57 protein-coding genes (1 of these 57 only partly in view) are annotated in these 55,026 nt (G+C 65.6%); 29 read left to right on the top strand and 28 right to left on the bottom strand.

Features of this window, described 5'->3' with window-relative positions:
• Positions 1–231: 231 nt before the first annotated feature.
• From R5H30_RS11985 to arsC, 3 genes are read left to right on the top strand one after another with little or no spacing between them, the layout of a single operon-like run.
• Positions 232–582: a DUF952 domain-containing protein gene (locus tag R5H30_RS11985; RefSeq protein ID WP_318328616.1), complete on the top strand. Its 351-nt coding sequence runs from the start codon at positions 232–234 to the stop codon at positions 580–582.
• On the top strand, positions 579–1,622 hold the full coding sequence (locus tag R5H30_RS11990) for a quinone-dependent dihydroorotate dehydrogenase (RefSeq protein WP_318328617.1): 1,044 nt from the start codon (positions 579–581) through the stop codon (positions 1,620–1,622). Before R5H30_RS11985 ends, R5H30_RS11990 begins: the two co-directional genes overlap by 4 nt.
• Entirely contained in the window at positions 1,622–1,957 is a 336-nt protein-coding gene (gene arsC / locus R5H30_RS11995) for an arsenate reductase (glutaredoxin) (RefSeq protein ID WP_318328619.1), read from the top strand. The genes R5H30_RS11990 and arsC overlap by 1 nt, the downstream gene beginning before the upstream one ends.
• Before the next feature lie 4 nt (positions 1,958–1,961).
• On the opposite strand, the gene R5H30_RS12000 is transcribed toward arsC, so the two are convergent.
• The 3 genes from R5H30_RS12000 to R5H30_RS12010 are packed head-to-tail and all read right to left on the bottom strand — an operon-like array spanning position 1,962 to position 4,226.
• Entirely contained in the window at positions 1,962–3,299 is a 1,338-nt protein-coding gene (locus R5H30_RS12000; protein ID WP_318328620.1) for an MATE family efflux transporter, read from the bottom strand.
• Positions 3,292–3,804 carry a PaaI family thioesterase gene (locus tag R5H30_RS12005; RefSeq protein ID WP_318328788.1) on the bottom strand — a complete coding sequence of 171 codons (513 nt, stop codon included), beginning with the start codon at positions 3,802–3,804 and terminating at the stop codon, positions 3,292–3,294. The genes R5H30_RS12000 and R5H30_RS12005 overlap by 8 nt, the downstream gene beginning before the upstream one ends.
• Positions 3,804–4,226, bottom strand: coding sequence for a PaaI family thioesterase (locus R5H30_RS12010; protein ID WP_318328621.1), 423 nt, complete (start codon positions 4,224–4,226; stop codon positions 3,804–3,806). Before R5H30_RS12010 ends, R5H30_RS12005 begins: the two co-directional genes overlap by 1 nt.
• Before the next feature lie 121 nt (positions 4,227–4,347).
• Here R5H30_RS12010 and R5H30_RS12015 point away from each other — a divergent pair, with 121 nt between their 5' ends.
• The 9 genes from R5H30_RS12015 (at position 4,348) to R5H30_RS12055 (ending at position 13,186) form a co-directional block, all read left to right on the top strand.
• Complete coding sequence (locus tag R5H30_RS12015; protein WP_318328623.1) at positions 4,348–4,722, top strand: MerR family transcriptional regulator; 375 nt, start codon at positions 4,348–4,350, stop codon at positions 4,720–4,722.
• 240 nt (positions 4,723–4,962) lie between these two features.
• Positions 4,963–5,364 carry a MerR family transcriptional regulator gene (locus tag R5H30_RS12020; protein WP_318328624.1) on the top strand — a complete coding sequence of 134 codons (402 nt, stop codon included), beginning with the start codon at positions 4,963–4,965 and terminating at the stop codon, positions 5,362–5,364.
• Between the two features lie 71 nt (positions 5,365–5,435).
• Positions 5,436–7,217 (top strand): acyl-CoA dehydrogenase C-terminal domain-containing protein, encoded by a 1,782-nt coding sequence (locus tag R5H30_RS12025; RefSeq protein ID WP_318328625.1) that lies wholly within the window; start codon positions 5,436–5,438, stop codon positions 7,215–7,217.
• Positions 7,218–7,265: 48 nt separating this feature from the next.
• Positions 7,266–7,478 (top strand): hypothetical protein, encoded by a 213-nt coding sequence (locus R5H30_RS12030; protein WP_318328626.1) that lies wholly within the window; start codon positions 7,266–7,268, stop codon positions 7,476–7,478.
• A gap of 25 nt (positions 7,479–7,503) precedes the next feature.
• Positions 7,504–8,649, top strand: a complete 1,146-nt coding sequence (locus R5H30_RS12035; RefSeq protein ID WP_318328627.1) for an acyl-CoA dehydrogenase family protein — start codon at positions 7,504–7,506, stop codon at positions 8,647–8,649.
• 48 nt (positions 8,650–8,697) lie between these two features.
• Positions 8,698–9,336, top strand: a complete 639-nt coding sequence (locus R5H30_RS12040; protein WP_318328628.1) for a glutathione S-transferase family protein — start codon at positions 8,698–8,700, stop codon at positions 9,334–9,336.
• Between the two features lie 11 nt (positions 9,337–9,347).
• Positions 9,348–10,559, top strand: a complete 1,212-nt coding sequence (locus R5H30_RS12045) for an acetyl-CoA C-acetyltransferase (RefSeq protein WP_318328629.1) — start codon at positions 9,348–9,350, stop codon at positions 10,557–10,559.
• Between the two features lie 3 nt (positions 10,560–10,562).
• The gene (locus tag R5H30_RS12050; protein WP_318328630.1) at positions 10,563–10,988 is read left to right on the top strand and encodes a hypothetical protein; all 426 of its coding nucleotides are present in this window, start codon (positions 10,563–10,565) and stop codon (positions 10,986–10,988) included.
• A complete protein-coding gene (locus tag R5H30_RS12055; protein WP_318328631.1) occupies positions 10,985–13,186 on the top strand; it encodes a 3-hydroxyacyl-CoA dehydrogenase NAD-binding domain-containing protein in 2,202 nt (733 codons plus the stop codon). The genes R5H30_RS12050 and R5H30_RS12055 overlap by 4 nt, the downstream gene beginning before the upstream one ends.
• A gap of 75 nt (positions 13,187–13,261) precedes the next feature.
• On the opposite strand, the gene R5H30_RS12060 is transcribed toward R5H30_RS12055, so the two are convergent.
• Positions 13,262–13,918 (bottom strand): Hint domain-containing protein, encoded by a 657-nt coding sequence (locus R5H30_RS12060; RefSeq protein ID WP_318328632.1) that lies wholly within the window; start codon positions 13,916–13,918, stop codon positions 13,262–13,264.
• 532 nt (positions 13,919–14,450) lie between these two features.
• Here R5H30_RS12060 and R5H30_RS12065 point away from each other — a divergent pair.
• The gene (locus R5H30_RS12065) at positions 14,451–16,082 is read left to right on the top strand and encodes an AMP-binding protein (protein ID WP_318328633.1); all 1,632 of its coding nucleotides are present in this window, start codon (positions 14,451–14,453) and stop codon (positions 16,080–16,082) included.
• Between the two features lie 222 nt (positions 16,083–16,304).
• Positions 16,305–17,318 (top strand): M48 family metalloprotease, encoded by a 1,014-nt coding sequence (locus R5H30_RS12070; protein WP_318328634.1) that lies wholly within the window; start codon positions 16,305–16,307, stop codon positions 17,316–17,318.
• 6 nt (positions 17,319–17,324) lie between these two features.
• Here the strand turns inward: R5H30_RS12070 and R5H30_RS12075 are convergent, their stop codons facing one another.
• The 7 genes from R5H30_RS12075 to R5H30_RS12105 form a co-directional block, all read right to left on the bottom strand.
• Complete coding sequence (locus R5H30_RS12075) at positions 17,325–18,272, bottom strand: SPOR domain-containing protein (protein WP_318328635.1); 948 nt, start codon at positions 18,270–18,272, stop codon at positions 17,325–17,327.
• 195 nt (positions 18,273–18,467) lie between these two features.
• Entirely contained in the window at positions 18,468–19,100 is a 633-nt protein-coding gene (gene upp, locus R5H30_RS12080; RefSeq protein ID WP_318328636.1) for a uracil phosphoribosyltransferase, read from the bottom strand.
• A 72-nt stretch (positions 19,101–19,172) separates the two neighbouring features.
• The gene (locus R5H30_RS12085) at positions 19,173–20,627 is read right to left on the bottom strand and encodes a UdgX family uracil-DNA binding protein (protein WP_318328637.1); all 1,455 of its coding nucleotides are present in this window, start codon (positions 20,625–20,627) and stop codon (positions 19,173–19,175) included.
• Positions 20,627–21,862, bottom strand: coding sequence for a putative DNA modification/repair radical SAM protein (locus R5H30_RS12090; protein WP_318328639.1), 1,236 nt, complete (start codon positions 21,860–21,862; stop codon positions 20,627–20,629). The genes R5H30_RS12085 and R5H30_RS12090 overlap by 1 nt, the downstream gene beginning before the upstream one ends.
• Before the next feature lie 89 nt (positions 21,863–21,951).
• Complete coding sequence (locus R5H30_RS12095) at positions 21,952–23,163, bottom strand: phosphopentomutase (protein WP_318328640.1); 1,212 nt, start codon at positions 23,161–23,163, stop codon at positions 21,952–21,954.
• Positions 23,163–24,467 (bottom strand): thymidine phosphorylase, encoded by a 1,305-nt coding sequence (locus R5H30_RS12100; RefSeq protein ID WP_318328641.1) that lies wholly within the window; start codon positions 24,465–24,467, stop codon positions 23,163–23,165. The genes R5H30_RS12095 and R5H30_RS12100 overlap by 1 nt, the downstream gene beginning before the upstream one ends.
• Positions 24,464–24,868: a cytidine deaminase gene (locus tag R5H30_RS12105; RefSeq protein WP_318328643.1), complete on the bottom strand. Its 405-nt coding sequence runs from the start codon at positions 24,866–24,868 to the stop codon at positions 24,464–24,466. Before R5H30_RS12105 ends, R5H30_RS12100 begins: the two co-directional genes overlap by 4 nt.
• Before the next feature lie 75 nt (positions 24,869–24,943).
• On the opposite strand from R5H30_RS12105, the gene R5H30_RS12110 reads away from it, so the two are divergent.
• Entirely contained in the window at positions 24,944–25,147 is a 204-nt protein-coding gene (locus R5H30_RS12110; protein ID WP_318328645.1) for a hypothetical protein, read from the top strand.
• 3 nt (positions 25,148–25,150) lie between these two features.
• Here the strand turns inward: R5H30_RS12110 and R5H30_RS12115 are convergent, their stop codons facing one another.
• Entirely contained in the window at positions 25,151–26,236 is a 1,086-nt protein-coding gene (locus tag R5H30_RS12115) for a cupin domain-containing protein (RefSeq protein WP_318328646.1), read from the bottom strand.
• A 144-nt stretch (positions 26,237–26,380) separates the two neighbouring features.
• Here R5H30_RS12115 and R5H30_RS12120 point away from each other — a divergent pair, with 144 nt between their 5' ends.
• The 3 genes from R5H30_RS12120 (at position 26,381) to R5H30_RS12130 (ending at position 31,187) form a co-directional block, all read left to right on the top strand.
• Positions 26,381–28,654 (top strand): NADP-dependent malic enzyme, encoded by a 2,274-nt coding sequence (locus R5H30_RS12120; protein ID WP_318328647.1) that lies wholly within the window; start codon positions 26,381–26,383, stop codon positions 28,652–28,654.
• Positions 28,655–28,743: 89 nt separating this feature from the next.
• Positions 28,744–29,058 carry a hypothetical protein gene (locus tag R5H30_RS12125; protein WP_318328648.1) on the top strand — a complete coding sequence of 105 codons (315 nt, stop codon included), beginning with the start codon at positions 28,744–28,746 and terminating at the stop codon, positions 29,056–29,058.
• Between the two features lie 224 nt (positions 29,059–29,282).
• Entirely contained in the window at positions 29,283–31,187 is a 1,905-nt protein-coding gene (locus R5H30_RS12130) for a propionyl-CoA synthetase (protein WP_318328649.1), read from the top strand.
• A gap of 51 nt (positions 31,188–31,238) precedes the next feature.
• Here R5H30_RS12130 and R5H30_RS12135 read toward each other — a convergent pair whose 3' ends face one another.
• Both R5H30_RS12135 and R5H30_RS12140 read right to left on the bottom strand, forming a co-directional pair.
• On the bottom strand, positions 31,239–32,279 hold the full coding sequence (locus R5H30_RS12135; RefSeq protein WP_318328650.1) for an endonuclease/exonuclease/phosphatase family protein: 1,041 nt from the start codon (positions 32,277–32,279) through the stop codon (positions 31,239–31,241).
• Between the two features lie 70 nt (positions 32,280–32,349).
• Positions 32,350–33,111 carry an NAD kinase gene (locus R5H30_RS12140; protein ID WP_318328651.1) on the bottom strand — a complete coding sequence of 254 codons (762 nt, stop codon included), beginning with the start codon at positions 33,109–33,111 and terminating at the stop codon, positions 32,350–32,352.
• A 168-nt stretch (positions 33,112–33,279) separates the two neighbouring features.
• On the opposite strand from R5H30_RS12140, the gene glyA reads away from it, so the two are divergent.
• The 3 genes from glyA to R5H30_RS12155 all read left to right on the top strand — a co-directional run bounded on the left by glyA (position 33,280) and on the right by R5H30_RS12155 (position 37,011).
• Complete coding sequence (gene glyA / locus R5H30_RS12145) at positions 33,280–34,575, top strand: serine hydroxymethyltransferase (RefSeq protein WP_318328652.1); 1,296 nt, start codon at positions 33,280–33,282, stop codon at positions 34,573–34,575.
• Positions 34,576–34,636: 61 nt separating this feature from the next.
• The gene (locus R5H30_RS12150; protein WP_318328653.1) at positions 34,637–35,644 is read left to right on the top strand and encodes an LLM class flavin-dependent oxidoreductase; all 1,008 of its coding nucleotides are present in this window, start codon (positions 34,637–34,639) and stop codon (positions 35,642–35,644) included.
• Between the two features lie 77 nt (positions 35,645–35,721).
• Positions 35,722–37,011 (top strand): NAD(P)H-dependent oxidoreductase, encoded by a 1,290-nt coding sequence (locus tag R5H30_RS12155; protein WP_318328654.1) that lies wholly within the window; start codon positions 35,722–35,724, stop codon positions 37,009–37,011.
• Between the two features lie 39 nt (positions 37,012–37,050).
• Here the strand turns inward: R5H30_RS12155 and R5H30_RS12160 are convergent, their stop codons facing one another.
• The 4 genes from R5H30_RS12160 to ectA all read right to left on the bottom strand — a co-directional run bounded on the left by R5H30_RS12160 (position 37,051) and on the right by ectA (position 40,786).
• Entirely contained in the window at positions 37,051–38,547 is a 1,497-nt protein-coding gene (locus tag R5H30_RS12160; protein WP_318328655.1) for an aspartate kinase, read from the bottom strand.
• On the bottom strand, positions 38,540–38,926 hold the full coding sequence (locus tag R5H30_RS12165) for an ectoine synthase (protein ID WP_318328656.1): 387 nt from the start codon (positions 38,924–38,926) through the stop codon (positions 38,540–38,542). Before R5H30_RS12165 ends, R5H30_RS12160 begins: the two co-directional genes overlap by 8 nt.
• A 5-nt stretch (positions 38,927–38,931) precedes the next feature.
• Positions 38,932–40,212, bottom strand: coding sequence for a diaminobutyrate--2-oxoglutarate transaminase (gene ectB / locus R5H30_RS12170; protein ID WP_318328657.1), 1,281 nt, complete (start codon positions 40,210–40,212; stop codon positions 38,932–38,934).
• A gap of 64 nt (positions 40,213–40,276) precedes the next feature.
• Positions 40,277–40,786 (bottom strand): diaminobutyrate acetyltransferase, encoded by a 510-nt coding sequence (ectA, locus tag R5H30_RS12175; protein ID WP_318328658.1) that lies wholly within the window; start codon positions 40,784–40,786, stop codon positions 40,277–40,279.
• Positions 40,787–41,106: 320 nt separating this feature from the next.
• Here ectA and R5H30_RS12180 point away from each other — a divergent pair, with 320 nt between their 5' ends.
• The gene (locus tag R5H30_RS12180) at positions 41,107–41,586 is read left to right on the top strand and encodes a MarR family winged helix-turn-helix transcriptional regulator (protein ID WP_318328659.1); all 480 of its coding nucleotides are present in this window, start codon (positions 41,107–41,109) and stop codon (positions 41,584–41,586) included.
• Positions 41,587–41,671: 85 nt separating this feature from the next.
• Entirely contained in the window at positions 41,672–42,583 is a 912-nt protein-coding gene (locus R5H30_RS12185; RefSeq protein ID WP_318328660.1) for an MBL fold metallo-hydrolase, read from the top strand.
• A 13-nt stretch (positions 42,584–42,596) separates the two neighbouring features.
• On the opposite strand, the gene R5H30_RS12190 is transcribed toward R5H30_RS12185, so the two are convergent.
• From R5H30_RS12190 to R5H30_RS12235, 10 genes are all read right to left on the bottom strand, one after another.
• Complete coding sequence (locus R5H30_RS12190; protein ID WP_318328661.1) at positions 42,597–43,034, bottom strand: DUF302 domain-containing protein; 438 nt, start codon at positions 43,032–43,034, stop codon at positions 42,597–42,599.
• A gap of 72 nt (positions 43,035–43,106) precedes the next feature.
• Positions 43,107–44,126, bottom strand: coding sequence for a c-type cytochrome (locus R5H30_RS12195; RefSeq protein WP_318328662.1), 1,020 nt, complete (start codon positions 44,124–44,126; stop codon positions 43,107–43,109).
• Positions 44,110–45,381 (bottom strand): sulfite dehydrogenase, encoded by a 1,272-nt coding sequence (soxC, locus tag R5H30_RS12200; protein WP_318328663.1) that lies wholly within the window; start codon positions 45,379–45,381, stop codon positions 44,110–44,112. The genes R5H30_RS12195 and soxC overlap by 17 nt, the downstream gene beginning before the upstream one ends.
• Before the next feature lie 25 nt (positions 45,382–45,406).
• Positions 45,407–47,110 carry a thiosulfohydrolase SoxB gene (soxB, locus tag R5H30_RS12205; RefSeq protein WP_318328664.1) on the bottom strand — a complete coding sequence of 568 codons (1,704 nt, stop codon included), beginning with the start codon at positions 47,108–47,110 and terminating at the stop codon, positions 45,407–45,409.
• Between the two features lie 83 nt (positions 47,111–47,193).
• Positions 47,194–48,048: a sulfur oxidation c-type cytochrome SoxA gene (gene soxA / locus R5H30_RS12210; protein WP_318328665.1), complete on the bottom strand. Its 855-nt coding sequence runs from the start codon at positions 48,046–48,048 to the stop codon at positions 47,194–47,196.
• Positions 48,049–48,074: 26 nt separating this feature from the next.
• Positions 48,075–48,404 (bottom strand): thiosulfate oxidation carrier complex protein SoxZ, encoded by a 330-nt coding sequence (gene soxZ / locus R5H30_RS12215; RefSeq protein WP_318328666.1) that lies wholly within the window; start codon positions 48,402–48,404, stop codon positions 48,075–48,077.
• Positions 48,405–48,425: 21 nt separating this feature from the next.
• The gene (gene soxY, locus R5H30_RS12220; protein WP_318328667.1) at positions 48,426–48,842 is read right to left on the bottom strand and encodes a thiosulfate oxidation carrier protein SoxY; all 417 of its coding nucleotides are present in this window, start codon (positions 48,840–48,842) and stop codon (positions 48,426–48,428) included.
• A 55-nt stretch (positions 48,843–48,897) separates the two neighbouring features.
• On the bottom strand, positions 48,898–49,371 hold the full coding sequence (gene soxX / locus R5H30_RS12225; RefSeq protein WP_318328668.1) for a sulfur oxidation c-type cytochrome SoxX: 474 nt from the start codon (positions 49,369–49,371) through the stop codon (positions 48,898–48,900).
• Between the two features lie 100 nt (positions 49,372–49,471).
• A complete protein-coding gene (locus R5H30_RS12230; RefSeq protein ID WP_318328669.1) occupies positions 49,472–50,035 on the bottom strand; it encodes a thioredoxin family protein in 564 nt (187 codons plus the stop codon).
• Between the two features lie 15 nt (positions 50,036–50,050).
• Positions 50,051–50,788 (bottom strand): cytochrome c biogenesis CcdA family protein, encoded by a 738-nt coding sequence (locus R5H30_RS12235; protein ID WP_318328789.1) that lies wholly within the window; start codon positions 50,786–50,788, stop codon positions 50,051–50,053.
• 55 nt (positions 50,789–50,843) lie between these two features.
• Between R5H30_RS12235 and R5H30_RS12240 the strand changes: the two genes are divergently transcribed.
• The 6 genes from R5H30_RS12240 to R5H30_RS12265 form a co-directional block, all read left to right on the top strand.
• Positions 50,844–51,236 (top strand): hypothetical protein, encoded by a 393-nt coding sequence (locus R5H30_RS12240; protein WP_318328670.1) that lies wholly within the window; start codon positions 50,844–50,846, stop codon positions 51,234–51,236.
• Positions 51,237–51,321: 85 nt separating this feature from the next.
• Positions 51,322–51,630, top strand: a complete 309-nt coding sequence (locus R5H30_RS12245; RefSeq protein WP_412105136.1) for an ArsR/SmtB family transcription factor — start codon at positions 51,322–51,324, stop codon at positions 51,628–51,630.
• Positions 51,631–51,958: 328 nt separating this feature from the next.
• On the top strand, positions 51,959–53,050 hold the full coding sequence (locus R5H30_RS12250) for a 3-keto-alpha-glucoside-1,2-lyase-like domain-containing protein (RefSeq protein ID WP_318328672.1): 1,092 nt from the start codon (positions 51,959–51,961) through the stop codon (positions 53,048–53,050).
• Positions 53,051–53,069: 19 nt separating this feature from the next.
• Positions 53,070–54,146 (top strand): phage tail sheath C-terminal domain-containing protein, encoded by a 1,077-nt coding sequence (locus R5H30_RS12255; RefSeq protein ID WP_318328673.1) that lies wholly within the window; start codon positions 53,070–53,072, stop codon positions 54,144–54,146.
• 15 nt (positions 54,147–54,161) lie between these two features.
• Complete coding sequence (locus R5H30_RS12260) at positions 54,162–54,647, top strand: hypothetical protein (RefSeq protein ID WP_318328674.1); 486 nt, start codon at positions 54,162–54,164, stop codon at positions 54,645–54,647.
• A gap of 1 nt (position 54,648) precedes the next feature.
• Positions 54,649–55,026, top strand: partial view of a hypothetical protein gene (locus R5H30_RS12265; RefSeq protein ID WP_318328675.1) — the 5' portion only. Its footprint extends 72 nt past the window's final position; the window shows 378 of its 450 coding nt (coding positions 1–378); it begins with the start codon at positions 54,649–54,651; its stop codon lies off the right edge, out of view.

The raw sequence follows: 55,026 nt of genomic DNA on the forward strand, positions 1-55,026 counted from the left end.
CCTCACGCTCGTACGCGTTAAGTAAAGCGCTATGTGCCGCAACTGTTCCCAAGTTCAATCAAGAAAAAGTCATATTCCATCGACGCGGGAACGCCCTGATCCGGCACCACCTCACCATGTGAAAATCGGCCGATTTTTGCGCATCGGAACATTGACGCGCTGCCTCGATCGCGCGTTCTGACTCCCTCTGCCGCACTTGACCGCCCTGCCGCGCGCAGGCATCACATCGACATGCTGGTCTACAAGATTTTCCGCGCCGACGAATGGTGTGCTTTGCGGCGCGATGGCCGCAGCGACGGTGCCGCGATCGATATCCAAGACGGGTACGTGCATATGTCCACGGCCGAGCAGGCGCCGGAAACAGCCGCGAAGCATTTCGCCGGCGAGGACGGTCTCATGCTGCTGGCGATCGAGACCGAGCGGCTGGACGACGCGCTGCGCTGGGAAGTGTCGCGCGGCGGTCAGAAGTTCCCGCATCTCTACCGCGAACTGCGACTGGACGACGTCGTCTGGGCGCAACCGCTGCCGCTGGTTGGCGGGTCGCACGCATTTCCGGCCGGACTTTCGGACAGCTCGGGATGAACGCACGGCTGGAGCGTGCTGGCCTCGCCCTGTTGCGCCGCACGGATCCCGAGCGGGCGCATGGCCTCGCGCTTGCCGCGCTGCGTTCCGGACTGACCGCCGCACCGGGACCGATCAGCTCGGACCGGTTGCGCATCGAGGTCGCGGGCCTCGTGCTGGCGAATCCCCTCGGGCTTGCCGCTGGGTTCGACAAGAACGCCCAGGCGGTGCGACCGCTGTCGCGGGCGGGGTTCGGCTTTGTCGAGGTCGGAGCCGCCACGCCCCTGGCCCAGCCGGGCAATCCCCGGCCTCGCCTGTTTCGCCTGACCGAGGACGGCGCGGCAATCAACCGTTTCGGGTTCAACAATGACGGCATGGAAACGATCTGCGCCCGGCTCGCCCGAACCGACGCCGAAGTGCCCGTCGGTCTCAACCTCGGGGCCAACAAGTCCAGCGCGGACCGCGCAGCCGATTTCGCCCGGGTCCTGGAGCGCGCCCGCCCGCATATCGCCTTTGCCACGGTCAACGTGTCCTCTCCGAACACCGAGCGCCTGCGCGACCTGCAGGGGGCAAAGGCGCTGGCGGCACTTCTCGAGGGCGTGATGCAGGTGCGCGGGGACACGCCGGTCTTCCTCAAGATCGCGCCGGATCTCGATGCCGCCGAGCTTGCCGATGTCGCCAAGGTCGCCGAAAACGCCGGCGTCGCGGCGATCATCGCGACCAACACGACGCTTGCGCGCGACGGGCTGCGCAGCGCGCGGCGTTTCGAGTCCGGCGGGCTTTCCGGCCAGCCGCTTTTTGACCGCTCGACCCGCGTGCTGGCACGGCTTTCCGGGCTGACCGACCTGCCGCTGATCGGCGTCGGCGGGATCGGGTCCGCCGAACAGGCCTACGCCAAGATTCGGGCCGGGGCCTCGGCGCTTCAGCTCTACACGGCGCTGGTCTACGGCGGGCTGTCGCTGGTGCGCGAGATCCTTGAAGGTCTCGACGATCTTCTGAACCGGGATGGCTTCTCGAACGTTGCCGAAGCGACGGGAACCGGACGGAAGGACTGGGAATGATGGAATTCTGGCACAATCCTCGCTGCTCGAAATCGCGGGAAGCGCTGAAGCTGGTCGAGGCATCCGGCAAGCCGTTTCGGCTGCGGCGCTATCTCGAGGAGCGTCCGACGCGGTCCGAACTCGAATCGTTGCGCGCCGCACTTGGCGACGTGCCCGTCCTCGAGATGGTGCGCGTCGGCGAGGCGCCGTTCAAGACGCTGGGAACACCGACGGACGCCGGCGAACTTCTCGACGCTATGGCAGAGCACCCGATCCTGATCGAACGTCCCATTCTGATCGACGGCGACCGCGCGGTGATCGGGCGGCCGCCGGAAAGGGTCCGGGAGTTCCTTTGAGCGCTCAGCGCGGCGCGTCGGCAGCGGCCTCAAGCGCGGGATAGCGCAGCCCGAGCGTCAGCCCGCGCACCACGAAGGACAGCAGCAACGCGATCCAAAGCCCGTGGTTGCCCAGCGGCTGCAGAAGCACCAGTGCAACGCAGTAGACGGCAAAGGACACGAGCATCATGTTGCGCATGTCGCGCGAGCGCGTGGCGCCGATGAAGATGCCGTCGAGCATCCAGGCAGCGCAACCCGCGATGGGTGCTGCAATCATGTAGGGAAGGTACTGTCGCGCGGCGGCCTGAACGCCTTCGGCCTTGGCCATCAGGTCGATAATCGCACCCCCTGCGCCGGCGAAGCTTGCCGCCATCAGAAGGCTGATTACGGCCCCCCAGAAGGATGTCAGAACCGCCCCGCGCCGCAGCACCGCGCGTTGACGTGCGCCCAGCGCCCGTCCGACAATGGCCTCGGCGGCAAAGGCGAAACCGTCGAGCGCGTAGGCCGTGATCATCAGGAACTGCAGCAGCACCTGGTTTGCCGCCAGCGTCACGTCGCCGAGCCCCGCCCCGAGAAAGAGGAACGACACGAAGATCGCCTCCAGCAGCAGCGAGCGGATCATGATGTCGGTGTTGAGCACCGCCATGACCTTGAGCCGGGCGAGGTCGAAGACCTGCACCCAGTCGCGCCAGGCCGGGTTCGCGAAGGCGGCACGGCAGAACCACAGACCAAGGGCCGCCCCGGACCATTCGGCGAGGAAAGTGGCGAAAGCGACCCCGGTGACGCCCATGTCGAGCCCGAGCACGAACCACAGGTCGAGGACGATGTTGAGGCCGTTCATCCAGACCTGCAGCACGAGAACCGCGCGGGTCCGCTCCTGCGCGATCAGCCAGCCGGTGATCCCGTAGATCGAGATCGCCGCCGGCGCGGACCAGATGCGGATCTGCATGTAGTCGCGCGCCAGGGACTCGACTTCGGCGCTTGCGGGCGAGACCTGGAAGGCGGCCCAGAAGATCGGCAGTTGCAGAAGGACCAGCATCAGCCCCGCCCCGGCCCCGATCAGCAGTGCCCGGGTCAGCAGGGCGGCGACCTCGGCAGCGTCATCGGCCCCCGCGGCCTGCGCGGTCAGCCCCACGGTGCCCATGCGCAGGAACCCGAACAGCCAGTAAACCGTCGTCAGGATGATCGCGCCGATGCCAACCGCCCCGATCGGCGCGGCAAGGCCGATCTGGCCCACGACGCCGGTGTCGACGGCACCGAGGATCGGCACCGTGGCGTTCGACAGAACGATTGGAACCGCGATGTTAAGGACGCGCCGGTGCGTGACACTGGCCTGCGGATCGGGCAGCGCGGTTTCAGTCACGCGAGGTCGGCATCAGGAAATGACCCGTGGCCTGCGCGAAAAGGCGCTGACGGTTGTCCTGCCAGGCCTCGACATGCACGCTGGCATAGCGCCGCCCCGAGCGGTTGATGCGGGCGCGTGCATAGGCGTCGCGCGGCAGGCCCGAGCGCAGGTAGTCGGTCATGAAGTCGATGGTCTTGGGCAGGCGCGGCAGGCCGCCGTCCTTCAGCGTCGTAGAGTCGATGGCTCCCGACTCGACATCCTCCCAGAGGTAGCTCCAGCTCAACGTGATGATCGCCGTGACCTCGAGAAAGGCCGCCGTGACGCCCCCGTGGATCGCCGGCAGCATCGGGTTGCCGATCAGCTTCTGGTCGAAGGGCAGGATCCCGGTCAGTTCGTCGCCGCGCCGCTCGAACTGCATTCCGAGGTACTGGATGTAGGGCACGCCCTCGACCAGCGCGCGCAGCGTGGCGTCGCGGCGCTGTTTGACCACCTGCACCGGCTCGGGCGGCGTGCGGCGGCGCATCATCGCGTGCCCTCCACGGTAAAGGCACCGGCCGCGGTCGCGACGGGTCGGTCGGTGTCGTCGTCGGTCGCCGTGGCCCGCACGAAGGCGACCGAGCGCGTCACGTGATAGCAGGTCGCGCGGGTGACGATGGTCTGGCCCGGTGTCGCCGCGCGCATGTAATCGATGCGCAGATCGATCGTGGCCGTCGCCCCGGGGCTCGAGGGATGGCTCATCACCGCGGCGCCGCAGGTCGTGTCCATCAGCGCCGAGACAGCACCGCCGTGGATCACCCTCGTCTCCGGGTCGCCGACCAGCTTCTCGTCGTAGGGCAGGCGGATCTCGGCCACGCCCTCGCCAATCTCGGTGATCCACATGCCCAGCGCCTTGCTGTGCGGGATCGCCTCGATGAAGTTGCGCGCTATTTCGACCTTGTCCGCCATGCTGTCCGCTCCGCCGGAAAAACTGGGCCCTTTATCGACCCAAGCTTCTCGGAAGGGCAAGGGCGGCTGTTGCACTTGTCCGCGCCGAGTTGCTAGCCTGCGCAAAAGGGAGAGCCTGGACATGTCAGACACGCGTCTTTCGTTCAAGGAAATGTGCGCCGAGTTCGACGTCACGCCAAGAACGTTGCGCTACTACGAGTACATCGAGCTGCTTCAGCCCGACCGGGAAGGCCGGGCGCGGTTCTACGGACCCCGCGAGTGCGCCCGCATGAAGCTGATCCTGCGCGGCCGGCGCTTTGGCTTTCCGCTCGAGGACATCCGCCAGTGGCTCCTGATGTACGAAAAGGATGGCACCGAGCACCAGATGCAGGTCTGGGTCGAACACGCGACCAGCCAGCTCGAGGAACTTGCGCGCCAACGCGCCCAGCTCGACGAGACCATCGAGGAGCTGCGCAGCCTGCGCGACGGGGTCGCGGAGGATCTCCGCAAGACCTGAACCGCGCGTGTCCGCATGGCGCGCGCTGGTTTTCAGTGCCGAGCAAGATTCTTGCCGGAACACCTCCTGAATCGTTTCAGATGACCCGCCGGAACGCGAGTATCCCGGCGTCGGGTGTCGCATCGACGCGTCTCGGGGCTCGTGACGCAACGTACGAGTTACGTCAGCGGCAGGGGATGTTGTAGGCCCGCGGCCGAGCGCCCATGTCTGGCGCACACCAATATTTCAGAGAGTCCGACAATGACCGAGAAAACAATGACCATCCGCGAGATGTGCGACGAATTCGACGTGACGCCGCGGACCCTTCGCTTTTACGAATCCAAGGAACTGCTGTTCCCGATCCGCGAAGGCCAGAAACGACTTTTCACCCGGCGCGACCGTGCCCGCCTCAAGCTCATCCTGCGCGGCAAGCGCTTCGGCTTCAGCCTCGAGGACATCCGCCAGCTGCTCGACCTCTACTACATGGACGATCAGCAGCAGACCCAGATCCTGCGCACCTACGAAGTCGCCAAGCAGCGCCTCGTCGAGATGGAAAAACAGCGCGAGGCGCTCACCGAAACGATCGACGAACTCCGCGCCCAGCTCAAATGGGGCAAGGAGATGATCGACTCGATGGGCCAGCCCAAGCCGGCGGCTGCATGAGCGGTTAACCCGGACGGGCCAGAATAACACAAGACCAGATCACGCATCAGACGCTTCAGGGAGACGACCAGATGCCGACCTACACCGCCCCGACCAAAGATCTCCAGTTCGTCCTGCATGACGTGCTGAACATCACCGGCGACACGATCACCGGGTATGACGAGCTGGAGGCCGATTTCACCTCGGCCATCTTCGACGAGGCGGGCAAGCTGGCCTCCGAGGTTCTCGCGCCGCTCAATACCGTGGGCGACAAGGAAGGCTGCAAGCTCGAGAACGGCGTCGTGAGAACGCCGACCGGGTTCAAGGAAGCCTTCGAGCAGCTCAAGGAAGGGGCCTGGCCGGGTCTCGACATGCCGGAAGAGTATGGCGGCCAGAACCTTCCTTACGTGATCAACACCGCCGTGGGCGAGATGTTCGCCGCCGCCAACCAGGCGTTCGGCATGTACCACGGCCTGACCCACGGCGCGGCCTCGGCGATCCTGGCGCACGGGACCGACCAGCAAAAGCAGACCTGGCTGCCGAAGATGGTCAGCTGCGAATGGACCGGCACGATGAACCTGACCGAGCCGCATTGCGGCACGGACCTGGGGCTCATGCGGACGAAAGCCGAACCGCAGGATGACGGCAGCTACGCGATCACCGGTCAGAAGATCTTCATCTCGGCCGGCGAACACGACATGGCCGACAACATCGTCCACCTGGTGCTGGCCAAGATCGCCGGCGCGCCGGAGGGCATCAAGGGCGTGTCGCTCTTCATCGTGCCGAAGTTCCTCGTGGACGAGAACGGCAGCCTTGGGGCGCGCAACGGCGTCTCCTGCGGCAAGCTCGAGGAGAAGATGGGCATCCACGGCAACTCGACCTGCGTGATGAACTACGACGGGGCGACGGGCTACCTGCTGGGTGAGGCGCACAAGGGCATGCGCGCGATGTTCACGATGATGAACGAGGCGCGCATCGGCGTCGGCGTGCAGGGCCTGAGCCAGGCCGAGGTCGCCTATCAGAACGCGCTGGACTACGCCAAGGACCGCCTGCAGGGCCGTGACGTGACCGGCGTCAAGAACCCCGACGGGCCGGCCGATCCGCTGATCGTGCATCCCGACATCCGGCGCAGCCTGATGGACCAGAAGAGCTTTACCGAGGGCGGCCGCGCCTTCGTGCTCTGGGCCGCGACGATGATCGACCGCGCGCACCGCGAGAGCGATAAGGACGCCGACGGGCTGGTGTCGCTGCTGACCCCGGTCATCAAGGGCTTCCTGACCGACCAGGGCTACGACATGACCGTCAAGGCCCAGCAGGTCTACGGCGGGCATGGCTACATCGAGGAATGGGGCATGTCGCAGTTCACCCGCGACGCCCGGATCGCGATGATATACGAGGGCGCCAATGGCGTTCAGGCGCTGGATCTCGTGGGCCGCAAGCTCGCCTCGGACGGCGGCAAGCACGTCATGGCTTTCTTCGAGATCGTGAAGTCCTTCATCAAGGAAAACCAGGACCATGACGCGGATTTCGACCGCGATTTCCTCGGCCCGCTCAAGGCCGCGTCGAAGGACCTGCAGGCCGCCGGCATGTATTTCATGCAGAACGGCACGCAGAACCCGAACAACGCGCTCTCGGGCTCTTACGACTTCATGCACATGTTCGGTCACGTCTGCCTCGGGCTGATGTGGGCGCGCATGGGTCTGGCCGCGCGCAAGGCTCTTGCGGAGGACGCCTCGGATGTGGCGTTCTACGAGACGAAGCTGGCCACCGGGCGCTACTACATGGCCCGCCAGCTGCCGGCGACCGGACTGCATCTGGCCCGCATCCAGTCCGGAGCGGGACCGGTGATGGCACTGGAAGCGGCGAATTTCTGAACGGCGCGGCGGGGCTTCTCGCCCCGCCCCCGATTCCGAGAGAGAGCCATGCCCAAGAGATTCCGCCTGACCCGCCGTTTTCCGGTCTCGATGACCGAGGACGGCTATCGCCGCCTGAAGCGGTTCGCGCAGGAGGCGGGGCTCGACGAGGGCGAGGCGCTGTCGTTCCTGTTCGAGAACTTCGACAGCGTCATCAACGAGGAAACCTTCGGCCATCGCCTGCGGCTCTTCAACTCGGAGCTCGACGCGCGAAAACGCTGAAGACGGACGTCACGGGGGGAAACGTATGACGGCACAGTCTGCATGGATGACCGAAGAGCACCGGATGCTCTCGGAGATGACCGCGCAGTTCATCACGGCCGAATGGGCGCCAAGGTTCGCGAAATGGCGCGAACAGGGCCAGATGGACCCCGAAACATGGCAGGAGGCCGGCGCGCTCGGCCTGCTCTGCCCGTCGATCCCCGAGGAATACGGCGGACCGGGCGGTGATTTCGGCCACGAGGCCGCGATCCTGATCGAGGCCGGACGCGCCAACCTCGCCAGTTGGGGCCACGGCATCCATTCCGGCATCGTGGCGCATTACGTGCTGGCCTACGGCTCGGAAGAGCAGAAGCAGCGCTGGCTACCGAAGATGGTCAGTGGCGAGCTTGTCGGCGCACTGGCGATGACCGAGCCCTCAGGCGGCTCGGACGTGCAGAACATCAAGACCAAGGCCGTCCGCGACGGCAATGCCTATCGCCTGTCCGGCCAGAAGACCTTCATCACCAACGGACAGCACGCCAACCTGATCGTCGTCGCGGCCAAGACCGACCCCAAGGAAGGCGCCAAGGGCGTCTCGCTGGTCGTGGTCGAAACCGATAACGCGCCCGGCTTCACCCGCGGGCGGAACCTCGACAAGATCGGCCTGCACGCCTCGGACACGTCCGAGCTGTTCTTCGACAACGTCGAGATCGCACCCGAGAACATCCTGGGCGGCGAGGAAGGCCGCGGTTTTTACCAGATGATGCAGCAGCTTCCGCAGGAACGGCTGATCATCGGCTGCGGCGCGGTCGGCGCGATGGAGGGCGCGATGGAGCGCACGATCGCCTACTGCAAGGAGCGCGAAGCCTTCGGCGGACCGCTCACGCAGTTCCAGAATACACGCTTCAAGCTGGCCGAATGCCAGACCAAGACCACGGTGGCCCGTGCCTTTCTCGACCAGTGCATCGCCGAGCACCTGCGCGGCGAACTGACCGTCGAACGCGCAGCGATGGCGAAATATTGGCTGAGCGACACGCAGGGCGAGGTGCTGGACGAGTGCCTGCAGCTGCATGGCGGCTACGGCTTCATGCAGGAATATGCCGTGGCGGAAATGTGGGCGGACGCCCGCGTCCAGCGTATCTACGGCGGCACAAACGAGATCATGAAGGAACTGATCGCGCGGGCGCTCTGACCCACCCATCTCACGCGTCGGACCGAAGACCAGAAAGGCTGTAACACCATGACGATCAAACTCTATTGCTTCGGCGAAAGCGGCAACGCCTACAAGGCGGCACTGGCACTGGAACTCTCCGGCCTCGACTGGGAACCGGTCAAGGTCGACTTCTTCGGCGGCGAGACACGCTCGGGCGACTACCGCGCGCAGATCAACGCAATGGGCGAGGTTCCGGTCATGGTGGACGGTAACACCCGCCTGACCCAGTCCGGCGTGATCCAGGACTACGTGTCGGAGAAATCCGGCAAGTTCGGCGGCCGCGACGCGGCCGAGCGCCGAGAGATCCTGCGCTGGGTCTTCTGGGACAACCACAAGCTCTCGAGCCAGGCCGGCATGACGCGCTTCCTGATGAACTTCCTGCCCGAGGACAAGCGCCCGCAGGAGGTCATCGGCTTCATGCAGGGCCGGCTCAAGTCGGCCTACCAGGTTCTCGACCAGCATCTCGAGGACCGCGACTGGATCGTCGGCAGCGGCCTCACCAACGCCGACCTGTCGTGCTGCGGCTACCTCTACTACCCGGAACACTTCGGTTTCGACCGCAAGGACTGGACCAACATCGACGCCTGGCTCACGCGCCTGTCCGAGACGCCGGGCTGGAAACACCCCTACGATCTGATGCCCGGCAGCCCCGCTGACCGCGCCTGAAGGAGAGAGACATGACCGAAGCCTATATCTACGACGCCCTGCGGACTCCGCGCGGCAAGGGCCGCAAGGACGGCTCGCTGCACGAAGTGACCGCGCTGCGCCTGTCCGCGCTGACGCTCAACGCACTGAAAGAGCGCAACAATCTCGAAGGCCACGCCGTCGAGGACGTGATCTGGGGCAACGTCACGCAGGTGATGGAACAGGGTGGCTGCCTTGCCCGCTCGGCCGTTCTCGCCTCGGATCTCGACGAACGTATACCGGGTCTTGCCATCAACCGTTTCTGTGCGTCGGGCATGGAAGCCGTGAACCTCGCCGCCAACCAGGTGCGCGGTGGTGCCGGTGACGGCTATATCGCCGGCGGTGTCGAGATGATGGGCCGCGTTGCGATGGGTTCGGACGGGGCGGCCATCGCCGTCGATCCCTCGATCGCGATGGAAAAGTACTTCGTGCCGCAAGGCATCAGCGCCGACATCATCGCCACCGAATACGGGTTCACGCGCGACGACGCCGACCAGTATGCCGTCGAAAGCCAGCGCCGCGCCAAGGCGGCCTGGGACGATAAGCGGTTCTCGAAATCGGTCATCACCGTGCGGGACCAGAACGGCCTGCCGATCCTCGATTACGATGAGTACATGCGCCCGCAGACCGACATGCAGTCGCTTGGCGCGCTGAACCCCGCCTTCCAGGCGATGGGCGAGGTGATGCCGGGCTTCGACAACGTCGCGCTGCTGAAATACCCGCACCTGGAAAAGATCGAGCACATCCACCACGCCGGCAATTCCTCGGGCATCGTCGACGGGGCGGCCGCACTTCTGATCGGCTCGAAGGAGTTCGGCGAGAAACTGGGACTGAAGCCGCGCGCCCGGATCAAGGCCACCGCCAAGATCGGCACCGATCCCACCATCATGCTGACCGGCCCGGTTCCGGTGACCGAGAAGATCCTGAAAGACAACGGCATGGAGATCGGCGACATCGACCTCTTCGAGGTCAACGAGGCCTTCGCCTCGGTCGTGCTGCGTTTCATGCAGGCCTTCGATGTCGACCACGACAAGCTCAACGTCAACGGCGGTGCCATCGCAATGGGTCACCCGTTGGGCGCCACCGGCGCGATGATCATCGGCACGCTCCTCGACGAGATGGAGCGCTCGGACAAAGAGGTCGGCCTTGCCACGCTCTGCATCGCCTCGGGCATGGGCGCCGCCACGGTGATCGAGCGCGTTTGATCCATGGACCGGCAGGAGTTCCAAGCGTTCCTCGACGCGATATCCGACTGCTTCATTGCAGGGGATTTCGCGCCGTGGCGCGACCGGATCCGCCTGCCGTTCACCATGATCACCCGCACCGGTCCGGTTGTCCTGACGACCGAGGACGCGCTGCGGCGCAACTTCGAGCTCTACATCGTCGCCTGCAAGGCGCTGAACCTCGACCAGATCTATCGCCAACCGGTGGCGCTCGAGCTTTGTGAGGACGGAACGATCATCGGCACCTATGCCACCGACCTGCTGTCCCGCGGCAAGCGCGCGACGCCGAGATACACCTCTTCGATGCTGCTCGTTTCTGATCCGGGCGGCTGGAAAATGACATCAATCCTGAACGCCCGGGGCCATCACGACTGGACCGGCTTCGAGCCAGAAAAGGAAACCAATCAATGACCGATTTCACCATGTCCACCGATGCCCAGGGCGTCGCAACGATCAGCTGGGACGTTCCCGGGCGTTCGATGAACGTGATGTCCTTCGAAGGGCTTGCACAGCTCAGCGATCTGATCGACGCCGCGCTGGCCGACGACGCCGTCAAGGGCATCGTCATCACCTCCGGCAAGCCGGACAGCTTCGCCGGCGGCATGGATCTCAACCTGCTGGCCAAGATGCGCGAGGAAGCCGGCGACGACCCGGCCAAGGGGCTTTTCGAAGGTGTGATGCAGATGCACGCCCTTTTGCGCAAGATCGAGCGCGCGGGCATGGACCCGAAGTCGCTCAAGGGCGGCAAGCCGATAGCTGCCGCCCTGCCCGGCACCGCCGCGGGCATCGGGCTGGAGCTGCCGCTCGCCACGCACCGCATCTTTGCCGCCGAGAACCCGAAGGCCCGCATCGGCCTGCCGGAAATCCTCGTGGGCATCTTCCCGGGCGCAGGCGGCACCACGCGCATCTCGCGCAAACTGGGCGCGATGGCCGCCTCGCCGATCCTGCTGGAAGGCAAGATGATGGCGCCTGCCGCCGCCAAGGCTGCCGGCATCGTCGACGAGATCGCCGAAGATCCGCTGGCGGCAGCGAAGGACTGGGTGCTGAACGCCAAGGACGCCGACATCGTCAAGCCCTGGGACGCCAAAGGCTACAAGATGCCCGGTGGTGCGCCCTACCATCCGGCGGGCTTCATGACCTTCGTCGGCGCCTCGGCGATGGTGAACGGCAAGACCAAGGGCGTGTACCCGGCGGCCAAGGCGCTACTTTCGGCGGTCTACGAGGGTGCGCTGGTCGATTTCGACACCGCGCTCAGGATCGAGGCGCGCTGGTTCACTTCGGTGCTGATGAACCCGTCCTCCTCGGCGATGATCCGGTCGCTCTTCGTGAACAAGGAAGCGCTCGAGAAGGGTGCCGTGCGTCCCGAAGGCGTGTCCGACCAGCGGGTTCAGAAGCTGGGCGTGCTGGGCGCGGGCATGATGGGCGCGGGCATCGCTCTGGTTTCGGCGCAGGCCGGCATGGAGGTCGTGCTGATCGACCGCTCGCAGGAGGCCGCCGACAAGGGCAAGGCCTATGCCGAAAGCTATTTCGACAAGGGCATCGCACGCAAGAAAGCGACGCCCGAGAAGAAAGAGCAGGCGCTGTCGCGGATCACGGCGACCACCGATCTCGAGGCACTAAAGGGCTGCGACTTGATCATCGAAGCGGTCTTCGAGGATCCGAAGGTCAAGGCCGAGATGACCCAGAAGGTCGAAGCGGTCATCTCCGAGGACTGCATTTTCGCCTCCAACACCTCGACCCTGCCGATCACCGGGCTGGCCAAGGCCTCTTCGCGGCCCGAGCAGTTCATCGGCATCCACTTCTTCTCGCCCGTGGAGCGCATGGCGCTGGTCGAGATCATCCGGGGCAAGGAAACCGGCGACCGGGCCGTGGCGAAAGCGCTCGATTACGTGCGCCAGATCCGCAAGACGCCGATCGTGGTCAACGACGCGCGGTTCTTCTACGCCAACCGCTGCATCATCCCCTACATCAACGAGGGCGCGCGCCTGCTGACCGAGGGCACTGCGCCGCAACTCGTCGACAATGCCGCGCAGATGCTCGGCTTCCCGGTGGGGCCGATCCAGCTGACCGACGAGACCAGCATCGACCTCGGCGCCAAGATCGCGCGGGCGACCAAGGAGGCGATGGGCGACGCCTATCCGGAAAGCCCGGCGGACGAGTTGATCTTCTGGATGGAAGAACAGGGCCGGCTTGGTCGCAAGGCCAAGGCAGGCTTCTTCAACTATGACGAAAAGGGCAAGCGGCAGGACTACTGGAAGGGGCTTGGCGACAAGTACCCGGCCGCCGATCCGCAGCCTGCGTTGCAGGAAGTGCAGGACCGCCTGCTGTTCGTCCAGGTGCTCGAAGCGGTGCGTGCCTTGGAAGAAGGCGTACTGATGGACATCCGCGAAGGCGACGTCGGCGCGATCCTCGGCTGGGGCTTCGCGCCGTGGTCGGGCGGGCCGTTCTCCTGGCTCGACATGGTCGGCACGCCCTACGCCGCCGAGCGCTGTGACGAATTGCAGAAGGCCTACGGCGACCGCTTCGCCTGCCCCGACCTGCTGCGCCAGATGGCCGAGAAGAATCAGAGCTTCTACGCCCGCTTCGGCGCGGCGGAAAAAGCGGCCTGACACCGCTCCTCGGTGGCGCAATGTTTCAAGGGGCCCCGCGGGGCCCCTTTTTCTTGGTCTCGAAGGTTTCGCGCCTCAGGACGCGCGATTGACGCGCAGCGGCACGGCCGCGTCTTCGGCCAGCATCCGCACGAACCGCGCGGCGTCGCGGCGCGGCAGCAGGTCGTAGCTGCAGGCGCGCGGGTCGAGCATCGTCTCGAGCGACCGCATCCGCTCGGCGCACAGCACGAGGAATCCACCTTCGGTATAGACGACTTCGTCCTGAGCGAATCCCAGCGTGACGATCTTCGCCGGCGCCGTCGGCCGCCGCCGCTCGATGCCCCGAAGGCCCACGAGCGCCCGCGCCTCGAGCAGGGCGAACGGATCACCGACCTCGGCCTCGAGCCCGTCGCATTCCAGCATCACCCCCTGATGGGGAAGCAGCAGCAGCGCGCTGGTATTCTCGAGCGCGCCCGCCGGGACATGAACCGGCCAGTGCGCTTGCGCGACTGCTTCGGGCCGGGTCCAGATCCGTGCGCTTTGGACGCTGGTCAGAGGCCGCAGGCCATTGTCGAAGGTCAGCACCTGGTCGCCGGGCTGCAGGGCGTGCATGGGACACCAGCCTTGCTCGGTCGCGGCACGCATTTCCGCAACAAGTCCCTTCGGCTGGATCATGATCGCAGATCCGCCTGTCTGTCCTTGCGTCGACGAGCCTGTCTCCAGCCCCTCGCGCAGGGTCGTATCGCCTTCCATGGCACCGCCCCCAGCACCTGTCTTGTCCCACGGACCTTGCGGCCCACAGCCAGCAAACAGCATTCACGGTTGCATTTCAGCCGAGAAATTCCGCCGGCGCGGGCGTGACGCGGGGTCCTGCGCGGCAACCCGCCGACGCGCCGAGCGAATTGCCTCCGAAAACCGGTGCCAAGGCGGTCCAAGCCGATCATTCGGCACCCGCACGGATTTCGTTACGTGTATTTTCGGCAGTGCGAGGTCCTTCGCGTGAGAAATCTGCCGCCAAAGACACGGATCACGCCCTCTTCCCGAATCACTCTCCGATCGTATTTGCGCGCCCCGCGGCCCGATCAGTCCGTCAGGCGAGGAACCGCTTCTCGGGTGGCGCCGCGCGCGGACTCGGACATGCAAAGCACCCGTCTCCGGCCGACCGGCAACAACCGAGACTGACCCAACCTGAACACACCCCGTCCGGGCCCGGTTTTCCCATTTGCCTTGCGCGGTGTCTGCCATAACGTGTCGCACGGGACGGATCGACAGGGGAGACATGGGCATGGGTTGGCTGAGTGACGAGACGGGCCTCGGGAAATGTGCCGCCAACTTCGTACCGCTGTCCCCGCTGTCGCACCTGCGGCGGGCCGCGGACGTCTTTGCCGGCCGGCTGGCGGTGGTCTATGGCGCGCACCGGGTGACCTATGCCGAGTACCAAGCGCGTTGCTCGAGGCTTGCCTCGGCCCTCGCCGGTCTCGGCGTCGCACCGGGCGACGTGGTGGCAACGCTGCTGCCCAACGTGCCCGCGCAGGCCGAGGCGCATTTCGGCGTGCCGGCCTGCGGCGCGGTCCTCAACACCATCAACACGCGCCTCGATGTCGATACCGTCGCCTATATCCTCGACCACGGCGCGGCCCGCGCCGTGCTGGTCGACAGCCAGTTCCTGCCGCTGGCGGAGGCCGCCGTGGCTCGGCTCGACGGGCCGGCGCCGATCCTGATCGAGGTTCCAGATCCGGGCGCCGGGCACGCAGGCTCAGGACGCCACGAGACCTACGAGGATCTGCTGGAGGGCGGCGACCCGACCTTCGCCTGGCTGATGCCGGAGGACGAGTGGGAAAGCCTCGCGCTGAACTACACGTCCGGCACCACCGGGCGGCCCAAGGGCGTGGTCTATCACCATCGCGGCGCCTACCTGATGACGATGGGGACCGTGATCTCTTGGCGCATGGTGCTGCACCCGGTCTACTTGACCATCGTCCCGCTGTTTCACTGCAACGGCTGGAACCACACCTGGATGATGCCCCTGGTCGGCGGCACCCTCGTCTGCTGCCGCGACATCACCGCCGCCAACATCTTCGATGCCATCGCGGACGAGGGCGTGACCCATCTCGGAGGCGCGCCCATCGTGCTCAACATGCTGGTAAACGCGCCCGGCGAGGACCGGCGCAGCTTCGATCACCGTGTCGAGGTCTTCACCGCCGGCGCGCCGCCGGCCCCCGCGACACTGTCGAAGATCGAGGAGCTCGGCTTCAACGTCACGCAGGTCTACGGGCTGACCGAAACCTACGGCCACGTGACCGAATGCATCTGGCGCGACGAGGACTGGAACGGTCTCGACAAGCCCGCCCGCGCCGCGATCAAGGCGCGGCAGGGTGTCGCCTTTCCGATGATGGAGGACATCCACGTCGCCGACGAGGACATGTCGCCCGTGCCGCGTGACGGGACGACCCAAGGAGAGATCGTCATGCGCGGCAACGCGGTGATGAAAGGATATCTCAAGAACAGTGCGGCGACGGAGGAGGCATTCGCGGGCGGCTACTTTCACTCGGGAGATATCGCCGTGCAGCATGAAGACGGCTACATGCAGATCGCCGACCGCGCCAAGGACATCATCATCTCGGGCGGCGAGAACATCTCCTCGGTCGAAGTCGAGGGCGTGCTGATGTCACACGACGGAGTTCTGCTGGCCGCCGTTGTCGCCAAGCCGGATGACAAGTGGGGCGAGGTGCCTTGCGCCTTCGTCGAGCCGAAGCCGGGCAGCGACGTGGACGAGGCCGGGCTGATCGCCTTCGCGCGGCAGACGCTCGCCGGGTTCAAGACGCCCAAGCGTGTGGTTTTCCAAGAATTGCCAAAGACATCAACGGGCAAGATCCAGAAGTTCGAGTTACGCAAGATCGCGGCGGCCCTGGGCTGAGTCCAACCCGGCGCAACGATAGTTTCGGGCGAGATTGCAAGATTCGAACATCATTTCCAAGTTTATCCCAGCCTTTGCGCAAATGATTCTGAAGCTTCGACTACTTCGACAATTCTCCTCCATTTCTGCACACAGGCCCGGCCGCGCGACGCGCCGCCATTGCTCCGCCTTGGGGGCGTGCTAGACTGCGGCAAAACAGTGCAGAGCAGTATTGCCCGCGACATGACGGCACTCAGAAAATACGCCCGTCTGGAGGCGTCCGCTCTCTGGCGGCCGACGGCCGAGGCGCAGCGGCGCGATGTGATCGTCTCGATCGGCGACGCGACGCTGGTGGTGTCCGATCTGCGCGACCAGGCCCTGACGCACTGGTCACTGGCGGCGGTGCAGCGGGCCAACCCGGGCGTGCGCCCGGCCATCTTCCATCCCGACGGCGATCCCGGCGAGACGTTGGAAATCTCCGCCGACGAGGCGGAGATGATCGAGGCGATCGAGAAACTGCGCCGCGCGGTCGAGCGTGCGCGCCCGCGCCCCGGGCGCCTGCGCTGGCTAGGCTTTGCCATTTCCGTTCTAGCCATGGCGGCACTGGTGGTGTTCTGGCTGCCGGGCGCCATCGTCGATCATACCGTCGGCGTTGTACCGCAGGTCCACCGGGGCGCCATCGGCGAAGCTTTGATGCAGCGGATCGAGCGCGTCGGCGGCACGGCCTGCGCCGATGCAGGCGGGCTGCGGGCGCTGCGCAAACTGCGTGCCAGGCTCGGCAGCGGACCGCTGGCGATCCTGCCGTCGGTGCCGGTCGCGAGCCTGCACCTGCCCGGCGGGCATATCCTGCTGGACCGGTCTCTGGTCGAAGACCACGAAGAGCCAGATGTTGTCGCGGGCTACGTTCTCGCCGAAACCCGGCGCGCAAAGACTAGCGATCCGCTGCGCGACATGCTGGACGTGCTGGGCCCTTGGGACAGTTTCCGGCTGCTCACCTCGGGCGAGGTCGATCCCGGGGCGCTTGACGACTACGCGGTGCACCTGATGAAGGTCGCGCCCGGAGAGGTCGACCCCGCGCCGCTGCTTGACGCTTTCGCTGCGGCGCGCGTGCGCAGCACGCCTTATGCCTATGCCCGGGATGTCTCCGGTGAAAGCACGCTGGCGCTGATCGAGGCCGATCCGATGGCAGGTCGTGACGCTGACGCCCTGCTCAGCGACGCCGACTGGCTTCGCCTGCAGGGCATCTGCGGCGGCTGATGCCGGTTAGTTGCGCAGAAATGCGTCTTCGAAACCTGCCTTCTGGACCGTCCCGAGCGCCGAATGCAACTCCTGGTCCCGAACGAAGGGGCCGGCCACGAGGGTGAAGAACCGCCGGCCCTGCCGCTCGCCGATCTTCAGGCGGACAGGCAGGCCAAGGCGCTGCACCTGGCGCGCCGTCGCCATTGCGGTGTCCTTCTGTTTGAAGACGGCGACCTGCACGTAGCGACCCGGCGGCGTCGGCGCGGGACGCACCTTGAAGTGTTTCGAGACGTTCTGGCGCGGCGCGCTGCGCGAGGAATAGGTCACACGCCCGGAATTGGGTCGCACTTTCTTGACCACCTGCCCCTCGCGGTAGCTCAGCGTCACGGTGCCGAGGTCGCGGCGCTGGGTCTCGAGATCGGTATAGGGATAGACCAGCGCAACCTTCGCCGTCATGTCGTGACCGGTGTCGACATCGACAAGCCGCCGCGGCACCGTGTTGGTCCAGACCAGCCGGGTGGCCGCCATGCCGTCGAGCGTCTGAACGGCGCGATGCGGGTTCAGGCGGTCGTCTTCCCAGACCGTCCGGTAGCCGTGCGGGACCGCAACGTTCTGCGTGTTCTGCCGGTTCTGCCAGACGTGTTTCGGCACCACGCGCGTCCGCCCGGTCACGACGGTCGGGCCGGCTTCCCGGGTGCGCGCGACGGGTTGCGCCGGTGCCACACGCGCCGGCTGGGCCCGAGCGGCGGTACGCCGTGGCGCAGGCGCCACCGTGTTTACGGGCGCATTCGTCGTCGCCTCGATCGGCGCGGAGACCGGCGTGACGGCCCGGGTGGCGAAGGTCGGTTCGAGCCCGCACAGCGGTTGACGGTCCCGGCCGCGCCGCGGCACCCAAACCACGACATCGTCAATGCCGCCGCGCGTGAAGGCGCATCCGGCGCTGTCGACGTATTGCTTTCCGCTATAGGTCACGGGCGGCATTTCGACAGGTCCCGACGTCGACTGCGCCCATGCGGTGGTCTGATCAAATAGGCCCAAGCACAGCGCCAAGGCTATAATTCTTGAGTTTTTCATCTACGCCCCCACGAGATATAGTGAAAGCATGCAAAAATTGGTCGCTTCTGGCAAGCCAACTGAGGTCAACTTTGAGTCAGAAGAGATTAATATTTATTTAGTGCCAAACATCCGGTCACCGGCGTCGCCCAGCCCCGGTACAATGTAGCCCTTCTCATTCAACCGAGTGTCGAGCGCCGCCGTGACGATCGGCACATCGGGATGCGCCTCCTGCATCCGCGCGACACCCTCGGGGGCGGCCAGCAGGCACAGGAACCGCAGGTTGGTGGCCCCGGCCTCTTTGAGCAGGTCGATCGCCGCGACAGAGGAATTACCGGTGGCCAGCATCGGATCGACGGCGATGACCATGCGATCGTCGAGCGCCTCGGGTACCTTGAAGTAATACTGCACCGGCTGAAGCGTCTCTTCGTCGCGGTAAAGGCCGACGAAGCCGACGCGCGCCGAGGGGATCAGTTCGAGCACTCCGTCGAGCAACCCGTTGCCCGCGCGCAGGATCGAGATCAGCGCCAGCTTCTTGCCGTCGAGCGTGGGCGCATCCATCTCCTCGAGTGGCGTTTCGACGCGCTTGGTGGTCATCGGCAGTCCGCGCGTGACCTCGTAGGCGAGAAGCTGGCTGATCTCGCGCAACAGCTGGCGGAAGGTGGCGGTGGACGTCGATTTCTCGCGCATGATCGTCAGCTTGTGCTGCACCAACGGGTGATCGACGACAGTGAGGTGATCCGACATGCTCTGCCCTTCCCGGATGTCCGACCCGATCTAGACGCGAACCGGCGCCGGACGCAACCCGACGACAGCGTCTCAGGCCGCCGAAAGCTCGGACAGCAGATCGGCCGTGCGGCGCAGGTCGGCGCGGAAGAGTTCGGTCTCGGACTGCCGCCGCTCCTCGGATGGAAGCCGCAGCAGGTAGCTCGGATGCACGGTCACCAGCAGCGGCGTGCCGTCGCCGGCCTGCTCCAGCCCGCCGCGTCGCTTGAGGATACCCTTGCGGGACCCCGTCAGACTTTCCAGTGCGGTGCCGCCCATCGCGAGGATGAGCTTCGGTCGGATCATCCGGCGCTCGAGGTCGAGCCACCAGCGACAGTGATCGATCTCGTCACGCTCGGGCGCCTGGTGCAGCCGCCGCTTGCCGCGCGCCACGAACTTGAAATGCTTGACCGCGTTAGTAACGTAGGCCTTCGAGCGGTCCAGCCCGGCCTCGCCCGCGACCCGGTCGAAGAGCTGCCCCGCCGGACCGACGAATGGCCGTCCGGCCAGATCCTCGTGGTCGCCCGGCTGCTCACCCACGATCATCAGCGGTGCGTCAGGGGGCCCCTCGCCCGGCACAGCCTGGGTGGCATCGCGCCAAAGCGGACAGCGCTGGCAGCCCTGCAAGGCAACAAGGAACTCCGCGCGGTCCCCGACCGGGGCCGGTTTCGCCCGTGTCGCCGACAGCCTGTCGCCGATCCGGGCCGCGCGCGCAGGCACGGACGCGGGTGCGGCCTCGAGCATGGCACCGGCGCGCTGCCGGGCGCCGGCCACAAGCTCGGGGATCATCGCCGCCTCGGGCATGTTCTTCCAGTACTTGCGGGGCATCTCGGCCTGCATCGCCTTCACCTTGAGCCGCGCCGGATTGAAGATGTTGCGGAAATAGGTGCGCCATAGATCCTCGGTCGCGTCCTCGGGAAGCGGTGGCTTTTCGATGCCGGGGGTGAAGCGCACCGCGCCGTCCTCGAAATGCGCGCAGAGGTCCGGCGTGAGGATCGACCAGTTCATGTCGCCGAAGCGCTTGGCGAAGAAGGGTGCGGTCGGTTCCACGATCAGGTGCGACGGCTCGAACCAGGCCACGAACCGGCGCCGCGGCGCCTCCCGCTCACCGATTTCACGGAAGCGCACAAAGGCGGTCATCTTGTGCTTGTCGCGCCGCACCGCCTTGGCCATGACCTCAAGGACCGAGACGCGCGCGTCGCCCCGGTCCGCCATCAGGCGCGGTGTCTCGCGCAGCGCCAGAAGCAGCGCGTAAAGGCGCGCGAAGCGTTCGGGATCTCGATGCCAGACGACACAGTTCGCCAGCGCCATGAAACGCGACGGCACCGTGAAAGGAGCGCCTGCGGCAGAAGGGAGTGCATCATCTTCGGTGCCGGCGAAAAGGTCGCCATCCCCGCCTCCGACCTGCCACAACACCTCTTGCGCGGGCACCTGGCTGTTGGCGAGCCCGCGCGCCGCTGCGCGCCACGCCTCGAAGGTGCCGACCTCCGGCAGACAAACCTGCCGCATCACAGCAACTGCAACTGTTCGGGGGGCGGCGCGAAGCGCGCGCGCAGGTCGGCGGCATCGGTAAGGCCGCGCGGCGTCCAGTCCGGCAGCGACACGAAAGGCCGCGCGTGTTTCAGCCGCGCCCCCATGCGCGCGAGGTCGTCATGCCGCAAGCTGCGGTGGCGCCGCGTCGAGAGGATCCGGTTGACGGTCTTGGTGCCGAAGCCCGGAACGCGCAGCAGCATGTCGCGCGGAGCACGGTTGACGTCGAGCGGGAATAGATGCCGGTTCTGCAGGGCCCAGGCGAGTTTCGGGTCGACCTCGAGGTCGAGGTTGCCGCCGGGCATCGACCCGGTGATCTCGTCCAGATCGAAGCCGTAGAAGCGCAGCAGCCAGTCAGCTTGGTAAAGCCGATGCTCGCGCACCAGCGGAGGCCGGATCAGCGGCAGCGTCGCCGAGGACTCGGGGATCGGCGAGAAGGACGAGTAATAGACGCGCTTCAGCTTGTAGCTGGAATAAAGCCGCGTCGAGGTTTTCAGAACCGTGGCGTCATTCGAGGCATCCGCGCCGACGATCATCTGCGTTGACTGCCCCGCGGGCGCGAACCGTGGCGGCCGCTTGCCGGAGTGGCTGCGCTCCTTTCCCGCCTCCTTGCGCAGCCGAACGTCCGCCATCGCCTTGCGGATTTGGGCCGGAGATTTCTCGGGCGCGTAGGCCTTCACGCTCTGGTCCGTGGGAAGCTCGACGTTGATCGACAGGCGATCGGCGTAGAGCCCCGCCTGTTCGATCAGGTCAGGCGCGGCATCCGGGATCGTCTTGAGGTGGATGTAGCCGCGGAAGTTTTGCTCTTCCCGCAGGCTGCGGGCGATCCGAACCATGTCGCCCATCGTGTCATCGGGCGAGCGAATGATGCCCGAGGAGAGGAACAGCCCCTCTATGTAGTTCCTGCGATAGAACTCGAGCGTCAACTCGACGACCTCGGCGGGCGAAAAGCGCGCGCGCTCGACGTTGGAGCTGACCCGGTTCACGCAGTAGGCGCAGTCGTAGATGCAGAAATTCGTCATCAGGATCTTCAGGAGGCTGATGCAGCGCCCGTCGGGCGCGTAGGCATGGCAGATCCCCGAACCGGTCACCGAGCCCAGCCCTTTTCCGTCGCGGCTGTCACGGCGCGCGCCACCGCTCGATGCGCAGGAGGCATCGTATTTCGCCGCGTCGGAGAGAATCGCGAGCTTTTCGGAAAGGGTGCGCTTCACCATACGTTCATGGTATGTTCCGCGAACCGGATTGCAAATAAACTGTGACGTACGGGCGGCGGAATGCCGCAGTTTGCGTGTGTGACCCGGGTCTAGTCTGTCGCAGGATCGCCTTCACGCGCCGTGACGCCGAGGTGATCGGCGACGATCCGCGCCACGTCGGAGAACCCGATCTGCCCCAATTCGCCCGCGCCCTGCCCGGCGATGAGCACGGGCACGCGTTCGCGGGTGTGATCCGTGCCGACCCAGGTCGGATCGTTGCCGTGATCGGCGGTCAGTACCAGCATATCGCCTTCGCGCAGGCGCGGCAGGATCCTGGCGATCTCGGCGTCGAACCATTCGAGCGCGCGTGCATAGCCGCTGACGTCGCGCCGGTGTCCGTAGAGGCTGTCGAACTCGACGAAGTTGGCAAAGGTCAGGCTGCCGTCCTTCGCGGTGTCCACGAGATCACCCAGATGCCCCATCAGGGCCTCGTCGGACCCCTTGCGGACCTCGTCGATGCCCGTCATCGAGAAGATGTCGCCGATCTTTCCCACGGCGTAGACCCGCCGCCCGGCATCCTGCACCCAGTTGGTGAGAACCGGCGACGGCGGCGCGATGGCATAGTCGCGGCGGTTCGTGGTGCGGGTAAAGCCGGTTTCGGGGTCACCGACGAAAGGCCTCGCGATCACGCGGCCAACTTTCATCTCGTGCAGATCGGGCGCGAGATCCGCACAGAGCTTCAGCAGGCGCTCGAGGCCGAAACTTTCTTCGTGGGCGGCGATCTGGAAGACCGAGTCGGCCGAGGTGTAGCAGATCGGGTGCCCGGTGCTCATGTGGTCTTGCCCGAGTTCGGCAATGATCTTCGTGCCGGACGCATGGCAGTTGCCGAGGATGCCGGACACGCCCGCGGCCTTGCAGACCTGCTCGATGAGGTCCGGCGGAAAACTCTCTTCCTCCTCTGTGAAGAAGGTCCATTCCCAGGGCACTACAAGTCCGGCCAGTTCCCAATGCCCGGACGGCGTGTCCTTGCCCTTCGAGACCTCGGTCGCAGCCCCCCATGTGCCTTGCGGTTCGGCGTCGAGTCCGGGCGCCTCGATGTCGCTGGCCAAACGCACGGACGCGCCGAGGCCAAGCGCATCCAGCGTCGGCAGCCGCAACGGCCCGGTGCGGCCCAGTTCCGCGTCGCCGTCGGCGCAGGCCTGCGCAATGTGGCCCACGGTATTGGCGCCGAGGTCTGGACGGTCGCCGTTGAAGAACTCGGCCGCGTCCGGCGCACCGCCGATGCCGACCGAGTCCATCACCACGAGGAAGGCACGTGCCATCAGGAAATCCTTTCGCGTACGAGATCCGGAAGCGGTGTCGCCGTATCGCCCAGCGTGATCGCCGCGCGGACCTTCGCCGCTGCGCGGTCCGCCGCCTCGGGCCGGGACGCATGCACCACGGCGAGCGGCTGCCCCTTGTCGACGCGCTCGCCGAGACGCGCGACCTGCGCAAGACCAACCGAAGGATCGATCTCGTCACTTTCATTCCGCCGTCCGCCGCCCAGCCCGACAACCGCCAGCCCCAGTTCCTCGCCGTCGATGGCCGTGACCACGCCGGACGCCTGCGCCGTGACCTCGCGGATCACCGTCGCCTCGGGAAGGAACCGCGCCCAGCGTTCGACGAATTCCACCGGGCCACCAAGGCCCGCGATCATCCGGCCGAAACACACTGCCGCTTGCCCGCTGGCAATCGCTTCGGCAATCCTGCCTGCGCCATCCTCGTCGTCGGCGGCAAGGCCGCCCTTCGCCAGCAGGCCGCCGCCGAGCGCGACGGTCAGATCGTAAAGAGCGCCTCGCTCGCCACCCGTCAGCACGTCCATGACCGCCGCCACCTCGAGAGCGTTGCCCAGAGCCGGCGCCAGCGGCTGGCTCATGTCCGAGATCAGCGCCGAGGTCGGGCAGCCCGCGGCCTTGGCGGTGCCGACCAGCGCCTGCGCCAGCGCGCGGGCGTCATCCATATCCTTCATGAAGGCGCCGCTGCCGACCTTTACGTCCAGCACCAGCCCCTCGAGCCCGCCGGCCAGCTTCTTCGAAAGGATCGACGCGGTGATCAGGTCGAGGCTGTCGACCGTCGCCGTGACGTCGCGGACGGCATAGAGGCGACGATCCGCCGGGGCGATGTCCGCGGTGGCGCCGACGATGGCGCAGCCCACCGTGCCCACCACGTCGCGAAACCGCGTCTCGTCGACCTGAGTCGCGACGCCCGGGATCGCCTCGAGCTTGTCGAGCGTGCCGCCGGTATGGCCAAGCCCGCGTCCAGAGATCATCGGGACATAGGCTCCGCAGGCCGCCAGTGCCGGGGCCAGCACCAGCGAGACGCAGTCTCCGACGCCCCCGGTCGAATGTTTGTCGAGCACGGGCCCGTCAAGATCCCAAGACAGCACGCGGCCCGAGTCGCGCATCGCCAGTGTCAGCGCGGCACGCCCGGCCTCGTCGAGCCCCGTGTGACAGATGCCCATCGCAAAGGCTCCGGCCTGCGCATCGCTGACCGTCCCGTCGGCCAGACCCCGCGCCATCCAGGCGAGGTCTTCCGCGTCCGGGCGCCTACCGTGACGCAGATCCGCCAGGATGGCCTGTGCCGTCACGAGGTCGATCCCTCCAGGTGCGACTGGCTGAAGGCGCCCGGCAGAAGCTCGGCCAGCGTCATCTGCATCTCGACGCCCTCCGCACCGGCCATCGTCACGCGCACCTCGGCGTCACCGAATTCCGCCAGCTTCTGACGGCAGCCGCCGCAGGGTGTCACCGGGGTCGGCGAGGCCGCAACCACGTAGACCTCGGTCAGCCGGGTCTCGCCCGCGGCGATCATGGCGGCGATCGCCCCGGCCTCGGCGCAGGTGCCTTCGGGATAGGCCACGTTCTCGACGTTGCACCCGGAATAGATCGTCCCGTTCGCGCCACGCACCGCGGCACCGACGTGGAAATTCGAATAGGGCGCATAGGCGTTGCGGCTGACCTTTTCCGCCGCCGCCTTCAGATCATCGGACATCACCGTCTCCTGTCATTGCGGAACCCGCCGCGAGACCACGGCGTTCCACCAGTTAGTCATATAGGGAGTTCAGCAATGGGCAAATCCAAAGAGAATCCCGTCATCGCCGCGACCACAGGCGCGGCCATCGACCTCGATCAGAACACGGATCAGGAGATGACCGACAAGACCGCGGCAAAGCTTCGCGCGCTCTGCGAGGAAAAAGGCGAGACCTTCGACACCGCGCTGACCGAGGAACAAGCGCAAGCCCGGATCGAGGCGCTCGAGAGCGACGGCTGACCCTCATCCCTGCTCGGTGCGGAAGGCGCCGGGCAGGGACACCTCCAGAAGCTCCAGATCCTCCGTCGGCTCGGCATAGCGCGTGCGCATACCCGGTGGAATGACGAAGGCGTCTCCTGCCGTCAGCGCGAAGGGTTCCCGCCCTTCCCCCTCCAGCGTCATTGCGCCGTCAAGAACGAAGCCGAACAGAATATCGGCGTCGTGTGCGCAACACTCCGTGCCGCCCGCCGCAGGTCTGACCACGTGAACCCCGGCCACGCCGGCGGTATGCTCGGATATCCCGGTATCTCGACTGTCAAAGCCCGGCACGCGGAACGCGCTCCAGATTGCATCTTCGGCCTTATGGTGCACGAAACGCTGTCCCTGAAAGCTCCGGTCGGGATTGGCCGGACCATTTGGCAGCGTCATCTCGTGGTCGATGGTCGTCACATGTTCCGCCGGCACGCCGATCTCGATGACCTCGATGTTGTCTGACGCGTAGAGCACCCGATGGCGTATCTCGGGCGGCTGGATCACGCAGTTGCCCGCATGCAGCCGGAACGGAGGCCCCTGGTCCTCGTAGACCAGATCGACCCATCCCCGGTAGCAGAAGATCAGTTGAAACCCGACAGTGTGGTAATGCACCATGTCGGGCACCGGGCCGCCGTCGGGAATTCGGATGTGGCTCGCGATGATCGAGCCGCCGAGGCGGTCCGGGATCAGGTCTCGGTAGTGCATGCCCGCGCGTCCGATGACCCACGGGGCCTGGTCGCGCAGGCGGCGCACGACAAAGCTGTGGATGGTTTCGGGCATCACGACCGGCTCGTACAAGGCCGCGATCTCTATGCGCGTCCCGTTCGGCGCAACAAGGTGGCGCTTGCCGTCGGCAAAGGCTTCCGGATCCTCGGCAAGGATCCGCAGCGTCCCCGGTGCCTCGGCCGCTCCCTTCTCGATCCGCACCCGCAGCCCATGACCGGAAAACACCGCCACTGACGGGTCGTCGGCGGGATAGATGCTGTCCATCCGCATGCCCAGAACCTTGGTATAAAACGGAATATCCGCGCGCAACTCCTTCGTCGGCAGCCGTACTTCGGCCCTGATCTCGCCCATGGGTCTCTCCTGTTCCGGGGCGGACATTGCGCGTTTGGCGCGGCGACGACAAGCCGTGTCCGCGCGTCCAGATCGCGCCACCTTGGCGCGCTTCGCCGAATGGTTTAGCACTGAACCAGTTTTCCGGGGGAGGAACCTGCGCAGATGACCGACAATCCGAACCTGCGGCAGGCCGCGCTCGACTACCACGAATTTCCCAAGCCCGGAAAGCTCGAAATCCGCGCCACCAAGCCGCTGGCCAACGGGCGCGACCTGTCGCGCGCCTACTCGCCCGGCGTGGCCGAGGCCTGCCTCGAGATCAAGGCCGACGCCACCAATGCTGCGCGATACACCGCGCGCGGCAACCTTGTCGGCGTGGTCTCGAATGGCACCGCGGTTCTCGGGCTGGGCAACATCGGCGCGCTGGCCTCAAAGCCGGTGATGGAAGGCAAGGCGGTCCTGTTCAAGAAGTTCGCCGGGATCGACTGCTTCGACGTCGAACTCGACGAGCCGGACCCCGAGAGGCTAGCCGAGATCGTCTGCGCGCTCGAGCCGACCTTCGGCGCGATCAACCTCGAGGATATCAAGGCGCCTGACTGTTTCACTGTCGAACGCATCTGCCGCGAGCGCATGAACATTCCGGTCTTTCACGACGATCAGCACGGCACCGCCATCGTCGTGGGCGCGGCGGCCAAGAACGCGCTGCACGTCGCCGGCAAGCGGTTCGAGGACATCAAGATCGTCTCGACGGGCGGCGGGGCGGCGGGCATCGCCTGTCTCAACATGTTGCTCAAGCTCGGGGTCAAGCGCGAGAACGTCTGGCTCTGCGACATTCACGGCTTGGTCTACGAGGGCCGCGCGGAGGACATGAACCCGATTAAGTCCGAGTTCGCCCAAGCGACCGATCTGCGGACGCTCGACGACGTGATCCCCGGCGCCGATCTCTTTCTCGGGCTTTCGGGACCTGGCGTGCTGACGCCCGAGATGGTCGCCAAGATGGCCGAGCGCCCGGTGATCTTCGCGCTGGCCAATCCGACGCCCGAGATCCTGCCCGATCTCGCGCGCGAGGTCGCTCCGAAGGCGATCATCGCCACCGGCCGGTCGGATTTCCCGAACCAGGTCAACAACGTGCTGTGCTTTCCCTTCATCTTCCGCGGCGCGCTCGATGTCGGGGCCACAACGATCAATGACGAGATGGCGCTGGCCTGCATCGACGGCATCGCGGCGCTCGCCCGCGCATCGTCGAGCGCCGAGGCGGCGGCGGCCTACAAGGGCGAGCAACTGACCTTCGGACCGGACTACCTGATCCCGAAACCCTTCGATCCGCGCCTTGTCGGCGTGGTCTCCTCGGCCGTTGCCAAGGCAGCGATGGAGACTGGCGTGGCGACGCGCCCGCTCGACGATCTTGCCGCGTACCGGCAAAAGCTCGACAGCTCGGTGTTCAAGTCGGCGCTGCTGATGCGCCCGGTGTTCCAGTCCGCACGGGCTGCGCCGCGCAAGATCGTCTTTGCCGAAGGCGAGGACGAGCGGGTGTTGCGCGCGGCGCAGGCGGTGCTCGAGGAAACCGTCGAACGCCCCATCGTGATCGGGCGTCCCGAGGTGATCGAATCCCGCATTGAACGGGCCGGGCTGTCGATCCGGGTCGGCGACGATTTCGAGATCGTGAACCCCGAGAACGACCCGCGTTACCGCGACTACTGGGGCACCTACCACGAGATCATGGCCCGGCGCGGCGTCACCCCCGATCTGGCGCGCGCCATCATGCGCACCAACACAACCGCGATCGGCGCGGTGATGGTGCATCGCGGCGAGGCCGACAGCCTGATCTGCGGCACCTTCGGCGAATACCGCTGGCACCTCAACTACATCTCGCAGGTGCTCGGCACCAAGAGCCTGCGTCCGCAGGGCGCACTGTCGATGATGATCCTGGAGGACGGTCCACTGTTTCTGGCCGACACCCATGTCCACTCTCGGCCCTCGCCGCAGCAGTTGACCGATATCGCCATCGGCGCCGCGCGCCATGTACGGCGCTTCGGGATCGAGCCCAAGATCGCCTTCTGTTCGCAAAGCCAGTTCGGCAACCAGCAGGGTGGGTCGGGCGAACGCCTGCGCGAGGCGATCGCTCTTCTCGACGAGACCGAGCGTGATTTCTGCTACGAAGGTGAGATGAACATCGACGCGGCGCTTGACCCCGAGTTGCGCCAGCGCCTGTTTCCCGGCAACCGGATGGAAGGCGCGGCCAACGTTCTGGTCTTCGCCCATGCCGATGCCGCTTCGGGGGTGCGCAACATCCTCAAGATGAAGGGCGGCGGGCTCGAGGTTGGGCCGATCCTTATGGGCATGGGCAACCGGGCGCATATCGTGACGCCGTCGATCACCGCGCGCGGCTTGCTCAACGTGTCTGCAATCGCCGGGACACCGGTCGCGCATTACGGCTGAGCGGGTTTGCAGTTGATCTGAAAGGGTATTCTGGCGCAACCTGAGATGGCAGCGGACGCCCCGCCCGCGCCGACAGATTGGAGCCGATCATGACCCGTCGTCCCGTTATCCTCGCCGTTCTCGCATCCGGTCTTCTCGCCGCCTGCGCCACGGTCCAGAACCAGACTACCGGCAGCGTCACCGTGGACGGAGCTAGCTATCGGACCGTGACCACCGAGATATTGCAGGATGGACAGCCCTTCGCGAAAACGGACGTGCTGGTCGCCGGGCACCGCGTCGGGTGCAATCCGAACCTCGCCGGAAGTTGCGAAGAGGCCGTGCGCCGCGGCCTGCGGATCACCGGCCGCCCGTCGGACAACCCCGGTCTGAACGCGAACACTTATTACGCCTTGCCGCCGGCGTAAGGTCCCTGCCCGGCAACATGAACCCGCGGCCGCAGACTTTGCAAACCGGTCCGCTGATTTGCAACAATCGGTAAAGCGACCGAGACTTTGCAAAACTCCATGCGCAGATCTGCGAAGTCTGCAAAGTTTCTTGGCAAGCGACGGGGAGTGTTACCGGTAACAGCCTTGCCCGAGCCCATACCGCTGCGTAACACCGTGCCAGGGCGACGAAGAGGAGGACAGCCGTGGGGTACGCCGATATCTACCGGAAGAGCATGCAGGATCCCGAAGGATTCTGGATGCGGCAGGCGGACGCAATCGACTGGGTCGCCAAGCCGAGCCGCGCGCTCTTCGACCGCGGGGACAACCTCTACGAATGGTACGCCGACGGGCTGCTGAACGGGTGCTACAACGCCGTCGACCGGCACGTCGAGAACGGCCGCGGCGATCAGGCGGCGATCATCCACGACAGCCCCGTCACCGCCAGCAAGACGACGCTCACCTTTACTGAATTGCGCGACAAGGTGGCGCTGCTGGCCGGCGCGCTGACCGCCCGCGGCGTGACCAAGGGCGACCGGGTGATCATCTACATGCCGATGGTGCCCGAGGCGCTTGTCGCCATGTTGGCCTGTGCGCGGATCGGCGCGATCCATTCGGTGGTCTTCGGCGGTTTCGCGGCCAACGAGCTTGCCGTGCGCATCGACGATTGCCGGCCCAAGGCGATTCTCGCCGCCTCCTGCGGGATCGAGCCGGGGCGCGTGGTCGAATACAAGCCGCTGCTCGACGGCGCCATCGAGATGGCGGGCCATAAACCCGAGGTCTGTATCATCCTGCAACGCCCGCAGGCCGAGGCGACCCTGGTCGAAGGCCGCGACATCGACTGGCATGCCGCACAGGAAGGCGTCGAACCCGCCGATTGCGTACCCGTCGAGGGCAACCATCCGGCCTATATCCTCTACACCTCCGGCACCACCGGCGCACCCAAGGGCGTCGTGCGCGCGACCGGCGGGCATCTCGTCGCGCTGCACTGGACGATGAAGAACATCTACAACGTCGAGCCGGGCGAGGTGTTCTGGGCCGCCTCCGACGTCGGCTGGGTCGTGGGTCACTCCTACATCTGCTACGGCCCTCTGGTGCACGGCAACACCACCGTCGTGTTCGAGGGCAAACCGGTAGGAACGCCGGATGCAGGCACCTTCTGGCGCGTCATTGGCGAGCACGATGTGCGCAGCTTCTTCACCGCCCCGACCGCCATTCGCGCCGTCAAGCGCGAAGACCCGAAAGGCGTGGAGCGCGAGAAATACGACCTGTCCGGCCTGCGCGCGCTCTACCTTGCCGGCGAGCGTGCGGACCCGGACACGATCGAATGGGCGCAAAGTATCCTCCGCAAGCCGGTCTACGATCACTGGTGGCAGACCGAAACCGGCTGGACCATCGCCGGCAATCCCGCGGGGCTCGAGGCGCTGCCGGTGAAGATCGGCTCTCCTACGGTCGCGATGCCCGGCTATGACGTGCGCATCCTCGACGAGGCCGGTCACCCGGTGAAATCAGGCGAACTCGGTGCCATCGCGGTCAAGCTCCCGCTGCCTCCGGGCACGCTGCCGACGCTCTGGAATGCCGAGGATCGGTTTCGCAAGAGCTACCTCAGCCATTTTCCCGGTTACTACGAGACCGGCGATGCCGGCATGATCGACGAGGACGGCTATCTCTACATCATGGCGCGCACCGACGACGTCATCAACGTCGCCGGCCACCGCCTGTCGACGGGGGCGATGGAGGAGGTTCTGGCCGCGCATCCGGATGTGGCGGAATGTGCGGTGATCGGCGTCAGCGACGACCTCAAGGGACAGGCGCCTGTGGGGTTCGTGTGCCTGACCAAGGGTGTGAACCGGCCGCATGACGAAATCACCGCCGAATGCGTGAAACTGGTGCGCGAGCGGATCGGCCCGGTTGCGGCCTTCAAGCTCGCCGTCGTGGTGGACCGGTTGCCGAAGACACGTTCGGGCAAGATCCTGCGCGCGACGATGGTCAAGATCGCCGACGGGGCCGAGTATCGCCTGCCGGCGACGATCGACGACCCAGCGATCCTCGACGAGATCCGCGCGGCGCTGCAGGGCATCGGGCTGGCACCGGCCGCCGCGCAGGCCTAGCCGGGCGGCCATTTGGCGCGCAGCATGGTTTGCCGACGCAAGCGGCTGCCCTTACTCCGCAACTGCCCCCGCGATCGACCGCAGGTAGTCATCGGAATAGTCCACCTCGATCTCGATCCAGACCGGCAGGTGGTCGGACATCTCGTGCGTGCGCCAGCTCGAGTAGGTGCGGGTCCAGTTGGAATAGGGCTTGCCGGTGTCGGGTGCGTCCCGGATCGATCGCGCGATGGCCTCGTAAGAGTCGCGCTGGTCCTCGCGGTAGACAACGTCCTGCCAGCGGATCACGCCATGCCCCAACAGGTGCGTGACGTCCTGTGGTCCGGCGAATGCGATCTGGTCGTAATGCTTGGTTCCCGTCAGCGAGGTCGGCCCGACATCGGGCACGATGAAGCCGTGATCGGTCAGTGCCTTGAACGCGTCGTCCTCGCGGCTTTCGATGTTCATGTCGCCGAGGAAGATATGCACCTCGTCCGCCTCCTCGGCCCGCTCCTTGAGGATCGAGGCGATCACGCGGATCTCGTCCTCGCGCAGCGGTCGGCCTTCCTGCTCCTCGAAGATGATATGGGCCGAGCACAGGGTAAAGCGGAACCAGCCGGCCTGGAACGCGGCGAAAAACGGCGTGCGTCCGATCTGCTCGTCCCCCGGCAGGATGCCCTTGGGCAGGACCAGTTCACCGATCAGGTTGCGGAACCGCACCCGGTTGCGGTTGTAGACAAAGGCCATGCGTTCGTGGTTGCCGCGCCCGCCGCCGGAACTGTCGTTGACGAAGAAATCCCAGTTCGGGCCGAGCAGCTTCATCAGCCGCTCCATCGCCTCGAGGTCCTTGACCTCCTGGATCGCGCAGATGTCGAAATGGTCGATGATCTCGGCGATGTAGTGGTAGCTTTCCGGCAGGCGCTTGCGGCCACCGTCGAAGTGCCGGATGTTCCACGACCCCACGATCAGCGAATTTGGCCGCCGGCGGTCGGTGATCTGGGCACGCAACGAGGCACGCAGGGCCAGAAGGTGATCCGCGATCCAGCCCGACTGTCCGGGGACCTCACGGCCCTTCGGATAGACCCGCGCGGATTTCAGGGATTGGTAGAATGCCATCTGTCGCGCCCCGTGAATTCGTATCGCCTGCGCCACACTAACACGAAATCCGCAGCGCCCGTGAAGCCGCTCAGGTGAACTGTTCGTTGATCAGACGCTCTTCGAGCCCGTGGCCGGGATCGAAAAGGATACGGTGGCGCACGGAGGGTTCGGACTGGATCTCGACCGCCAGAACGTCGCGCACCGATTTCGCGTCCGCCTCTGCCATGACCGGCCGTTTGCCCGGCTCCAGCACGTCGAAGCGCACCGTCGCGCTTTTGGGCAAGAGCGCCCCGCGCCAGCGCCGCGGGCGGAAGGCGCTCATCGCCGTGAGCGCCAGCACGTCCGATCCGATGGGCAGGATCGGCCCGTGGGCGGAATAGTTGTATGCGGTCGATCCCGCGGGCGTCGCGACAAGAGCCCCGTCGCAGACCAGTTCCGCCATGCGCAGGCGTCCGTCGACGGTGATCTTCAGCTTGGCCGCCTGTGCCCCCGCGCGCAGCAGAGAAACCTCGTTGATCGCCAGCGCCCGGGTCTCGCTGCCGTCGACGCCCGTCGCGGTCATCGCCAGCGGGTTGATGACCGCCTCCTCAGCCTGCGCAAGCCGCGCCTGCAGGTCGCTCTCAGCGTAGTCGTTCATCAGGAAACCGATGGTGCCGCGGTTCATGCCGTAGACCGGTGCGTCGAGATGCTGGGTGGCATGCAGGGTCTGAAGCATGAAGCCGTCGCCGCCCAGCGCCACGATCACATCCGCCGCTTCCATCGTGGCATTGCCGTACCGGGTGACGAGGGCCGCGCGTGCTGTCTGGGCGGTTTCCGCATGGCTCGCGGTAAAAGAAATCTTCAGCGGCACCCTGTTTCCGATCCTGCCTTACCGGAGACGAAACAAGCACATATCCCCTGACCACGCCAGCTTTGCCGCAGGAAATCGATGGCGCGTCGTTTTACCGGCTTTCGATACGCCCGGCATTGCTGTACCACCCGCCACACCTCGACCCGCCGTGACAACAGGATGGATCCCATGAACGCTCCGCACCGCGACAAAGGCTTTTTCACCAGCACGCTTGCCGAGACCGACCCCGACGTGACGGGCGCCGTCCGGCAGGAACTGACACGCCAGCGCGACGAGATCGAGCTGATCGCCAGCGAAAACATCGTCAGCGCAGCCGTTCTCGAGGCCCAGGGCTCGGTGATGACCAACAAGTACGCCGAGGGCTATCCGGGCCGGCGCTACTACGGTGGCTGCCAGTACGTCGACATCGTCGAGACGCTGGCCATCGAACGCGCCTGCGAGCTCTTCGGCTGCGGTTTTGCCAACGTCCAGCCGAACTCGGGCAGCCAGGCCAACCAGGGCGTCTTTCTCGCCCTGCTGCAGCCTGGCGACACGATCATGGGTCAGAGCCTCGACGCCGGCGGTCACCTGACCCACGGCGCCAAGCCGAACCAGTCCGGCAAGTGGTTCAACGCGGTGCAGTACGGCGTGCGCAAGCAGGACAACCTGCTTGACTACGATCAGGTCGCGAGCCTTGCCGCCGAGCACAAGCCCAAGTTGATCATCGCCGGCGGCTCGGCCATCCCGCGCCAGATCGACTTTGCGCGCATGCGCGAGATTGCGGACAGCGTGGGCGCCTACCTGCATGTCGACATGGCGCATTTCGCGGGCCTCGTCGCGGCGGGCGAACATCCCTCGCCCTTCCCGCACGCCCATGTCGCCACGACCACGACGCACAAGACCCTGCGCGGCCCGCGCGGCGGCATGATCCTGACCGACGACGAGGCGATCGCAAAGAAGGTGAACTCGGCCATTTTCCCCGGCCTTCAGGGCGGACCGCTGATGCATGTCATCGCCGCCAAGGCCGTGGCCTTCGGCGAGGCGCTGCGCCCGGAGTTCAAGGATTACATCCGGCAGGTGATTGCCAATGCCCAGGCGCTGTCCGACCAGCTGATCAAGGGCGGGTTCGACATCGTCACCAACGGCACCGACACCCATGTGCTGCTGGTCGACCTGCGCCCCAAGGGCGTGAAGGGCAACGCCACCGAAAAGGCGCTGGGGCGGGCGCATATCACCTGCAACAAGAACGGCGTGCCGTTCGATCCGGAAAAGCCCACCGTGACCTCGGGGATCCGGCTCGGCTCTCCCGCGGGCACCACGCGCGGCTTCGGCGAGGCCGAGTTCCGCAAGATCGGCGACTGGATCATCGAGGTGGTCGACGGGCTTGCCGCCAACGGCGAGGAAGGCAACGCCGCGGTCGAAGAGAAGGTGAAGGCCGAGGTCGCCGAGCTTTGCGCGCGCTTCCCGCTTTATCCCAACCTCTGATCTCGGCGGGGTTGGATCGCGAGGGTTGCGTGCATAGGTTCCGGTGACACCGGAGCCCGCCATGCAACGTTTTTCCCTTCTCGATCTGTCCCCCGTCCCCGAAGGCCATGATGTGTCCGAGGCGCTGGCCAACACGGTCACACTGGCGCAGGCCGCCGAACGCGCGGGCTATCACCGCTTCTGGCTGGCCGAGCATCACAACATGCCCGGCATCGCCAGCGCCGCGACTTCCGTGGTGATCGGCCATGTCGCTGGTGCCACGCACACCATTCGCGTCGGCGCCGGCGGGATCATGCTGCCGAACCATGCCCCGCTGGTCGTGGCCGAACAGTTCGGCACGCTGGCGACGCTCTACCCCGGGCGCATCGACCTCGGCCTCGGGCGCGCGCCCGGCACCGACGGGGCGACGATGCGCGCCCTGCGCCGCTACGCCCAGCAGGCCGACACCTTCCCGCAGGATGTCGTGGAACTGCTTGGTTTCCTCGGCCCCGCCGAGGACGGCCAGCCGGTCCGCGCGATCCCCGGCGCGGGCACGCAGGTTCCGATCTGGATCCTCGGCTCCAGCCTTTTCGGTGCGCAGCTCGCCGCGCATCTCGGGCTGCCCTATGCCTTCGCCTCGCATTTCGCCCCGGCGATGCTGACAGAGGCGCTGCATGTCTACCGCGAGAACTTCCGCCCTTCGGCCTTCCTTGACCGGCCATACGTGATGGTCGCCGCCGGCGTCTGTGCGGCGCCGAGCGATGACGAGGCCGCCCACCTGCGCTCTTCGCAGCTTCTGGCCTTCGCGCGGCTGCGCTCGGGGCGCCCGGGCAAACTGCCGCGACCGGTCGCGGACATCGGCACGGAGATCCCGCCTGCCGTGCTGGCGCAGGTGAACCAGGCGCTCTCGTGCTCGGCCACCGGATCGCCCGAAACCGTGCGGCGGCAACTTGGCGAGATCGTTGCCGCGCATCAGCCCGACGAGCTGATGGTGACCGGCATGATCCACGATCCGGTCGCGCGGATCCGGTCCTTCGACATCGCCGCCGAGGCGTTGGCCGACCTGGTCGAGGCAGACGCCGCGGCCTGACGCATTGCGTCAGGGGTTTGCCTTGCCGCGCCGCGCATGGTTCTCTCGGCTTCTGAGCGAAGCGGGAGGGATACGGCATGAACCTGGCACGACTGGCCGCCGAGGCGGCGGACCGCGGCGCGTCCGTGCGCGCCGGGCTGATCGGGGCCGGCAAGTTCGGGTCGATGTTCCTCAGCCAGGTCCCGACGATTGCAGGGCTCGAAGTTTCGGCCATCGCCGATCTTGATACCGGGCGGGCACGCACCGCCTGCCGCTCGGTCGGCTGGGAGGACGCGCGCATCGACGCCACGGCCTTCATCGAGGACGGCACGGCGCTGGCGAAGCGCGACGATGTCGACGTGGTGATCGAAGCGACGGGCAACCCGCGCGCCGGCATCGCCCATGCCCGCGCCGCCATCGCGGCCGGCAAGCACATCGTCATGGTCAATGTCGAGGCCGACGTGCTGGTGGGTGCCGCCCTCGCCCGCGAGGCCGCAGCGGCAGGCGTGGTCTATTCGATGGCCTATGGCGACCAGCCCGCGCTTGTCGCCGAGATGGTCGACTGGGCGCGCGCGGCGGGCTTCGAGGTTGCCGCCGCCGGAAAGGGCACGAAGTACCTGCCCGCATACCATTCCGTGACGCCGGACGGGGTCTGGCAGCATTACGGGCTGACGGCGGACGAGGCGAAGCGCGCGGGCATGAACCCGCAGATGTTCAATTCGTTTCTCGACGGCACCAAAAGCGCCATTGAGATGGTCGCCATCGCCAATGCTTGCGGTCTGACCGTGCCGAAGGCGGGCCTCAGCTTCCCGCCCTGCGGGGTCGACGACCTTGCCCATGTGCTGCGCCCGCGCGAAATCGGCGGGCAGCTCGAAGGGCGCGGGATGGTCGAATGCATCTCATCGCTCGAGCGTGACGGCCGCCCGGTGTTCCGCGACCTGCGGTGGGGCGTCTACGTCGTGCTGGAAGCCCCGAACGACTATGCCGCGGCCTGCTTCCGGCAATACGGCCTGCCGACCGACGACACGGGGCGGTTCGCCGCGATGTACAAGCCCTTTCACCTCATCGGGCTGGAACTGTCCGTTTCGGTGCTGAGCGCCGCGCTGCGCGGTGAACCCACCGGGTGTACCCGCGAGATGCGCGGAACCGTCGGTGCGGTCGCCAAGCGCGATCTCAAGGCCGGCGAGATGCTCGACGGTGAAGGCGGATATACTGTCTGGGGCAAGGCAATGCCACTCGACGGGGCCGCGGGCGTGCTGCCGATCGGTCTTGCGCATGGCATCCCGCTGGCCCGCGATGTGGCCGCCGGGGCGGTGCTGTGCTTCGATGATGTGAAGATCGACGCGGCCGACGCGGTGACAGCGCATTATCGCCAGCTCGCCGGGTAAGAAAACGGCCGCCCGACGGGGCAGCCGTTTGCCTGGCATTCACGCGGCGGCGCGCGCTTCCAGTGGATCGGGCGCGGTGCCGAACTCTTCTTCCTGAGAGGCCTGGTCTTCCTCGACCAAAGCATGCAGGGCGACGATTGCGCGGTCGAGATCCTCGCGCTGGACGGCGAACTGCACGTCGACACTGCGCGTGGTCTGGTGAACCGCCAGAGGCTCGACCCCGGCGTCCTCAAGCAGCGACAGACCGCGCGACAGAATCCGCAGCCCTTCCATGTTTTGGCCGATCACCGAGACGATCGACAGCGACCGGACGTTGACGTCGGCCTGCGGATAGGTGCCATGCAGATCGTTCTCGACCTTGCGGATCGCCGACAACGGTGCATCCACGAAATGCACGATCGTATTGGCGTTCGACAACTTCGACACGATCCGCAATCTGTGCCGCGTGAGGGCATCGAGGATCGTTGCGTCGTAGCCCTTGGCGCCGACCATGTCCTGCTCGAAGAGTTCCAGCGCGTAGACGTTGAGGCCGGTGATGACCTCGGCCGTGGCCCGGCGCGACGGGAAATCCTCGATCAGCGTGCCCAGGTCTTCGGGCTCGAAGGCATTCGTGACGCGCAGCGGGATGCCCGCCTGGCGCAGGGTCTTGCCGGCCTTCGGGTGGATCGCCTCCATGCCCATGTTCGACAACTGATCCGCCACGTCGTAATTGGTGTGTCCCACCTTGCGCACCTTGTCGGCACCGACCAGCTTGGGGTCGGCGGATGAGAGGTGAAATTCCTTGTGAATCACCGCCTCGCGCGCGCCGGTCACAGCCGCGATGCGGCTGAAGGTGACCTCGGAGTATCCCCGGTCGTATTCCTGCATCAGACCTTCCGAGCACTGGGCATACCCGGTCACGATGGGAAGTTCCGTCGCCAGATCGACACCGTCGAGCCCCGCCGCAATGCGCCCGTCGAGATCGTGGTCGCCCTCGTCACGCCAGCCGGACAGGTCGACAAACCGGGCCGAGATGCCCTTGCGCTGCAGCAGCAACGTGGCGACGAAAGCCGAATGGGCCTCGCCCAGTCCCGACAGCAGTTCCCGGATCAGCGACAGGTGCCGGTCGAGCCGGAAATGTCCGTAGGAACAAATCCGCTGCAGGTCGATCAGGCACGACCGCGCGCCTTCGATCCGCTCGCGCACGAAGTCGCTGGCCGCCGACCGGTCCGCCGGATGATCCAGCACCTGATCGTGCGCCTCGCACATCGCGCGCAACACGGCGCTCAAAGCGTCGAGCCAGGCGTGGTCGCTGTCCGATCCCGCGAAATGGGCGAAGACGCCCGCCTCGCCGGTCTTCTTGTGCTCAAGCAGCAGGTCGGTGATGCCGCCGAAAGCCGACACCACGAAGATTCTCTGGTAGAGATCTCTGCCGGTGCGGTCGCCCACGAAAAGCGTGTCGACCAGTTCCGGCAGGCGCGACATCGAGGTGCCGCCGATCTTCTCGACGGTGTGGTCACCTTGGGGTCTGGTCTCGTCTTGCATGGTTTCAGGCATCTGCCGGGGCATAGCTTCCGTCTTCCTGGTGGACTTCGGTACCGGTGACCGGCGGGTTGAAGCAGCACGCCATGACCAGTTCCTCATCGGCGCGCAGCGTGTGCTTGTCGTGCAGGTTCAGCGCATACATCACACCGGGCGTGATCTCGTGAGTCTCGCCCGTGGCGAGGTCGGTGATCGAGCCGCGCCCGGAGATGCAGTAGACACTCTCGAAATGGTGCTTGTATTCGAAGGTGTGTTCCGAGCCGCCTTTCAGCGTGGTGATATGGAACGAGAAGCCCATCTTGTCGTCTGCCAGCAGCATCCGCACGGATGTCCACTGTGCGTCCGATACCGCGCGGTCGGTATTCTTCAACTCGTTGAAATCTCTCACGATCATGTCTGTTACTCCGCTGCGATGGACATCTGCGTCGAGGCGCGCACGGCGGCCTCGAGCGTGTCCAGTCCTTTTTCGAATTGCTCCATCGGCGTGGTCAGCGGCGCGAGCACCTTGACCACCTCGTCCTCGGCCCCAGAGGTTTCGATCACGAGGCCGTTGCGGAAGGCCTCGGCGCAGATCGCCCCGGCCAGATCGCCGCTGCCGACATCGATGCCGCGCATCATGCCGCGGCCCTTGAGCCGGCTGCCGGGCACCATCTGCGCGATCTCGCCCAGCCGCCGTTCGAGTACCTGCGCCTTGTCGGCGACCTCGGTCCTGAAGGTATCGTCCTTCCAGAACTTTTCGAGCGCGACGCGGGCGGTGACGAAGGCATGGGTGTTGCCGCGGAACGTGCCGTTGTGTTCTGCCGGCTTCCAGACGTCGAGTTCGGGCTTCAGCAGCACCGCGGCGAAGGGCAGGCCCATGCCCGACAGCGACTTGGCCATTGTGACGATGTCCGGCTCGACGCCGAAATCATCGAACGAGAAGAAGCCGCCGGTGCGGCCGATCCCGGCCTGGATGTCATCGACGATCAGCAGCGCGCCATGCTCCTTGGCAAGCGCCGAGATGCCCTGCAGCCACTCCTTGCTGACGGCGTTGAGACCGCCCTCGCCCTGCACGGTTTCGAGGATGAAAGCCGCGGGCGCGTCGATACCGCTCGACGGGTTCGATAGCATGTCGCGGGCAAAGGCGAGCGTGTCCACGCCCTCCATAGTGCCCTCGTAGGGCAGGCGCGTCACGTCGTTGAGCGATACGCCGCCCGAGCCCGCACGTTTGCCGGCATTGCCAGTCAGCGCCAGTGCGCCCAGCGTCATGCCGTGAAAGCCGTTGGTGAAGGCCACCACGTTGCGCCGCCCGGTGGTCTTGCGCGCGATCTTGAGCGCGGCCTCGACGGCATTGGTCCCGGTCGGTCCGACCATCATGATCTTGTGATCCATGCCGCGCGGTTCGAGCACGATCTCTTCGAAGGCGCGCATGAACGCGGCCTTGGTGTCGGTGATCATGTCGAGCCCGTGGGCGATGCCATCAGCGGCGATATGCTCAATCAGCGCGGCCTTCATGTCGGGATCGTTGTGGCCGTAGTTCAGCGACGAGCAGCCTGCGAGAAAGTCGGTGTACTCATGCCCGTCCGCATCGAACAGGCTGCTTCCACTGGCGCGGGTGAAAACGGTATCGAACGAACGGCAGTAGGAGCGCACTTCGCTTTCGCGGCGCTCGATTGTGTGTTTGTGGGTTTCGGTCGTCATCTGGTCCTCCGGTGGGGGATTGCGGCGCCTCGTCCAGGCGCGTGATACGAATGTCGGGATAGTTTCAGGCCGCGGCGTCGAGCGCCTCGGCCAGCGGGATCGTCACCAGGTGCTCGGTTTTGGCGGTGCCGTCGAAATGGTCCTCCGACGTGAAATGCGCCTCGCGTTCCATGTCCGCGCCGTGACGTTCGGCGAACCCGGTGAATAGACCCCAAGACGCGTTGTTGTCGCGCGTGATTGTCGTCTGGATTTGGGTGACCCCGGCGCAGGCATCGCGTCCGACGAGGTCGAGCAGCATCTTGCGGCCGAGCCCGCGCCCGCGCGCGAGAGGCGAGACGGCGACCTGCCAGACGAACAGCGTTTCCGGGTCATCCGGGCGAATATAGGCGGAGATCCAGCCGACCGGCTGGTTGTCCATCTCGGCCAGAACGCAGGTGTCTCCGAAGTGATCGCACTGGATCACGTTGCAATACATCGAGTTCTCGTCGAGCGGCTTGCAGTCGCGCACCAGTTGCCAGACCAGCGAACCGTCCTCGGCGGTGGGGGTCCGCAACATGATTTCCGTTTCGGTCATGTCTCTTGGCACGTGGAATCCTCGCTTTGCTCATTTCAGTTAGCATTGCTAACCTTTTCTATTCGCCTTGCTAACTATATACCCCTCGACTTGGTTTCAAGCCTTTTGACAGAATCCTGCAAAACGCGCCATTTTCTTCAAACTCCAGCGTTTGAAATCTCGAAAACACGGGTTATCTGCATCGCATGGCTAAACATAAAACCGTTGACGTTCACTTTATCGACACCAATAGACGCGACGTCGCGTCATGGTATAGCCTCTTCGGGCCACGCCCCGGGACCGGCAGACGCCGACCCCGCAACCTGCCGCGACGGAGCCCTATGGACCGCACAGACCACAGCCTGATCGCGCTGCGCCGCATTCTGCGCTCGACCGAACTTTACGGGCGTGAGTTGGCCAAGGCCGCCGGGCTCACCGCGGTGCAGATCCGCGCCCTTCAGATCGTGGCCGAATCGGGCCATGCCACCGCCAAGGAGATCAGCACGAGGATGGGGGTCAGCCAGGCCACGATGAGTTCGCTGGTCGACCGGCTCGAGAAGAAGAAGCTGGTCACGCGCGAGCCCTCCTCGACCGACCGCCGGGTGACGAACATCGTCATTACCGAGGCCGGTCTTACGGCGGTGGACACGGCACCGGACCCTTTACAGCAGCGCTACGTCAAAAAGTTCGAGGCGCTGGAAAGCTGGGAGCAGTCGATGGTGGTCGCGGTGCTGGAACGTGTTGCGTCGATGCTCGACTCGTCCGAGTTCGACGCCTCCCCCGTGCTTGACCTGGGCGATTTCCGAGAAGAGCGCGACTGACCTTGCACAGTGCACAAACGTCGGGCTTGCCCCGGGCGGCTGCCAATGACACATTCCATTATCTCTATATGATTGGGCCGCCTTCATGACTTCAGTCACCCGCCGCACTGTCCTTGGCACCGGGCTGGCCTCGGGCGCATTGCTGTTCGTTCCCCGCCTGTTGCACGCGCAGATCGACCTCGGCGCGGCCCGTGTCGACGTCGTCAGCGACGGCTCGCTGAGACTGCCGGGATCATTCGTTTTCGACCCGATGCCGCAAGACGAACTGGCAGTCCTTCTCGCGCGGACAGGCACCGATCCGGCAGCCCTCGCGCCGCCATGCAACGTCACCCTGCTGCGCCATGACGGGCGCACCGTATTGTTCGACGTCGGTGCGGGTCCGAACTTCCAGCCGACGGCCGGAGCGCTGCAGACGTCGCTGGACGCGATCGGGGTGCAGCCCGGTGACGTGACGGATGTGGTTTTCACCCATGCCCATCCCGACCACCTGTGGGGTCTGTCGGACGATTTCGGAGACCCGTTGTTCCCCAATGCCCGGTATATGATCGGGCAGGACGAATGGGATTACTGGACCGATCCGACGACGGTCGAGACGATCGGAGCGGACCGCCAGTCCTTTGCCGTCGGGGCCGAACGACGCCTGCGCGAGATCGAACCGGACCTGACGGTTTTCGGTGACGGTGCTGAAATCCTGCCCGGCGTCGCGGCCCGCGCAAGCTTTGGCCACACGCCGGGTCATATGTCCTTCGAAATCGCGGTGAACGGCAGCGTGCTGATGGTGGTCGGGGATGCCATCGGCAACGATCATGTGGCGCTCGCCCGCCCCAGCTGGCCATCCGGGGCCGACCAAGACATGGCACGCGGCGCCGAGACCCGCGTCGCGCTTGTCAACGAAATCGCCGAGCGCCAGATCCCGATGATCGGCTTTCATTTCGAGGGCGGGTTGGGACGGATCGAGAAAGGCGCTGACGGATTCGTTTTCCGGACCGACCTCTGACCGACCTTGCGGATCAGTTTTCCACCGCCTCCCGTGCGATCTCGTCGAGAAGTGCCTGCACCTCCTGCATCGCGCCTTCGGGATAGCGGCTGTAACCGATCGTCACCTCTCCGTCCTTGTCGGTAACGAAGATGCCGTAGGGGCAATGCTGGATGTTCATCGGGTCAGCCTCCATCACGCTCCGCGAGACCACTGCCGAGCAGAACAGGAAAACGTCCGCGGCATCGAAGATCGTTTCGCCGCCGCCCACGTCTTCCCTGGTCCGGTTCAGCATCTCGCCGACGTGGCTGACCCAGTCCACGACCAGACCCTTGTTTACGATCGCGGTCTCGACGCTGAAGGTCGCGTCCTCGAAACTGCCATCGTACGAGTAGGTAGTCGCCTCCTGTGAACGCACCGGAGCCGTTCCTGCCAGTATCGCCACTGCAAGTGCGAATACGCGTTTCGTCATGACATCCTCCCTTGGCTGCCGTGATCCGGCAACATCGTCCCGCGCATCATGTACTCCCTCGAAACCCTGGGGTTATTCTCCCAGGGATCGCAGGTAGGCGATTACCGCCGCGCGCTCCTCGGCCTTTTTCAGGCCGGCGAAGCCCATGCGCGTTCCCTTCATGTAGTCCCGCGGGTTTTCAAGAAACGCGGAAAGAGTCTCCTCGTCCCAGATGCGCCCTTCGGCCCCCGCGGCGGCCATGGGTTTGGAATACCTGAACCCGTCGACGCGGCCCATTGGATGTCCGAGCACCGCGCTCAGCGCAGGGCCAGCGCCGTTGCGGGCGCCCGCGCCGACCTTGTGGCACGACTTGCACTTGCGAAACACGGTCTCGCCCCGCGCGACCAGCGCCGGGTCGAGAGCCGTCGGTGTGGCGGCGGCGTTTTCGACCTCCGCGGTATCCGCAGTCGCGGCCTCGGAGGTCTCCGCGACGTCCTCGGGCGTCACATCGAGCACCCGTGCGCGCATCGTCACCTCGACGCCCTCCTTGCATGTCGCCATGCAAGGGTCGCGGGTCCATTTCGGGTACTCGGTCTCGGCCCGGTCGTCGACAAAGAAGCCGTCAGCGTTCGGCATCTCGACGCCGGCGAAACTGTCCTTCGACAAAACGAACGTCTCGTCCACGAGGTCGTTCGAATAAAGGATGTAGGCGACCACGCCGTAAACTTCGTCGTCGCTAAGGGTTCCGGCATCCCCGAACGGCATCGAGCGCCGGACGTAATCGACGACGGTGGACAGGTAAGGCCAGTAGGATCCCACCGTCTTGACCGGATCCTTGCGGTCGAGCGTGCCCTGCCCGCCGGCCAACTCCGGCCAGTTGCCGAGCCCTTCGGCGAAATCGCCGTGGCAGACCGCGCATTTCTCGGCAAAGACCTCTTCGCCCGCCAGCGCATCGGACGCGCCCTCCGGAAGCCCGGTGCCGTCGGGCAGGATGTCGAGATCCCAGGCCGCGATCTCCTCGGGCAGGGCCGGCCGGCCAAGCCCGAAGCCCTGCGACAGCGTCGGGGTGGCCAGCAGGCTTGCGACCAATGCCAGTTCAAGACACCTCAACATTCTCCGCCTCCCCGGTCGCGCGCACCCACCAAGTCTGGATGCCATTGTTGTGGTAAATCGAGTTCTCGCCGCGCATGGCCCGCAATTGCGCCTTGGTTGGTTGCACATATCCGGTGTCATCCATCGCCCGGGACTGGAGCAACATCTCCTCGCCCGACCAACTGGTATCGAGGTAGAACCGCGTCAGGGCCATCTTCTCGCCGGGCCTAGCGAGACGCGCGGTCTCCCAGGTGATGCCGCCATCCTTGCTGACGTCGACGCGCGCGATCGCACCGCGACCAGACCACGCGAGTCCGCTGATGACCAGCGGCCCGTGTCCGTGGGTGATCGGGGATTGCGGCGACGGGCTGGTGATGACGGATTTCGCGTCCATCGCCCAGGTCCACTTGCGGCTCGTGCCGTCGGCCAGTGTGTCCGTGTATTTCGAGGTTTCTTCGCGGCTTTCGACCGGCCGGTCGATGACCTCGACCCGGCGGAGCCACTTGACCCAGAGATTTCCCTCCCAGCCCGGAACGACAAGCCGCGCCGGGTAGCCGTGTTCCTTGCGCAGCGCCTCGCCGTTGGCCTTGAAGGCGACAAACACATCGTCGAGCGCCTTCTCCATTGGGATCGAGCGTCCGTTCGAGGAGGCGTCGGCACCTTCCACGAAGATCCACTTGGCGGACGCGTCATAGCCGGCCTCTTGCAGAAGCGTGCGCAGGGGTACGCCGGTGTATTCCATGTTGTGGATCATGCCGTGGGTGAACTGCGCCCCGTTCAGCTGCGCGCCGGCCCATTCCATGCCGGTATTGGCCGCGCACTCGCAGAAATAGACATGGGTTTCCCGAGGAAAGCGCTCGAGATCGGCATAGGAAAAGACCAGCGGCCGTTCGACGAGACCGTTGATCATCAGGCGGTAATCCTCCTTGCGCAGTTCGATCGCGCCCGAGTGGTGGCGTTCGAAGGCGCAGCCCTGCGGCGTGATGGTGCCGTCGAGCGCGTGGATCGGCGTGAAGTTGACCGAGCTGATCGTGTCGGCGGTGAGCCACGGCACGTTGCGCCGGATCACGTCACTCTCGTAGCGGATCGGCAGCCCGTAAGGCGTGGCGTCGACCCCGTCGCCAAGCCCCTGCGCCCAGGGTTGCAGTTCCGTGATCAGCGGATCGGGATCGTCTGCGACGGCACGCCCCGCGGCTACCGCACCAAGCGTGCTTGCGGCCGCGCCGCGCAGGAAGGCACGCCGGTTCGCGGTATTCGGTGGCTTCTGCCCTGACATGTCTGCCTCCTCCCTTCCGGCGGCGTCACGCACCCTCGACGGCGACGCTGGTGTTCGGGTCGATCTCGACGGTGCCGAGCGCGCGCACATGGGCCTCGACCACGTCCCAGATCGGCGGACCCTCGGTGCCCTCGTTGACCGATGCCCAGCCGGCGACCTGGTAGGACTTGGCCGGGTCGATGGCCTCTCCGGTTTTCAGAAGCACCATGTCGCTGATCCGCGCACCCTGCGGCTTGCGCACGTCGATCCGGTAACCTAGCCCGCCGACACGCACCATGTCGCCGCCCTGCTGGTAGTAGGGGTCGGGATTGAAGATGTTGTCGGCCACGTCCTCGAGGACCACCTTCAAAAATTCGCCGGTCATCTCGGTCCGATAAACCTCCGGGTAGCTTAGCGCGGTCACGTTCCAGATATCCTCGCGCGTGATCTGCTGTCCCGGCAGGATCGAAGGTCCCCAGCGGACGCCGGGCGACAGCGCGATCTCGGCGTCGCGCTGCGACAGCATCGCGTCGCAGATCAGGTCGTCCCAGGTGCCGTTGAAGTTGCCCCGGCGATAAAGCAGCTGCCCGGGGCCTGTATGCCCGATCACCTCGGTCAACTTGGCCTCGAAAGGCGCGCGCTGCGCGTTGATAAGCGCCGTCATCTCCGGGTCAGGCGCGATGACATCCGAGAAGATCGGGATCAGCTTGTGCCGGAACCCCATCATGCGACCGTCGCGCACGTCGAGATCGACCCGGCTGACGAACTTGCCGTTCGAGCCCGAGGCGATGACGATTGTCTCGCCGACCTGTACCGGTTCGGGCAAGGCGTCATGAGTGTGGCCCGACAGGATCACGTCGATGCCGCTGACCACGCCGGCCATCTTGCGGTCCGTGTCGAACCCGTTGTGGCTGAGACAGACGACAAGTTCCGCTCCGGCGGCGCGCACCTCGTCGACCATCTCCTGCATGTGCTCGTCGCGGATGCCGAAACTGTATTCCGGAAACATCCAGCCCGGATTGGCAATCGGCATGTAGGGAAAGGCCTGCCCGATCACCGCGATCTTGACGCCACCGCGCTCGAACATCTCGTAAGGCCTGAAAAGTTCGGCCGGTTCATCCCATTCGGCGTCGAAGATGTTCTGACCCAGCGCAGCGAACGGCAGGCTCTCGACCAGTTCCGCTACCCGGTCGCTGCCAAGGGTGAATTCCCAGTGAAACGTCATGGCGTCGGGCTTCAGCGCGTTCATCGCATCCACCACGTCCTGCCCTTTCGTCTGGTGACAGGTGTAACTGCCGTGCCAGGTATCGCCGCCATCCAGCAGCAGGGCGTCGGGACGATCGGCGCGGATGCGCGTGAGCACCGTCGCGACGCGGTCCAGTCCGCCGACGCGACCGTAGGCCTTGCCCAGCGCCGAGAAATCCTCGTAGGTGAGCGCGTATTGGCGCGGGCTTCCGGCCTCGATGCCGTAAAGCTTGCGGAAGTCTGCTCCGGTCAGGTGCGGAACCTTTCCGCGGCTTTCGCCGACGCCGATGTTGACCTCTGGTTCGCGGAAGAAGATCGGCTTGAGCTGCGCGTGCAGGTCGGTGACATGCATCAGCGTGACATTTCCGTAGGTCTCGAAGGCCAGCAGGTCGTCCTCGGACATCATCTGCTGGGCCGCGAGCCTCGACCAGTTGCCGACCCCCGCCGCGCCGTAGATCGCGGCGGCGGCCATTCCGGTTTGCAGGAAATCGCGGCGTGAGATCATGGCATCCTCTGTTCACATGCGAATTTATGAATGAATAAGCTGCGAAAAAGGCCCTCCGCGTCGGCGGAAGGCCTCTCTCAGTGTCAGTTTCGGACGGCCGGACCTTCGATGCCGAGCCCGTTTCCGCGCGACGCGACATAAAGTTCGAGAGCCACGAATTCCGGGCTGCCGGGCGAGAAGGTCTCGGCGCGGGTGTCGCGAATGCAGCCCTTGAAGCGCGCATGGGCCGAATTAAGCTTGGTATTCTTGAGCCGGTAGACCGGGAAGCCGTTGATCTGGCCCTGGCTGAGGTGGTCGGCGCGGATCATGTTGCCGTAGTTGTCCTCGTGGCAATTCGCGCAGGCGAGCTCGAGCTGGCCATACCGGGTATAGTAGATCTCCTTGCCCTGTTCCCAGGTCGACTGGGCCGGTCCGTCGATCGCCACGTTCACTGGCTTGCCCCGGGCCACCGAGGACAGCAAGGCGGTCATGTTGACCATGTCGCCCCCGGTGTATTTCCAGGGTTCGGCCCCCATCCGCGTCTCGCGGCAATCGTTGATCTGCATCTCAAGCGTCCGGACCTCGCCCGCCGCCTCGTTCCACTTCGGATAGACCGGGCGCACATCCGCCATGGACTCGGGATCGTTGTGGCAATCCGCGCACGACTTGCCCTCGGATCCGTCGGCCGCGTTCCAGACGTCGCGCGCCTGTTCGACGAAGATCATGCCCGGGTTGTCGAAGTCGTCCCGCTCCATCTCGCGGGTCTCGTCCTCGCGGAAGAGCCATCCCGACATCACCTCGTCGAGCGCGCCCTCGAGGTGCGCCGGGGCCGCGGCACGCACCGTCACCTCGATCTCGTCGTTGATGGTGAGCGTGTCGTCCACCGGTTCCGCCATCGCCAGCCCGGCACAGGCGAAGATCGCCCCCGCCGCAGCAGCCGCAGCCTTCAGTCTGTCCATCGTGCGCCTCCCCGTTGTACCGCCGCTCAGCCGATCTCGATCGCCTGCTTTTCCTCGTAAACGGACCCGTCGTCGTCGTACCAGGTGAATGTGAATTCACCCGCCTCCGGCACGACCGCCTCGAATTCGAAATACGGGTTCGTCGAGATCGCCGGTTCCATCGCCACGTCGATGACGTTCTCGCCGTTGAAGTCTGCGGTGAAGCGATTGATGATCGAGCGCGGGATGACGTTGCCGTCGTCATCCTTGCGCTGACCGGATTCCATCTGGTGGCTGATCAGCGTCTTGATGGTGATCGTCTCGCCAGCGGATGCGGTTTTCGGGACTTTCACCCGGGGTTTCACACCTGAAGCCATGTCCTGTCTCCCTGAACTCGATCAGCCGCCGCAGCCGCCGATGGTGACCTTGATCGTGGCGGTGGCGCGGTGGAACGTGCCATCCTCCATCCGGGCGATGGCGACCACGTCCTGCGTCTGGGCCAGCCTGATACGCGTCGAGGCCGCGCGCGACCCGGCCAGCGGGCCGAACTTGAACGTGGCCACGGGCGGCACCGGGTTGCCGAGCGCCAGCACCATGATCTCGGCCGCGCCCTCGGCGGCGACCTCGATCGGCACCGTGTTGCCGTTCTCGGCGATCTCAGGAGCGGTGAGCGTCACGCCCCCCTCCACGATATCCGCGCCGCCGGTGAAGGCCGCGATTTCGTCCTCTGCGGCCGCGAACAGGCGAAGCGGCATGCCGATGGCGGCAAAGGCGCCCGCGCCCGCGATGATTGCCTTGCGTCTTGTCAGCCTCATGCTGAAAGCCTCCTGATATACTGTGATCCGGACACCTGCCTGGCAGACTGTCCCGTCATTCCTTGAGCGTCGCGAGATAGGCCACGACATCCTCGATCTGCTGCGCGGTCAGGATCGGCCCGAAGGTGTCGTCTGCCGCGTCGCCGGTATAGGCATTGCCCGGCCGGACGAAGCCTTCGGTCTTGTAGAACGACGGCATCATCGACTCCGGGAACATCATCTTGGCGTTTGACACGATCCCGCGCAACTCCGCCTCACTCCAGCGATCGCCCGCACCATCGAGCGGCGGTCCGATCTCGCCGTGGAACGGCACGTCGGACAGGTCGGACACCGCGTGACAGGCCACGCAGTTGCCCTGGCTCTTGTCGCCGACGATCACACGGCCATTGGCGGCATCTCCCGGCTGGGCGGACAGCGGCGCCGAGACCGCGCCATCCTCATAGCTAACCTCTGTCGGGGCGATCTCGGCGGCGAACGCGGCCGTCGACGCCAGCGCGGCGAAGAGCGCTGTGGCCTGGAAAAGTCTCATGTGTCCTCCCGCAGCATGTCTTTTCGAAGGCCAGCCTAGCGCATGGTTTCCGCGCGACGCAACAATAAATTCAGTTTCTTGAATTTTTGGTCGGCGACCCTCACTGCTCGAGCCGCCGGGCGTGGTACTTCTGGAAGGTCTCCCCGTTTTCGTAGCCGGCGTCGCGTACCCATTCCAGAAGGTGCATCGTCGTGCTGGCCGAGAACGCTCCCGGCATCACCGCAACGGCCGCCCGGTCCGCGGTCACGTCTTCGGGCACCGTTTCGGGAAAGAACATCGCGGTTGGCGTGAACAGCACGTTCCATTTGCGCACCATGTCCTTTTCCGGCAGCGCTTCGCCGTCGAAGTCGATGACCTCGACGTCGCCGAACATGTTGAGCTGCACGACAAAATAGGTTTCTTCGATCAGCGCCTCGATCTCGGGCATCGGAAAGACCTCCTCGTGCATCTTGGCGCAGTAGATGCACCCGCGCTGCTCGACGAGCAGCATCAGCCTCTTGCCCTCTTCCCCCGCTTCGGCAAGGTCTTCGCGCAGGTCCTTGAACGTCTCACGCATCCAGTCCGCCTTGTGCAGACCGTCGTCGCCGAGTTCGGCGCCCCACGCCACCTGAGCCGAAACGCCCGCCAGAACCAAGGCCTGCAAGGCCGTCGCAAGTTTTCTCATCCGTTCAACCTCCGATCATCCGATTGCGCCGAAGGGGCTGACCTCCAGCATCCATTGTCCAATGTAGTTCATCGAGTTCGTCGCGATCAGGACCGCGAAGAGCACCAGCAGCGCGCCCATGATCTTCTCGATCGTGCCGAGGTGCCTGCGAAACCGCACCATCCACCGCATGAAAGGGCCGATGAAGGCCGCCGCCAGCACGAAAGGCGCTGTCATCCCGATGCCGTAGACCAACAGCAGAAGCGCACCTTGCGTCGCGCTCTCGGACCCTGCCGCCATGAAAAGGATCGCGGCGAGGACCGGGCCGACGCAGGGCGTCCAGCCGAAGGCGAAGGCAAGACCGATGACATAGGCTCCGAGCAGGCTGAGGTTCGAGGTCTCCCCCACCTCGGCGCGGAACTGCCGGTAGAGGATCCCGATGCGGATCACGCCGAGGAAATGTAGGCCCATCGCGAGGATGATCGCCGCCGCGTTCCAGCGCAGGATGTCGAAGTATTCGCGGACGATCTGGCCGAAGGTGGTCGCTGCGGCCCCGAGTCCCATGAAGATCGTCACCACGCCCGCCGCGAAGAAGATCGCCGACAGAACCGCGCGGTTACGGACACGCGTGTCGATGGATGCGGTCGCCGAGATCTGGTTCATCCCGGCCCCGGCAAGGTAGCTGAGATAGAACGGCACCATCGGCAGTATGCAGGGCGACAGGAACGAGAGCAATCCCGCGAAGGCGGCCCCGGCATATGTGACGTCGAACATGCGCGCGGTGTCCCGAACTTGTGCCATTCACATATTCATATTACGTTGTGCAAAAATGACCGGTCAACTCCGCATGCCGCTCCGACACCTGATCGCATCTCTCGCGCTGCTCTGCGCGAGCGCACTGTCTGTGCTTGCGGACAGCGAGTTGTTAATGATCGAGCAGCAGGGTTGCCACTACTGCGCGCGCTGGAACCAGGAGGTGGCGCACAAGTACCCGCAAACGGCGGAAGGCCGGGCCGCGCCCTTGCGGCGCCTCGACATTCACGATCCCCTGCCCGCCGACCTGAGCTTCGAGGACGGCTTCCATTTCACACCCACCTTCGTGCTGATGGTGGACGGTACAGAGGTTTCGCGGCTCGAGGGCTATCCCGGAGAAGACTTCTTTTGGGGCCTGCTGGCGCGTATGATGACAGAGGCGAGGGTGCTGCCCGCAGCGGGCGGCTAGGCTTCGCACGAATGCCGGCCGATGGCCGGAACGTGACACGAGACGAGGACGCATCGACGTGGGACTGCCTGTTTTCGACAGCAAGATGTGTGCGGAAGACCTTGACAGGATGGCCGAGAACGCGATGCGCGCCTCGAACTTCCTCAAGGCGATCAGCCACGAGGGCCGGCTGATGATCCTGTGCCATCTCGCCTCGGGCGAGAAGTCGGTGACAGAACTCGAGGAACTCCTGTCGGCGCGCCAGGCCGCCGTTTCGCAGCAGTTGTCACGCCTGCGGTTCGAAGGGCTGGTGACGCCACGCCGCGAAGGCAAGACGATCTACTACAGCCTCGCCGACGACCGACCGCGCAAGATCATGGAAGTGGTCTACGAGATGTTCTGCAAAGAGGACTGACCGGCGCAGACCGGGCCTGTGGTCCGGTCTCGCGCGCGTCCTTGCGACCCTCCCACCGAACGGCGCCTGCCCGTCCAAAAATCCCGTCCACCCCGCACAAGTTTTTGAAACACGGTCTCTTTCGAAGAGGCGAGGCGCAGGGCTTCACGCCACCTGTGATAGAATTTTCTATGAGATTTTCCGATTCTCGCCTACTGTAGAGAGAAGTTTTCTCGTTCCTAGTTGCAAACTTCTTTGTTTCTTTCGTTTCCGGAAAGGCAGTTTTGGCTGTGGGTGTTTCCGTCCCCCAGAGACTAAGCCTCCCGTGTTTTGAAGCGGGGGAAGTCTGATGCTGGCGCCGCTCGGACAGGCGATCGACGCACTCGAATCCGTACTTTCCGGTTTTCTGACATCCACGCCCGGACCTGCGCCCGACCCCGACGTCGTGGTGCTGACGAACACCCCCCGGCTCGCCGGTATCGGCGGTTTCGTTGGCCTGAACGCCAGCCCCCGCGCGGAATTGCACGCCCGCAGACTCGACGCCGAAATCGCCGTCCGGGTTTTCGGCAACAACCGCTCGAACCTCGCCGACGCCGAAAGCCAGGCCGCCCGCGACCTGCTCGCCGCCGACCCGGTGCTGCTGCGACAGGCCGGCGTCTTTCGCCTGCGCCGGATCGCCGACCGTGACACCCCGGTGCTGCGTGCCGCCGACGGTATCGGCGCCTCCTTCGGGCGCGACCTGCTGTTCGCCGTTTCGTTCGAGCATCGACCGCTGCCGACACAGGCCGAGGGCCAGCTTGGCGAGGTGCCCGCCGACATCACGACGGCGGCGCTCACGAGATCGGGCGGGCTGATCTATTCCAGCGAATTCGAGGACGATCCGCTGGGCGATTTCAACGCACTCGACCGCGACGGCGGCTCGGGGACGAACGGCAACTGGACTTACGATGCGGGCGCACAGGAGGTGATCCAGACCGGAACGACCTCCGGCGGCAACAACGGTATCGCCGCGAACAAGACCGGCACCTACCTCGTGCTCGACCCGTCCTCGGGCGGCGCGGTCGAGAATTTCATCGTCACCGCCGAGATGCAGTGCGGCGCGACCGGCACGATCGGCTTCGTGTTCCGCTTCACCGACATCGAGAATTTCGGGTTCGCGGTGCTGGAAAGCCCCGCCGACATCCGCCTGATGGGCAAGCGCATCGCGGGCTCCGGCGCGCTGCTGGAAAGCGGCGGGCAGGACGATACCCAAGGCTTTCCGCCCGACACCTGGTTTCGGCTGCGCCTTCTGGTCGACGCCGACCGCTTCGAGATGGCCCTGAACGAGACCACCGTGCTGACCGGGCGCGACAGCGAACTCACAGGCTCCGGCACGGTGGGATTCTTCTGCCGCCGGGCCGACACCGCCCGCTTCCGCCACTTCCGGCTTTCGAGCCTCTGACCAAAGGAGAACCTGACACATGGCCGAAACCTTCGTAAGCGCCAACCTGATCCTTCCGGGGACCTATATCAGGGTCAACTCCGAGGGGCTGATCGGGGTCCGGGGCATCTCCGCCGGCAACATCGGCATCGTCGGCGAGACCGACGCCGCGAATGCCGGGACCACCCGCACGCTCTCCACCGCATCGGAAGCCGAGGAATTCTTCGGCGCGGCAGCCGTCGACGGTGGCGGCAGTCTCAACCTCACCGCCCAAATCGGCGAACTTTATCGCAACGGGGCCCGCTCGGTCTTTGCGCGCGGCGTGTCGGATGCCACCGACCAGACCGCGATGACAGCCGCCTTCGAGGAGCTGATCAAGGAAGACGTGCAGCTGCTCGTCGCGCCCGAACTCGACACCGCGGCGGCCCTTGCGGTGATCCCGCCGATCGTCGAAAGCGCCGAGAACAACCAGCAGGACCTGATCTGCGTGATCGGGGCGGACGGCTCGGACGCCTCGGCGATCCAGGGCCAGGCCCAGACCAACGACCGCATCATCCTCGCCGCCCCGGGTTACGAGGTTTTCAACCCCGATACGCCGGATACACCCGTGGTTCTTCCCGGCAACTACATCGCCGGGCCGGTCGCGGCGCTGATCTCGTCGCTGGCGCCGCATATCAGCCCGACCAACAAGGTGGTCACGGGCGTCGGCACACTCGCCCAGCGGTTTTCCTACGCCGAACGGGTCGGGATGGTGCAGAACCGCATCCTCGCGCTCGAGATGCGCAACGGCACGCGGGTCGTGCGCGGCCTGACCACGGACGACGGTGGCTTCACCCAAGTGACCACACGCCGGATCGTCGACTTCGCCAAGGCCGGCACGCGGCAGGTCTCGAACGCCTTCATCGGACGGCTCAACAACGAACGCGTCCGCGCCGCCCTGCACAGCGCGCTCGACGGGTTTCTGACAACGATGCTGGTCGACGAACAGCTCACCGACTACCGGCTCGAGGTGACCGCGACCCGGCAGGACGAGATTGCCGGCCGGGCAGTGGTGAACATGCTGCTGCAGCCGACCTTCAGCATCGACTTCGTCGCCGTGACCATCACGCTGCAATAAGAGGACACCCATCCCATGAACACTGACGTTTATACCGGAGCGGACGGGGCGATCCTTCTCTCGGCCCCGCAGACGACAGAAGGCGAAACCGCGCAGGAGGTCCTCGACCAGCACGAACTGACCGCCGTCGGGCGCGTGCAGGACGTGCGCGTCGAGGTGACCAGCGAAGTGCGCGCCTACCACGAGATCGGCCAGCGCTACGCCAGCCAGCTGCGTCCCGGCAACGTGAACGTGCGCGGCGAACTGGGCCGGGCCTATGTCAACGGCGCGATGATCGGGCTGATGCTGGGCGACGCCCGCGGCGGCCGTCCGGGCGGCAACTGGGTGCAGCCCGCGATCAACATCACGCTGCGGCTGGCCAACCAGTCGAGCGGGTCGCTCAACACGCTGACGCTGCACGACGTGAAGCTCGATACCTGGGTCTACAACCTGCCCGAGGACGAGTTCGTGATGGAAAAGGTCGGGTTCCAGGCGCTCTACGTGACCGTCGCGGAAGAGTGACATGATCAGCGCCGAAGACCTGATCGCCGGGGCCGCGGCCGAGCATGCCGTGGAGATTCCGCAGGCATTGCTGCCCGAGGCCGAGGACCGCCGCGTCGTGCTGCGCGCGCTCACCGTGCGCGACCTGCGGCTCATCGCGCGGGCGGTGCGCGACAACGACGATCTGAGCGGCGCGTTGATGGTGCGGCAGGCGCTGATCGACCCGTCGCTGTCGCTCGACCAGATCGGCGCACTGCCGGCGGGTCTGCTGCAGTTCCTGCTGGCCGAGGTCAACCGGATCAGCGGTATCACCGCCAGCGAGGAGGACGTCGTGGGCGCGCTCGAGGATCCGCTGGTGCAGGCCTCGCTGCTTCTGTCGCGCGAGCTTGGCTGGACGCCC

Source organism: Roseobacter sp. FCG-D35, assembly GCF_033436665.1.
Lineage (GTDB): Bacteria > Pseudomonadota > Alphaproteobacteria > Rhodobacterales > Rhodobacteraceae > JAWQFO01.

What these genes read in the sequence shown, in the direction of transcription:
- R5H30_RS12245 (WP_412105136.1), top strand. Translation starts at nt 51,322, where the DNA reads ATGTGTGCGGAAGACCTTGACAGGATGGCCGAGAACGCGATGCGCGCC.
- R5H30_RS12250 (WP_318328672.1), top strand. Translation starts at nt 51,959, where the DNA reads ATGCTGGCGCCGCTCGGACAGGCGATCGACGCACTCGAATCCGTACTT.
- R5H30_RS12190 (WP_318328661.1), bottom strand. Translation starts at nt 43,034, where the DNA reads ATGACGAAACGCGTATTCGCACTTGCAGTGGCGATACTGGCAGGAACG.
- R5H30_RS12235 (WP_318328789.1), bottom strand. Translation starts at nt 50,788, where the DNA reads ATGTTCGACGTCACATATGCCGGGGCCGCCTTCGCGGGATTGCTCTCG.
- R5H30_RS12040 (WP_318328628.1), top strand. Translation starts at nt 8,698, where the DNA reads ATGACGATCAAACTCTATTGCTTCGGCGAAAGCGGCAACGCCTACAAG.
- R5H30_RS12155 (WP_318328654.1), top strand. Translation starts at nt 35,722, where the DNA reads ATGAACCTGGCACGACTGGCCGCCGAGGCGGCGGACCGCGGCGCGTCC.
- soxY (WP_318328667.1), bottom strand. Translation starts at nt 48,842, where the DNA reads ATGAGGCTGACAAGACGCAAGGCAATCATCGCGGGCGCGGGCGCCTTT.
- R5H30_RS12020 (WP_318328624.1), top strand. Translation starts at nt 4,963, where the DNA reads ATGACCGAGAAAACAATGACCATCCGCGAGATGTGCGACGAATTCGAC.
- R5H30_RS12160 (WP_318328655.1), bottom strand. Translation starts at nt 38,547, where the DNA reads ATGCCTGAAACCATGCAAGACGAGACCAGACCCCAAGGTGACCACACC.
- soxC (WP_318328663.1), bottom strand. Translation starts at nt 45,381, where the DNA reads ATGTCAGGGCAGAAGCCACCGAATACCGCGAACCGGCGTGCCTTCCTG.
- R5H30_RS12085 (WP_318328637.1), bottom strand. Translation starts at nt 20,627, where the DNA reads ATGCGGCAGGTTTGTCTGCCGGAGGTCGGCACCTTCGAGGCGTGGCGC.
- ectA (WP_318328658.1), bottom strand. Translation starts at nt 40,786, where the DNA reads ATGACCGAAACGGAAATCATGTTGCGGACCCCCACCGCCGAGGACGGT.
- R5H30_RS12135 (WP_318328650.1), bottom strand. Translation starts at nt 32,279, where the DNA reads ATGGCATTCTACCAATCCCTGAAATCCGCGCGGGTCTATCCGAAGGGC.
- R5H30_RS12150 (WP_318328653.1), top strand. Translation starts at nt 34,637, where the DNA reads ATGCAACGTTTTTCCCTTCTCGATCTGTCCCCCGTCCCCGAAGGCCAT.
- R5H30_RS12230 (WP_318328669.1), bottom strand. Translation starts at nt 50,035, where the DNA reads ATGAGAAAACTTGCGACGGCCTTGCAGGCCTTGGTTCTGGCGGGCGTT.
- R5H30_RS12125 (WP_318328648.1), top strand. Translation starts at nt 28,744, where the DNA reads ATGACCCGTCGTCCCGTTATCCTCGCCGTTCTCGCATCCGGTCTTCTC.
- R5H30_RS12110 (WP_318328645.1), top strand. Translation starts at nt 24,944, where the DNA reads ATGGGCAAATCCAAAGAGAATCCCGTCATCGCCGCGACCACAGGCGCG.
- R5H30_RS12050 (WP_318328630.1), top strand. Translation starts at nt 10,563, where the DNA reads ATGGACCGGCAGGAGTTCCAAGCGTTCCTCGACGCGATATCCGACTGC.
- upp (WP_318328636.1), bottom strand. Translation starts at nt 19,100, where the DNA reads ATGTCGGATCACCTCACTGTCGTCGATCACCCGTTGGTGCAGCACAAG.
- R5H30_RS12260 (WP_318328674.1), top strand. Translation starts at nt 54,162, where the DNA reads ATGAACACTGACGTTTATACCGGAGCGGACGGGGCGATCCTTCTCTCG.
- R5H30_RS12045 (WP_318328629.1), top strand. Translation starts at nt 9,348, where the DNA reads ATGACCGAAGCCTATATCTACGACGCCCTGCGGACTCCGCGCGGCAAG.
- R5H30_RS12060 (WP_318328632.1), bottom strand. Translation starts at nt 13,918, where the DNA reads ATGGAAGGCGATACGACCCTGCGCGAGGGGCTGGAGACAGGCTCGTCG.
- R5H30_RS12015 (WP_318328623.1), top strand. Translation starts at nt 4,348, where the DNA reads ATGTCAGACACGCGTCTTTCGTTCAAGGAAATGTGCGCCGAGTTCGAC.
- R5H30_RS12005 (WP_318328788.1), bottom strand. Translation starts at nt 3,804, where the DNA reads ATGCGCCGCCGCACGCCGCCCGAGCCGGTGCAGGTGGTCAAACAGCGC.
- R5H30_RS11990 (WP_318328617.1), top strand. Translation starts at nt 579, where the DNA reads ATGAACGCACGGCTGGAGCGTGCTGGCCTCGCCCTGTTGCGCCGCACG.
- arsC (WP_318328619.1), top strand. Translation starts at nt 1,622, where the DNA reads ATGGAATTCTGGCACAATCCTCGCTGCTCGAAATCGCGGGAAGCGCTG.
- R5H30_RS12055 (WP_318328631.1), top strand. Translation starts at nt 10,985, where the DNA reads ATGACCGATTTCACCATGTCCACCGATGCCCAGGGCGTCGCAACGATC.
- R5H30_RS12035 (WP_318328627.1), top strand. Translation starts at nt 7,504, where the DNA reads ATGACGGCACAGTCTGCATGGATGACCGAAGAGCACCGGATGCTCTCG.
- R5H30_RS12025 (WP_318328625.1), top strand. Translation starts at nt 5,436, where the DNA reads ATGCCGACCTACACCGCCCCGACCAAAGATCTCCAGTTCGTCCTGCAT.
- R5H30_RS12165 (WP_318328656.1), bottom strand. Translation starts at nt 38,926, where the DNA reads ATGATCGTGAGAGATTTCAACGAGTTGAAGAATACCGACCGCGCGGTA.
- soxA (WP_318328665.1), bottom strand. Translation starts at nt 48,048, where the DNA reads ATGGACAGACTGAAGGCTGCGGCTGCTGCGGCGGGGGCGATCTTCGCC.
- R5H30_RS12070 (WP_318328634.1), top strand. Translation starts at nt 16,305, where the DNA reads ATGACGGCACTCAGAAAATACGCCCGTCTGGAGGCGTCCGCTCTCTGG.
- R5H30_RS12195 (WP_318328662.1), bottom strand. Translation starts at nt 44,126, where the DNA reads ATGTTGAGGTGTCTTGAACTGGCATTGGTCGCAAGCCTGCTGGCCACC.
- R5H30_RS12010 (WP_318328621.1), bottom strand. Translation starts at nt 4,226, where the DNA reads ATGGCGGACAAGGTCGAAATAGCGCGCAACTTCATCGAGGCGATCCCG.
- R5H30_RS12030 (WP_318328626.1), top strand. Translation starts at nt 7,266, where the DNA reads ATGCCCAAGAGATTCCGCCTGACCCGCCGTTTTCCGGTCTCGATGACC.
- R5H30_RS12180 (WP_318328659.1), top strand. Translation starts at nt 41,107, where the DNA reads ATGGACCGCACAGACCACAGCCTGATCGCGCTGCGCCGCATTCTGCGC.
- R5H30_RS12090 (WP_318328639.1), bottom strand. Translation starts at nt 21,862, where the DNA reads ATGGTGAAGCGCACCCTTTCCGAAAAGCTCGCGATTCTCTCCGACGCG.
- R5H30_RS12095 (WP_318328640.1), bottom strand. Translation starts at nt 23,163, where the DNA reads ATGGCACGTGCCTTCCTCGTGGTGATGGACTCGGTCGGCATCGGCGGT.
- R5H30_RS12240 (WP_318328670.1), top strand. Translation starts at nt 50,844, where the DNA reads ATGACCGGTCAACTCCGCATGCCGCTCCGACACCTGATCGCATCTCTC.
- soxZ (WP_318328666.1), bottom strand. Translation starts at nt 48,404, where the DNA reads ATGGCTTCAGGTGTGAAACCCCGGGTGAAAGTCCCGAAAACCGCATCC.
- R5H30_RS12065 (WP_318328633.1), top strand. Translation starts at nt 14,451, where the DNA reads ATGGGTTGGCTGAGTGACGAGACGGGCCTCGGGAAATGTGCCGCCAAC.
- glyA (WP_318328652.1), top strand. Translation starts at nt 33,280, where the DNA reads ATGAACGCTCCGCACCGCGACAAAGGCTTTTTCACCAGCACGCTTGCC.
- R5H30_RS11985 (WP_318328616.1), top strand. Translation starts at nt 232, where the DNA reads ATGCTGGTCTACAAGATTTTCCGCGCCGACGAATGGTGTGCTTTGCGG.
- soxB (WP_318328664.1), bottom strand. Translation starts at nt 47,110, where the DNA reads ATGATCTCACGCCGCGATTTCCTGCAAACCGGAATGGCCGCCGCCGCG.
- R5H30_RS12120 (WP_318328647.1), top strand. Translation starts at nt 26,381, where the DNA reads ATGACCGACAATCCGAACCTGCGGCAGGCCGCGCTCGACTACCACGAA.
- soxX (WP_318328668.1), bottom strand. Translation starts at nt 49,371, where the DNA reads ATGAGACTTTTCCAGGCCACAGCGCTCTTCGCCGCGCTGGCGTCGACG.
- R5H30_RS12115 (WP_318328646.1), bottom strand. Translation starts at nt 26,236, where the DNA reads ATGGGCGAGATCAGGGCCGAAGTACGGCTGCCGACGAAGGAGTTGCGC.
- R5H30_RS12255 (WP_318328673.1), top strand. Translation starts at nt 53,070, where the DNA reads ATGGCCGAAACCTTCGTAAGCGCCAACCTGATCCTTCCGGGGACCTAT.
- ectB (WP_318328657.1), bottom strand. Translation starts at nt 40,212, where the DNA reads ATGACGACCGAAACCCACAAACACACAATCGAGCGCCGCGAAAGCGAA.
- R5H30_RS12185 (WP_318328660.1), top strand. Translation starts at nt 41,672, where the DNA reads ATGACTTCAGTCACCCGCCGCACTGTCCTTGGCACCGGGCTGGCCTCG.
- R5H30_RS12105 (WP_318328643.1), bottom strand. Translation starts at nt 24,868, where the DNA reads ATGTCCGATGATCTGAAGGCGGCGGCGGAAAAGGTCAGCCGCAACGCC.